Annotated in this window: 34 protein-coding genes (1 of these 34 running past the window's edge); 17 read left to right on the forward strand and 17 right to left on the reverse strand. The window is 74.5% G+C overall.

Annotated elements, in window-relative coordinates; all coding sequences use genetic code 11:
- The 8 genes from ACZLMO_RS07970 to ACZLMO_RS08005 all read right to left on the reverse strand — a co-directional run.
- On the reverse strand, positions 1 to 366 hold the 5' end (the start) of the coding sequence (locus ACZLMO_RS07970; protein ID WP_463653413.1) for a Gfo/Idh/MocA family protein. It extends 852 nt beyond the left edge of the window; the window shows 366 of its 1,218 coding nt (coding positions 1-366); the start codon lies at positions 364 to 366; the stop codon falls past the left edge of the window.
- Positions 367 to 673: 307 nt separating this feature from the next.
- Complete coding sequence (locus tag ACZLMO_RS07975) at positions 674 to 1,741, reverse strand: LacI family DNA-binding transcriptional regulator (protein WP_463653414.1); 1,068 nt, start codon at positions 1,739 to 1,741, stop codon at positions 674 to 676.
- 200 nt (positions 1,742 to 1,941) lie between these two features.
- Positions 1,942 to 2,682, reverse strand: coding sequence for an ABC transporter ATP-binding protein (locus tag ACZLMO_RS07980; protein ID WP_425713347.1), 741 nt, complete (start codon positions 2,680 to 2,682; stop codon positions 1,942 to 1,944).
- The gene (locus ACZLMO_RS07985; RefSeq protein ID WP_463653415.1) at positions 2,672 to 3,442 is read right to left on the reverse strand and encodes an ABC transporter ATP-binding protein; all 771 of its coding nucleotides are present in this window, start codon (positions 3,440 to 3,442) and stop codon (positions 2,672 to 2,674) included. The genes ACZLMO_RS07980 and ACZLMO_RS07985 overlap by 11 nt, the downstream gene beginning before the upstream one ends.
- The gene (locus tag ACZLMO_RS07990) at positions 3,429 to 4,679 is read right to left on the reverse strand and encodes a branched-chain amino acid ABC transporter permease (RefSeq protein WP_463653416.1); all 1,251 of its coding nucleotides are present in this window, start codon (positions 4,677 to 4,679) and stop codon (positions 3,429 to 3,431) included. Before ACZLMO_RS07990 ends, ACZLMO_RS07985 begins: the two co-directional genes overlap by 14 nt.
- A complete protein-coding gene (locus ACZLMO_RS07995; RefSeq protein WP_463653417.1) occupies positions 4,663 to 5,550 on the reverse strand; it encodes a branched-chain amino acid ABC transporter permease in 888 nt (295 codons plus the stop codon). The genes ACZLMO_RS07990 and ACZLMO_RS07995 overlap by 17 nt, the downstream gene beginning before the upstream one ends.
- Before the next feature lie 4 nt (positions 5,551 to 5,554).
- Entirely contained in the window at positions 5,555 to 6,775 is a 1,221-nt protein-coding gene (locus ACZLMO_RS08000; protein WP_425713351.1) for an amino acid ABC transporter substrate-binding protein, read from the reverse strand.
- A 297-nt stretch (positions 6,776 to 7,072) separates the two neighbouring features.
- Complete coding sequence (locus ACZLMO_RS08005; protein ID WP_463653418.1) at positions 7,073 to 9,547, reverse strand: DNA gyrase/topoisomerase IV subunit A; 2,475 nt, start codon at positions 9,545 to 9,547, stop codon at positions 7,073 to 7,075.
- Between the two features lie 113 nt (positions 9,548 to 9,660).
- Here ACZLMO_RS08005 and ACZLMO_RS08010 point away from each other — a divergent pair, with 113 nt between their 5' ends.
- From ACZLMO_RS08010 to ACZLMO_RS08025, 4 genes are read left to right on the forward strand one after another with little or no spacing between them, the layout of a single operon-like run.
- On the forward strand, positions 9,661 to 12,504 hold the full coding sequence (locus ACZLMO_RS08010) for a GNAT family N-acetyltransferase (RefSeq protein WP_463653419.1): 2,844 nt from the start codon (positions 9,661 to 9,663) through the stop codon (positions 12,502 to 12,504).
- Between the two features lie 55 nt (positions 12,505 to 12,559).
- Positions 12,560 to 13,114 (forward strand): DUF5998 family protein, encoded by a 555-nt coding sequence (locus ACZLMO_RS08015; RefSeq protein ID WP_425713354.1) that lies wholly within the window; start codon positions 12,560 to 12,562, stop codon positions 13,112 to 13,114.
- 11 nt (positions 13,115 to 13,125) lie between these two features.
- The gene (locus tag ACZLMO_RS08020) at positions 13,126 to 14,289 is read left to right on the forward strand and encodes an alkaline phosphatase family protein (protein WP_463653420.1); all 1,164 of its coding nucleotides are present in this window, start codon (positions 13,126 to 13,128) and stop codon (positions 14,287 to 14,289) included.
- Complete coding sequence (locus ACZLMO_RS08025) at positions 14,289 to 14,945, forward strand: thymidine kinase (RefSeq protein ID WP_463653421.1); 657 nt, start codon at positions 14,289 to 14,291, stop codon at positions 14,943 to 14,945. The genes ACZLMO_RS08020 and ACZLMO_RS08025 overlap by 1 nt, the downstream gene beginning before the upstream one ends.
- A 70-nt stretch (positions 14,946 to 15,015) precedes the next feature.
- On the opposite strand, the gene sepH is transcribed toward ACZLMO_RS08025, so the two are convergent.
- Complete coding sequence (gene sepH, locus ACZLMO_RS08030) at positions 15,016 to 16,569, reverse strand: septation protein SepH (protein WP_463653422.1); 1,554 nt, start codon at positions 16,567 to 16,569, stop codon at positions 15,016 to 15,018.
- 356 nt (positions 16,570 to 16,925) lie between these two features.
- On the opposite strand from sepH, the gene ACZLMO_RS08035 reads away from it, so the two are divergent.
- Entirely contained in the window at positions 16,926 to 17,225 is a 300-nt protein-coding gene (locus ACZLMO_RS08035) for a DUF4193 domain-containing protein (protein WP_425713358.1), read from the forward strand.
- On the opposite strand, the gene ACZLMO_RS08040 is transcribed toward ACZLMO_RS08035, so the two are convergent.
- Positions 17,180 to 17,707, reverse strand: a complete 528-nt coding sequence (locus ACZLMO_RS08040) for a DUF3093 domain-containing protein (protein ID WP_425713359.1) — start codon at positions 17,705 to 17,707, stop codon at positions 17,180 to 17,182. The genes ACZLMO_RS08035 and ACZLMO_RS08040 overlap by 46 nt on opposite strands.
- Before the next feature lie 158 nt (positions 17,708 to 17,865).
- On the opposite strand from ACZLMO_RS08040, the gene ACZLMO_RS08045 reads away from it, so the two are divergent.
- The 3 genes from ACZLMO_RS08045 to ACZLMO_RS08055 are packed head-to-tail and all read left to right on the forward strand — an operon-like array spanning position 17,866 to position 19,780.
- The gene (locus ACZLMO_RS08045; RefSeq protein WP_425713360.1) at positions 17,866 to 18,582 is read left to right on the forward strand and encodes a DUF3710 domain-containing protein; all 717 of its coding nucleotides are present in this window, start codon (positions 17,866 to 17,868) and stop codon (positions 18,580 to 18,582) included.
- Positions 18,579 to 18,968, forward strand: coding sequence for an OB-fold nucleic acid binding domain-containing protein (locus tag ACZLMO_RS08050; RefSeq protein WP_425713361.1), 390 nt, complete (start codon positions 18,579 to 18,581; stop codon positions 18,966 to 18,968). The genes ACZLMO_RS08045 and ACZLMO_RS08050 overlap by 4 nt, the downstream gene beginning before the upstream one ends.
- Positions 18,965 to 19,780, forward strand: a complete 816-nt coding sequence (locus tag ACZLMO_RS08055; RefSeq protein WP_463653423.1) for a DUF3159 domain-containing protein — start codon at positions 18,965 to 18,967, stop codon at positions 19,778 to 19,780. Before ACZLMO_RS08050 ends, ACZLMO_RS08055 begins: the two co-directional genes overlap by 4 nt.
- A 94-nt stretch (positions 19,781 to 19,874) precedes the next feature.
- Here ACZLMO_RS08055 and ACZLMO_RS08060 read toward each other — a convergent pair whose 3' ends face one another.
- Both ACZLMO_RS08060 and ACZLMO_RS08065 read right to left on the reverse strand, forming a co-directional pair.
- The gene (locus ACZLMO_RS08060; RefSeq protein WP_463653424.1) at positions 19,875 to 20,543 is read right to left on the reverse strand and encodes a potassium channel family protein; all 669 of its coding nucleotides are present in this window, start codon (positions 20,541 to 20,543) and stop codon (positions 19,875 to 19,877) included.
- Positions 20,540 to 21,205 carry a potassium channel family protein gene (locus ACZLMO_RS08065; RefSeq protein WP_425713364.1) on the reverse strand — a complete coding sequence of 222 codons (666 nt, stop codon included), beginning with the start codon at positions 21,203 to 21,205 and terminating at the stop codon, positions 20,540 to 20,542. Before ACZLMO_RS08065 ends, ACZLMO_RS08060 begins: the two co-directional genes overlap by 4 nt.
- A gap of 33 nt (positions 21,206 to 21,238) precedes the next feature.
- On the opposite strand from ACZLMO_RS08065, the gene ACZLMO_RS08070 reads away from it, so the two are divergent.
- The 5 genes from ACZLMO_RS08070 (at position 21,239) to ACZLMO_RS08090 (ending at position 31,005) form a co-directional block, all read left to right on the forward strand.
- Positions 21,239 to 23,221: an APC family permease gene (locus tag ACZLMO_RS08070; protein WP_463653425.1), complete on the forward strand. Its 1,983-nt coding sequence runs from the start codon at positions 21,239 to 21,241 to the stop codon at positions 23,219 to 23,221.
- Positions 23,214 to 24,866, forward strand: a complete 1,653-nt coding sequence (locus ACZLMO_RS08075) for a class I SAM-dependent RNA methyltransferase (RefSeq protein WP_463653426.1) — start codon at positions 23,214 to 23,216, stop codon at positions 24,864 to 24,866. The genes ACZLMO_RS08070 and ACZLMO_RS08075 overlap by 8 nt, the downstream gene beginning before the upstream one ends.
- Before the next feature lie 275 nt (positions 24,867 to 25,141).
- Positions 25,142 to 27,958: an aconitate hydratase gene (locus ACZLMO_RS08080; protein ID WP_463653427.1), complete on the forward strand. Its 2,817-nt coding sequence runs from the start codon at positions 25,142 to 25,144 to the stop codon at positions 27,956 to 27,958.
- 186 nt (positions 27,959 to 28,144) lie between these two features.
- Positions 28,145 to 29,443 (forward strand): serpin family protein, encoded by a 1,299-nt coding sequence (locus ACZLMO_RS08085; RefSeq protein WP_463653428.1) that lies wholly within the window; start codon positions 28,145 to 28,147, stop codon positions 29,441 to 29,443.
- 110 nt (positions 29,444 to 29,553) lie between these two features.
- Positions 29,554 to 31,005 carry a serpin family protein gene (locus ACZLMO_RS08090; protein WP_463653429.1) on the forward strand — a complete coding sequence of 484 codons (1,452 nt, stop codon included), beginning with the start codon at positions 29,554 to 29,556 and terminating at the stop codon, positions 31,003 to 31,005.
- Between the two features lie 9 nt (positions 31,006 to 31,014).
- Here ACZLMO_RS08090 and ACZLMO_RS08095 read toward each other — a convergent pair whose 3' ends face one another.
- Positions 31,015 to 32,970, reverse strand: a complete 1,956-nt coding sequence (locus tag ACZLMO_RS08095) for an alpha/beta hydrolase family protein (protein WP_463653430.1) — start codon at positions 32,968 to 32,970, stop codon at positions 31,015 to 31,017.
- A 253-nt stretch (positions 32,971 to 33,223) separates the two neighbouring features.
- Between ACZLMO_RS08095 and dxs the strand changes: the two genes are divergently transcribed.
- Positions 33,224 to 35,221: a 1-deoxy-D-xylulose-5-phosphate synthase gene (dxs, locus tag ACZLMO_RS08100; protein ID WP_425713371.1), complete on the forward strand. Its 1,998-nt coding sequence runs from the start codon at positions 33,224 to 33,226 to the stop codon at positions 35,219 to 35,221.
- A 102-nt stretch (positions 35,222 to 35,323) separates the two neighbouring features.
- Here the strand turns inward: dxs and ACZLMO_RS08105 are convergent, their stop codons facing one another.
- From ACZLMO_RS08105 to ACZLMO_RS08115, 3 genes are all read right to left on the reverse strand, one after another.
- Complete coding sequence (locus tag ACZLMO_RS08105) at positions 35,324 to 37,414, reverse strand: 3-hydroxyacyl-CoA dehydrogenase NAD-binding domain-containing protein (protein WP_463653431.1); 2,091 nt, start codon at positions 37,412 to 37,414, stop codon at positions 35,324 to 35,326.
- 174 nt (positions 37,415 to 37,588) lie between these two features.
- A complete protein-coding gene (locus ACZLMO_RS08110; RefSeq protein ID WP_463653432.1) occupies positions 37,589 to 38,905 on the reverse strand; it encodes a ribonuclease D in 1,317 nt (438 codons plus the stop codon).
- The gene (locus ACZLMO_RS08115; protein ID WP_463653433.1) at positions 38,902 to 39,486 is read right to left on the reverse strand and encodes a DUF3000 domain-containing protein; all 585 of its coding nucleotides are present in this window, start codon (positions 39,484 to 39,486) and stop codon (positions 38,902 to 38,904) included. The genes ACZLMO_RS08110 and ACZLMO_RS08115 overlap by 4 nt, the downstream gene beginning before the upstream one ends.
- A gap of 66 nt (positions 39,487 to 39,552) precedes the next feature.
- Between ACZLMO_RS08115 and ACZLMO_RS08120 the strand changes: the two genes are divergently transcribed.
- Positions 39,553 to 40,800, forward strand: a complete 1,248-nt coding sequence (locus ACZLMO_RS08120; protein WP_463653434.1) for a carboxylate--amine ligase — start codon at positions 39,553 to 39,555, stop codon at positions 40,798 to 40,800.
- A gap of 10 nt (positions 40,801 to 40,810) precedes the next feature.
- On the opposite strand, the gene ACZLMO_RS08125 is transcribed toward ACZLMO_RS08120, so the two are convergent.
- Complete coding sequence (locus ACZLMO_RS08125; RefSeq protein ID WP_463653435.1) at positions 40,811 to 41,836, reverse strand: lipid II:glycine glycyltransferase FemX; 1,026 nt, start codon at positions 41,834 to 41,836, stop codon at positions 40,811 to 40,813.
- Between the two features lie 124 nt (positions 41,837 to 41,960).
- On the opposite strand from ACZLMO_RS08125, the gene ACZLMO_RS08130 reads away from it, so the two are divergent.
- Together ACZLMO_RS08130 and ACZLMO_RS08135 are read left to right on the forward strand one after the other, a co-directional pair.
- Positions 41,961 to 43,049 carry a lipid II:glycine glycyltransferase FemX gene (locus ACZLMO_RS08130; RefSeq protein ID WP_463653436.1) on the forward strand — a complete coding sequence of 363 codons (1,089 nt, stop codon included), beginning with the start codon at positions 41,961 to 41,963 and terminating at the stop codon, positions 43,047 to 43,049.
- A 202-nt stretch (positions 43,050 to 43,251) separates the two neighbouring features.
- Complete coding sequence (locus ACZLMO_RS08135; protein ID WP_463653437.1) at positions 43,252 to 44,388, forward strand: siderophore ABC transporter substrate-binding protein; 1,137 nt, start codon at positions 43,252 to 43,254, stop codon at positions 44,386 to 44,388.
- The last annotated feature ends 90 nt before the right edge of the window (positions 44,389 to 44,478 follow it).

Raw genomic sequence — 44,478 nt, forward strand, 5'->3', positions numbered from 1 at the left:
CGCCTCGTCGAGGGTCTCCGCCGTCGGCTTCTCCGTGTAGACGTGCTTGCTCCGGTCGAGGGCGGCCGTGATCGCCTCGACCCGGCGGGAGGTGACCTGCGCGTCGAAGTACACGTCGATCGACGGGTCGGCGAGGACCGACCCGAGATCCGTCGTCCAGTGCTCGACCCCGTGCCGGCGCGCCAGCTCCGCGACCTTGTCGGCGTTCCGGCCCACGAGCACGGGCTCGACCTGGACGAGGCTCCCGTCGCTCAGCCGGACGCCCCCGGCGTCCCGGATCGGGAGGATCGAGCGGACGAGGTGCTGGCGGTAGCCCATACGTCCCGTGATGCCGTTCATGGCGATACGGAGGGTGCGAGTGGTCATGGTCTCTCCATCGAGTGCGGGGCGGAATGCGCTTTCCAGATTATGGGGCGGGGCACCGGGTGTCAACGAGGTCCACGCCCGCGAGGTGTCGAGAGTGCGGGTGAGGGTGCTTCGTGAGGTGTCGAGGGTGCGCGTGTGCGCGCCCCGCGTGTCGAAGGTGAGGGTGAGGGTGCCCCGCGTGTCGAGGGTGCGGGTGAGGGTGCTTCGTGAGGTGTCGAGAGTGCGCGTGTGCGCGCCCCGCGTGTCGAGGGTGCGGGTGAGGGTGCCCCGCCTGTCGAGGGTGCGGGTGAGCGCGCCCTCGGGCTCCTCAGTCGATCCGCGGCGTGGACTCGCGCAGGACGACGGACGCGCCGACGGGCACCTCGCGGGGACCGTCGGCGAGGTCGAGCGCCAGGGGGACGGCGAGCCGGCCCATCTCGACCATGGGCAGGGCCACCGTCGTCAGGCCGGGCGCGACGTCCCGCAGGGTGGTGATGTCGTCGAAGCCCGCCACGGCGACGTCGCCGGGCACGTCGAGGCCCGCCTCGCGGACGGCGGACATCGCGCCGACCGCCATGACGTCGTTGACGGCGAAGACGAGGCGCGGTGTGCCCTCGCCGCGCAGCAGGGTGGTCATTGCGGCGTGCCCGCCGTCGCGGGTGAAGTCGCCGGGGACGACCCGGTCGTCCGGGACCTCGACGCCGCGCTCGGCCAGCGCGTCGCGGAAGGCGGCCTGCCGGTCGCGCGCCGTCGTGTGCCAGTCGGGGCCGGCCAGGATGCCGACGTCGCGGTAGCCCAGGCCGTGCAGCGCCCGGGCGAGCTCGGCGCTGCCGCGCGCGTTGTCCGGGACCACGGTGCTGAGGCCGGGCAGGGGCTGACCGACCAGGGCCACGCGGCCGCCGCGGTCCTGGTAGGTCGCGAGGACGTCCCGCAGGCGTTCGTTGACGGCGGCGTCCTCCACGCGGCCACCGGCGATGATGATCGCGCGCGCCCGCTGGTTCTGGAGGGTGGCGATGAATTCGAGCTCACGCACCGGGTCGCGGTGCGTCGTCGCGAGGGTGACGACGCAGCCTGCCTCGTCGGCCGCGTTGATGACGCCGGCGGCGATCGCGGAGAAGTACGGGTCGGCGATGTCCTGGACGATGAGGCCGACGGTGTCGGTCCGGCCGCGGGCCATGGCCTGGGCGTTGGCGTCGGGGGAGTAGTCGAGCCGCTGCGCCGCGTCGAGCACGCGTTCCCGGAGGTCCTCCCGGACCCGGCGTTCGGAGCTGCCGTTGATGGCGCGCGAGGCGGTCGCGAGGGACACGCCCGCCTCCTGGGCCACCTGGGACAGGGTGACGCGGCCCCGTCCGCCCGCGCGTGGTGCCGCGGGTCGTCCAGCCCCCTGCTCGACCATCGCCCCTCCTCGTGCTCTCGCGCGGACCCTCGCCGCGACCGGATCGCCGCGACGCTAACCCAGACCTCCCGTGAACGCCCGCCGGGACCGCACCGTGGGGCTGGTCCCGGCGGGCGGCGGAGCACCCGCGCCGGCAGGCGGAGAACCCACCTCGGCAGGCGGACCTGCGGGGCCCCGCCCCGACCTGCGGGGCCCGCGCCTCAGGCGGCCGGCCGGCCGCCGAGGTAGAGGTCGCTCAGCTTGGGATCGGCGAGCAGCTCGCGCGCGGGCCCCGTGGCGAACACGGTGCCCAGGTCGAGGACGCACCCGATGTCCGCCATCTCGAGCGCGCGCCGTGCGTTCTGCTCGACGAGGAGCACGGCCACACCGGCGTCGCGCATCCGCGCGACCTCCTCGAACACGACGGTCGTGCGCTTGGGGTCCAGGCCCATCGAGGGCTCGTCGAGCAGGACGACGTCGGGCCGCACCATGAGCGCGCGGGCGAACTCGACCTGCTTCTGCTGACCGCCCGAGAGCACGCCGGCGACGGTCGACCATTTCTCGGCGACCACGGGGAAGATCTCGCGCACGAAGTCGGCGCGCTCGCTCAGCGAACCCTGGTCCTTGACCGAGTACCCGCCGAGCATGACGTTCTCCTCGACGGTCATCTCCTTGAACACGGAGTGGCCCTGGAGGACGTGGCTGAGCCCCTTCCGCAGCAGCGGCTGCGGGCCCTTGCCGGTGACGTCCTCGCCGTTGAGGCGGATCGTGCCCGAGCGGGGCGTGAGCAGGCCGCTGGCGACCTTGAGCACGGTCGACTTGCCCGCGCCGTTCGGGCCGACGAGGCAGACCACCGTCCCACGGGGGACCTGGATCGACAGGCCGCGCAGGACGAGCGCGGCCTTCCCGTAGCCGGCCTCGATGTGGTCGAGGTCGAGGATGATGTCGGACTCAGACGCCAAGGTAGGCCTCCAGGACTCGAGGGTCGGTCTTGACGACCGACGGGGGGCCGTCGGCGATCGGGGCACCCCGGTCGAACACGACGATGTGGTCGCACAGGCTCATGATGAGGTCCATGTTGTGCTCGACGATGAGGAAGGTCGTCCCCTCCTTGTTGAGCTCCCGCACGAGCGTGGCGATCCGCTCGATGAGCGAGGGGTTCACGCCACCGGCCGGCTCGTCGAGCATGACGAACGGCGGGTCGGCCATGAGCGTGGAGCCCAGCTCGAGGAGCTTCTGCTGCCCGTAGGAAATGTCCCGGGCCTCCGAGCGCTCGAGGTGGTCGATGCCCACCCGGGCGAGCATCTCGCGCGCCCGTTCGACCGTGGCGGGCGACGTGCTCCCGCCGAGGTACTGGCCGAGCGTGCGCGGCTGGACGGCGACGAGCATGTTCTCCAGCACGGTCATCCGGGGGAAGACCCGGCACAGCTGGAAGCTGCGGCCGAGGCCCGCCCGGGCGATCCGGTGGGGGGCCCACCGGGTGATCTCCTTCTCGTGCAGGAGCACGCGTCCGGAGTCCGGCTTGATCATGCCCGTCACGCAGTTGAAGAAGGTCGTCTTCCCGGACCCGTTGGGCCCGATGAGGCCGTTGATCCTCCCGTCGAGGAAGGTCACCGACGCGTCGGCCACGGCGTGGACGCCGCCGAACGACTTCGACAGGCTCTCGGTGCGCAGGACCGCCGTTCCCTCGGCGGTGCGTGCCTGGGGCTCAGCCACGGACATGGTTGTCTCCCTCGTCGTCCGCCTGCTCGGCGTCCGGTCGTTCGTCGTCGTCGGCCGTTCTCCGCCCGTGGGTCGAGGTGGCGCCGGAAGCTCCGACTGCATGTGCCGAACCGGCCACAGGTGCCGAGCCGGACGAGCCGGAGGACCCTGCCGAGGCCGTCTGGGTCGCGCGCAGCTCCTCGGCGCTCATCTCGCGGATCGAGGTCTCGCCCCGGTGCCGGAACCGCCGCCACAGGCTCTGCGCGCCGGTGAGGACGCCGTCGGGCAGGAAGAGCACGACGACGGCGAGCAGGATGCCGGTGGCGACGAGGTGGAACTGGCTCTGCCCGAACTCGAGGACGAAGTACTCCAGCGCGGAGCCGACGATGATCGCGCCGAGCAGCGGCCCGAACAGGAAGCGCGAGCCGCCGAGGAGGGCCATGAGGACCACCTGCGAGCTGAGGACCACGTCGAACTGGAAGATCGGGTCGAGGTCGCCGAACCACAGGCCGTACAGGCCCCCGGCGAGGCCGACGACCGTCGCCGATACCGCGAACGCCACGAGCTTGAGCCCCGCGGTGGGGATGCCGAGCGACTCGGCCTTGTCCTCGTCCTCCCGGACCCCCTTGAGCCCCGACCCGAACTGGGACAGGTCGATCATCGCCCAGACGAGCAGGGCCACGGCCAGCAGCCCGAGGAAGAGGAAGTAGAAGGTCTGGTGCATCTCCGGCCGCAGCATGTCGAAGGGCCGCGGGACCACGAGGCCCTCGGAGCCGCCCGTGAACGAGCGCCAGGACTGGAAGACGAGCTGGAGCACGAGGACGAGCGCGATCGTCACGATGACGAACGACGCCCCGCGCACCCGCAGCGCCGCGTACCCGACCGGGATCGCGACGACGAGCACGATGAGGGCGGCGATGCCGAGCGCGACGAAGCTGTTCATGCCGGTGTCGCGGACGATCAGACCGGTCCCGTAGGCGCCGAGCCCGAAGAAGGCGATGTGCCCGAGCGAGATGTAGCCCGTGAACCCGCCCATGATGTTCCACCCGGTGGCGAGCACCGCGTAGTTGAGCACGATGACGCCGGCCGAGAGCATGTAGGCGTTCGGGGCCAGCAGGGGCCACAGGGCGAGCAGGGCCACGACGACGACGATCGCGCCGATGCTGCGGACGCGTCGTTGTCCGGAGGAGCGCTCGCTGGCGTGCGGGGCGCGCGTGACGCGGGCGGGTGCGGTGACGGTGTCAGAATCTTTGCGCAAGGCGGCCTCCGAACAGTCCCTGCGGTCGGAACATCAGCGTGAGGAACAGGGCGAGGTAGAAGATCGTCTGCGCCCAGGTCGAGCCGACGGGCAGCTCGAGGAGCAGACGCATGACGCCGAGGACGAGGGCGGCGATCGCCGCCCCGGGCACCGAGCCGAGACCGCCGACGACGATGATCGCCATGAGCGGCCCGACCCAGTGCCAGTGCAACGACGGGTAGATCGTCGCCTGGAGGGACAGCGCGGCACCTCCGACGGCAGCCGTGGCCAGCCCGAGCCCGAAGCCGAACCCGGCGATCTTGTTCGTGTCGATGCCGACGAGCTGGGCCGCCTGCGGGTGCTGGATCGTGGCGCGCAGCGCACGCCCCAGCCGTGTCCGCTGGAGGATGAGCCACAGCGCCACGAGGGCGACGACGGCGAGCGCGAACGAGATGATCTGGACGACCGGGATCTGCGCGCCGAGCAGCTCGACGCTGTCCGAGCCGTAGCTGAGGTTGATCCTCCGCTGCGTGCCCGAGTACGCCATGCCGAGCCCGCCCTCGATCGCCAGGGCGATCGCGAAGGTGAGGAGCACCGACATCATCGTCATCGTCGCCGGCTTGAGCCGGCTGAGCAGGTAGCGCTGGATGACGAACCCGATGACGAAGAACAGCGGGATCGTGACGATCAGCGACAGGAGCGGGTCCCAGCCGGTGACACCGTGCCAGCGCCAGGCGATGTAGGCCGAGAGCACGATGAACGCGGCGTGCGCGAGCATGACCACGCGCATGATGCCGAAGTACATCGTGAGGCCGGCCGCGAGGAGCGCGTAGAGGCCACCGAGCAGGATCCCCAGGATGAGGGTCTGGAAGAGCAGGGGTCCGGAGACCATCCGGTCACCACTCCGGCTTCGGGTAGACGAGCTCGGTCGTGGCGGTCTCCTCGGGCAGGACGATGGCGATCTCGCCGTCGACGTACTGCTGGATCAGGTGCGCGCCGTCGGGCCGGCCGGCCTCGTCCCAGGACAGGGTGCCGACGATCGTGTCGACCGAGTTCTCGTGCAGCCAGTCGATGAGCTCCTGCTGGCAGTCGCCCTGCTCGGCGCAGCCCACGGCCTCGACGGCGGCGGCGACGACCTGGCCGGTCGTGTACGCGTTGGCCTCGTCCTCGCCGGGCGCGTGGCCGTGGATCTCGGTGTAGGCCTCGACGAACTCCGCGTTGGAGGGGTACTCGGACTCGGGCGTGTAGCCGGTCGGGGCGATGATGCCCTCGACGTTGCCGCCGATGGCCTCGACGAACTCGGGGTTCGTGGGCGCGGTGGAGAAGGCGGCCAGGCGCGGCTGGTAGTCGAGCTGCTGCAGCGCGAGGATGAGGTTGACCGCGTCCTGGTACTGCGTGCCGCCGATGACGACGTCGGGGTCGGCGGACGCGATCTGGGCGGCGATGCCGGAGAAGTCGGTCGCGTTGGGCGGGTAGACCTCGTCGACGACGATCTCCAGCCCCATCTCCTCGAGCCCGTCCCGCAGGCCGTAGGCGGTCCCCTGCGCGAACGGGTCGTCCATGGCGGCGACGGCGACGGTCTGCGGGCGCTCCTCCTCCGGCATGGCCTCGATGGCCTCGAGGAGGTGGTTGTAGTGGTCGGGAGCGATCGCGGGGGCCGCGTAGAAGATGTTCTCGAAGCCCTGCTCGAAGACCTCGGCGGCCGCGGCCGCCGGCTCGACGAAGAGCATCCCGTACTCCGACGCCACGCGGGAGGCGGGCACGACGAGGCGGGTGGAGAACGGGCCGAAGACGAGGTCCACCTCCTCCTGGGCGATCAGCGACTCGTAGTCGGCGACCACGCGGGCGGCGTCCGAGGCGTCGTCGAGGATCTGCAGCTCGACCTGCCGGCCGAGCAGTCCGCCGTTGTCGTTGATGATCTCGGCCCATGCCTCGTAGCCCCGCTGCACGCCGAGCCCGGGCTCGGCGAAGTCGCCCGTCAGCGGCAGCGAGACGCCGATGACGATGGGGTCGTCGGTGTCCTCACCGCCGCCCGAGTCGTCCGAGCCGCCGCACGCGGCGAGGACGAGAGCGGCGCCTGCCGCGATCGTGGTGAGCCTGACGATCTTCGTCGACATCCGAGCCTCCTTGTTCGGAACGAGCATGCGCGAAAGCGCTTTCCGCAGAGTAGGGCCGCGGGGTTCGGGACACAACCCCCGGCGTGTCGACGGTGTCCTCGGGCCGGCCGGCGACCCTTCGGGACGACGAGTGAGCGGACTTCTGCTTCACGAGTGAGCGCGGTCCTGCCGGCCGAACGAGCGCACGGAGCACGGGTGCGGACGACGCGAGGCGGCCCCGCTCCCTGATCGGGAACGGGGACGCGGGCCAGGAGCGGCGAGACGTCGGTGCGGTGCGGGAGCTCTGCCCCGTCGGCGTCAGCCGATCGCCGCGACCGGGACGGGCAGCGCCTTGCCGGAGCCGTCGCGCCGCTCGTCGACCTCGGGCAGCTCGACGGCCTGGCCGCCGGCGCCCACCGCGCGGACCGGGGTCGGGCCGACCCAGGCGAGCTGGAGCTCGTCCTCACCGCGGAGGAACCGCTGCGCGCGCACACCCCCGGTGGCGCGCCCCTTGGCGGGGTAGCGGTCGAGCGGGGTGACCTTGGCGCTGCCGGGCGTGGTGCCCGGCAGCGCGTTCGCCGGGCCCGCGATCGTCACGACCCCGTACGAGCCGAGGTCCGCGCTCGGGGCCACGCCCATGTGGACGAGCCGGGCGCCGCCGGTGAGCTTGATCCCGGCCACGCCCTTGCCTGCGCGGCCGGTGGGCCGGACGAGCGAGGCGTCGAAGCGGAGCAGCTGGGCGTCGGACGAGACGAGCACGAGCTGGTCGTCGTCGCCGGCGTGCCGGGCGGAGACGAGGGTGTCGCCGTCGGCGAGGGTGATGACGTCCCACGACTCGCGGTTGCCGGGACGGTCGGCGGGGGAGACCCGCTTGACCACGCCGTTCGCGGTCGCGAGCGCGACCGGCGCCGCGTCGTCCCCGAGGGCGACGAGCCCGACGACGGACTCCTCCCGCTCGAGCGCCACGAGCTCCTCGACGGCGGTGCCGCCGGAGAGCCCGGGGGCCGTCGAGGTGCCGGGCAGCGCCGGGGCGTGGAGCGCCTCGAGGCGGACGACCCGGCCGGCCGAGGTGACGAGGCCGACGTCGGCGCGGGCGGTCGTCGCGACGGCGTGGGTGACGGCGTCGTGGGCCACGCGGCCGCCGGTCCGCGGCGGTGCCTCCTCGCCGGGCGTGCGGGCGATCCGGCCGGTGCCGCCGAGCAGGACCCAGCACGGGTCGTCGGGCTCGACGAGCGGCGCGGCCGGTGCGCCCTTGCGTCCGCGCGCAGGCGCCGCCTCCGCCTCGGCGCCGGACCTCGGGGCCCCGCCCGCGGACTCGAGCAGCACGGTCCGCCTCGGGGTGCCGTGGGCCTGGGCCACCTCCGCGAGCTCGGACGAGACGAGGGAACGGAGCGCCTGGTCGGACCCGAGGATCTCCTCGAGCTCGGCGGCGCGGCGCAGCAGCTCCTCGTGCTCGCCCTCGATCTCGAGGACGGAGTAGCGGGTGAGTCGGCGCAGCTGGAGGTCGAGGATGTAGGTGGCCTGCTCGGCGCTGAGGTCGAAGACCGTCATCAGCTGGGTGCGGGCGGCCTCGGCGCTCTCGGCGGACCGGATGAGCTGGACGACCTCGTCGATGTTGAGGACCGCGGTGAGCAGGCCCTCGAGCAGGTGCGCGCGCTCGCGCGCCCTGCGCAGTCGGTGCTCGGAGCGGCGCCGGGTGACGGTGAGCCGGTGGTCGACGTAGACCTCGAGCATCTCCTTGAGCCCGAGCGTGCGGGGCTGCCCGTCGACGAGGGCGACGTTGTTGATGCTGAACGACTCCTCGAGCGGGGTGTAGCGGTAGAGCTGCTCGAGCACGGCATCCGGGTTGTAGCCGGTCTTCAGCTCGATGACGAGCCGCAGGCCCTGGTGCCGGTCGGTGAGGTCGACGACGTTGGAGATGCCGTCGATCCGGCGGGCGTCGACGCCCTCCTTGATCTTCCCGATCACCCGTTCGGTGCCGACCATGTAGGGCAGCTCGGTGACGACGATGCCCTTCTTGCGGGCCGTGACCTGCTCGACCCGCACGGTGGCCCGGGTGCGGAACGCGCCGCGCCCTCCGGCCTGGGCCTCGCGCACGCCGTCGAGCCCGACGATCCGCCCGCCGCCGGGCAGGTCGGGCCCGGGGACGAACCGCTGGAGCGCCTCGAGGCTCGCGTCCGGGTGGGCGACGAGGTGCCGGGCGGCGGCGACGACCTCCACGAGGTTGTGCGGTGCCATGTTGGTGGCCATCCCGACCGCGATGCCCGAGGCCCCGTTGACCAGCAGGTTGGGGAGCGCGGAGGGCAGCACCTCGGGCTGCGTCGTCGACCCGTCGTAGTTCGGGACCATGTCGACGACGTCCTCGCCGAGGTCGGCGACCATCGCGAGCGCAGCCTTCGCCTGGCGCACCTCGGTGTACCGGGGCGCCGCGGGCCCGTCGTCGAGCGAGCCGAAGTTCCCGTGCCCGTCGACCACGGGCAGCCGCATGGCGAAGTCCTGGGCGAGCCGGACCATCGCGTCGTAGATGGCGGTGTCGCCGTGCGGGTGGAGCTTGCCCATGACGTCGCCGACCACGCGGGAGGACTTGACGTGGGCCTTGTCGGGGCGCAGTCCCATCTCGTTCATCTGGAACAGGATCCGCCGCTGCACGGGCTTGAGGCCGTCCCGCGCGTCCGGAAGGGCGCGCGCGTAGATCACCGAGTAGGCGTACTCGAGGAACGAGCCCTCCATCTCGGCGGCGACGTCGATGTCGACGATGTTCTCCTCGACGACGGGCGGCGGTGCTTTCGGCATGCCGACGATCGTCGCACCGCCCGGGGCCGCCGGGCGGGCGCGGCACGCCGCCACTCCCGTGCCGCCGCGGCCCCGGGCGTGGGCCGCGTCACGTCCCGGACTAGATTGGGTCCATGGGAACGCCTGCGGCCGCCGAGGACGACGCGACCTCGCGGGACGATGCCGGCCCGAGGGGCGACGCGTCCTCGAGGGACGGGCTGGCCCAGGCCGGGGCGCCGGCGCAGTGGGAGGCCGATGTCGTCCTGCGCGACGGGGCGACCATGCACATCCGTCCGATCTCGCCCGACGACGCCGAGGCCCTCGCCGACTTCCACGCCGCCCAGTCCGAGCGGTCCCAGTACCTGCGGTTCTTCGCCCCGATGCCGCGGCTCTCGCCGTCGGACGTCCACCGGTTCACGAACGTCGACCACGACCGCCGGGTCGCCCTCGTGCTGACCGAGGGGCCGTCGATCCGCGGGGTGGGTCGGTACGACGTCGTCGAGGACGGGACGGCCGAGGTCGCGTTCGCGGTCGCGGATTCCGAGCAGGGCCGCGGGCTCGGGTCGATCCTCCTCGAGCACGTGGTGGCGGCGGCCCGGGAGCGCGGCGTCCACACGTTCGTCGCCGACGTCCTCCCGGACAACACGCAGATGATCCGGGTCTTCTCCGACGCCGGGTACGAGGTCCGGTCCCGGTACGACGACGGGGTCGTCGCCATCGAGATCCCGCTGCGGAGCACGGGACGGTCCTGGGAGGTGCTCGCCGAGCGGGAGCGGCGCGCCGAGTCGCTCTCGATGCACACGCTCACCGCGGCCCGCGGCGCGGTCGTCGTGGCGCTCGACGAGTCGGGGCGGGCGATGGCGTCCCGCGTGCTCGCCCGGGCCCGCGCCGCCGCGGGGGAGGGCGGCACGATCCCGCTCGTGGCGGTCGGCGACCTCGACCCTGCTGGGGTTCCGCACGTCGCCGACGTCACCGCGATGGAGCAGGCGGTCCCCGAGCTGGTCGAGGGCGCCGACCTCGACCTCGCCGTCGTCGCCGGCGAGCCGGCCCGGGTCGTCGGAGTCGTCCCCCGGCTGCGCTCCCTCGGCGTCCGCTCGCTCGTCGTCCTCACCGGTGGTTTTGCGATCGGGCCGGGCCGCGAGCTGCAGCTCGACCTGCTCCGCGCCACCCGTCTCGCCGGGCTGCGCGTCCTCGGCCCCGCCTCGTACGGCGTGCTCGGCCACGGCTCGGCCGGGTCCTACGACCTCACGCTCGCCGACCCGGCGCTCGGGCTCGACGGCGGTGCGCTCGTGCGCGAGGTCGGTGGCCGCGGGGTGGGCGTGTTCGCCCAGACCCGGGAGGCCGCCCTCGCGCTGCGCCGGGGCGCCGCGAACCGGCGGCTGCCGGAGGTCGCGGTCGTCGCCGCCGGGAACCGGATCGACGTCTCGGGCAACGACACGATGCAGGGCTGGTCCGCGGACGACCGCATCGGGGTCGGCATCGTCCACCTGCAGACGCTCGGCAACGCGCGGAAGTTCACGCGGGTCGCCCGGCGGCTCTCCGCCGACCGCGCGCTCGTGGTCCTGACCTCGGCGACGACCGCGGTCGCCACTCTGCCTGGCCACGCCGTCGCCACCTCGCCCCTGCCGCCCAGCGTCATCGACTCGGTGCTCGCGCAGGCCGGCGCCCTGCCGGCGCGGTCGGTCGCGGAGGCGCTCGACCTGTCGGCCGTCGCGCTCACGCAGCCGACCCCGGACGGGGTGCGGGTCGCGCTCGTCGCGACCTCCCACTCCCTCGCCGCGACCCTCTCGGCGACCGCCCGCGCGAGCGGTCTGACCCCGGTCGGTCCCGTCGTCGTGCTCGACTCGGGCCCGGTCGACGCCCGCGAACGGCTCCAGGGCGTCGTGCTCGACGAGGACGTGGACGCCGTGGTCGTCGCCGCCGCGGACGTGCTCGGCGGGGTGGACGACGAGCTGGTCGAGGCGGTCGCCGCGGCCGCCGCCGCCGACGCGGACCGGCCCTGGGTCGCGTGGGTGTCGGGCGTGCACGGCCTCGACGACCGGCTGCGCCGGGGCGAGCACGTGCTGCCCGCGGTGGGCTCGCTCGACGTCGCGGCGCGGTCCGTCGCCCTGCGTGCCGCGGCCGCCGCGCGCCGGGACGACGACGTCGGCGCGCTGCTCGAGCCCGACGGCACCGACCCGCTCGCGGCACGCGCCACCCTCGCCGACGTGGCGCCCACGGCGACGAGCGGGGACAGCGTCGACCTCGACCCGGCGCGCGCGGCGGACCTCCTTGGCACCTACGGCATCGAGGTCCTCCTCCCACGGGCCGTCGACGTCCCCGTCGAGAGCTCCGACGACGACGTCGCCGAGGCGGCGGTCGCGCTCGCCCGGCAGGTCGGCCACCCCGTCGCGCTCAAGGCGGCCGACGACGTGCTGCGCCATCGCGCGGACCTCGGGGGCGTCCGGCTCGACCTGAGGGACGACGACGACGTGGCGGCGGCCGTCCACCAGGTCCGGGAGCGCTCCCGCGAGGTGCTCGGCCGCCAGTGCGCCCTCGAGGTCCAGGCGATGGCCGAGCCCGGCGTCGCCGTGGTCGTGCACGGCGGGGAGGACCCGGTCTACGGGCCGGTCGTCTCCCTCGGGGTCGGCGGCGACGCCTCGGAGATCCTCGGCGACCGCACCTACCGGGTCGCGCCCGTGACCGCCCGTGACGTCGCGACGATGATCACCGACCTGCGGGCCGCCGCGCGCCTGACCGGCGACCGGGGACTCACCCCGGTCGACACCGCGGCGCTGGCCGACCTGCTGGCCCGCGTGGCGGCGCTCGTCGACGACCTGCCGCAGATCGCCGCGCTCGAGCTCAACCCCGTCATCGTCGCGCGCGAGGGCCTCGCCGTGGCGGGCGCACGCGTGACGCTGCGGGCGCCGAGCCGGCTCGACGCCGGTCGGCGCACGCTCCCGCGGCCCGGCGCGGAGGGCGCCGCGGGCGCTCCGTGACGGCGGACTCGCCCCCGCGCTCCGGGCAGGTGGACGGGAGTGGCAGGATGAGACGGTGCCTCGGACCAGCTCTCTGCGCCAAGACCTCGACGACGCGGGCTTCTACCCCCAGCTCGTCGCGGACGTGCTCGACGTCGCGCTGGCGGGCGAGGCCGTGACCGCCCACCTCGTGCACCCGGAGACCACCTTCGACCACGAGCTGCGGCGCCACCTCACCGTCCTCGCGCTGACCCCGAGCCGGTTCGTCGTCGTGCACGTCGACGACGTCGCCGACGAGGAGGCGGGCCCGGGCGCGCTGGCCACCTCGGAGACGGTCGCCCTGCACGAGATCCGCACCGTGGCGCTCACGCACGGCGTCCTGGACCCGGCGGGGACCGGCAGCACCTCCGAGCTCACGCTCTCGGTGGGCTGGGGCGCGATCCACCGGGTCGACCTCGAGCGGCAGACCTGCGGCGACCCGGACTGCGAGGCCGACCACGGGATGACCGGGACGCTCTCCCCGGAGGACGTCGTCATCCGCGTGGCGGCCCAGGCCGACGGACAGGACGCCCTCGACCGCGCGCTCGGGTTCGCCCGCGACCTCTCGCGCGCGACCGCCTCCACCACCTGAGGCGCGAGGAGATGCGGGCCCGCACCCCGGGAGCACCTGACCTCTCACGGCACCTGCGTGCCGTCCTGCCGGCGGCGTTCGACGCCGTGGGCGTACCCACCCGGTCCGCCGGACGGACCTCGGCCGAGGACCGCGGCGGCCTCGGCCTGCCGGACGCGCGCCGGGTCTGCGTGGTTCTCGTCGACGGGCTCGGACTCGCCCAGCTCACCGAGCGAGGCGGGCACGCCCCGTTCCTCCGCTCGCTGCTGCCGGACGCGATCGCGCTCGACACGTGCCTGCCCTCGACCACGGCCTCGGCGCTGACGACCTTCGGCACCGGCGAGCTGCCCGGCGCGACCGGGATGCTCGGCTACACCGTCCGGCACCCGCCGACCGGTGACCTCGTCAACCTCGTGACCTGGGCCGAGGCGCCGATGACTGCCGAACGCTGGCAGCGTGTCCCCACGCTGTTCGAGCAGGCCGCGGAGGCGACCGGCGAGCCGCGCGGCGCCGTGACGATCGGGCCGGCGCGGTTCGTGGGCTCCGGCCTCACCCGCTCGGCCCTGCGCGGCGGCCGGGGCCTGACCGGTGAGTCGCTGGCCGCGCGGGTCGACGCCGCGGTCGGCGCCCTCAGGGCGGATGCACGCCTCGCCTACCTCTACTGGGGCGACGTCGACCACGTGGGGCACGTCCACGGCTGGGGCTCGTGGGAGTGGGGCGAGGAGCTGATGGCCGCCGACGCCGAGCTGCGCCGGCTCGCCCGGGAGGTGCCCCGCGACACCCTGGTGCTCGTCACGGCCGACCACGGCATGGTCGACGTCGCCGAGCGGATCGACCTCGCGTCGCACCCGGAGCTGCGCGAGGGGGTCGCCCTCGTCGCCGGCGAGCCTCGTGCGTGCCACCTCTTCCTCGACGACGACGCCGAGCCGGCACGGGTCGCCGCGCGCTGGCGCGAGGTCCTCGGCCCGGAGTCCGCCGTGGTGACCCGCGAGGAGCTCGTGTCGTCAGGGGCCCTCGGCGCCGAGGTGCCCGACGACCGCGCGGCCGCCGTCGGCCAGGTCGTCGCGTTCCTCGGCGGTACGACGGTCGTGCTCGAGGAGGGCTCGGAGGCGATCGGCTCGACCAGGCTGGTCGGCGTCCACGGCTCGTCGACGCCGGCCGAGCAGGAGGTCCCCCTCCTCGTGGCGGCCGGCTGATGGGTCAGCTCGTCTTCTTCTCCGGGACGATGGACTCGGGGAAGTCCACGCTCGCGCTGCAGGTCGACCACAACCACGCGGCCCGGGGGCGCGACGGCCTGCGCTTCAGCCGGAGCGACCGTGCGGGTACGGGGGTCCTGTCGTCCCGGCTCGGCCTACGCGCCGACGCCGTCGAGGTCTCCGATTCCACCGACTTCTGGGCCGAGGTCGTGCGCCGCCGGACGGCCGGCGGGCGCGTGGACTACCTCGTGTGCGACGAGGCCCAGTTCTACAGCCCCGAGCAGGTCGAGCAGCTGGCCCGGGTGGCGGACGAGATGGACGTCGACGTCTTCGCCTTCGGCATCACCACCGACTTCCGGACCCGGCTGTTCCCCGGTGCGGCGCGCCTCGTCGAGCTCGCCGACCGGGTCGAGCGGCTTCAGGTCGAGGCCCTGTGCTGGTGCGGGGCGCGCGCCACCCACAACGCCCGGACCGTCGGCGGGGTCATGGTGACCGAGGGTGAGCAGGTGGTCGTCGGGGACACGGCCGACGGAGGCGTCAGGGCCGACGTCGCGTACGAGGTGCTGTGCCGGCGCCACCACATGCGCGGGCTCACCGCCGCGCGCGCGGGCGCCGGAGAGCTGAGCCCGCCGACCCTCGACCTCGCGGGCAACTGACACCCCCCGGCGCCGGCGACCGATCGCCGGACCAGGCGAGCAGCGAGAGTTGCCTGCCGCGCCTCCCGGGTCAGTCCGAGTCGGAGCGGGACCCGAAGACGATCTCGTCCCACGACGGGACCGAGCGGCGCTGCTTGCGGCCCGACGAGCGGGCAGGGCGCGGAGCGGGCGCGGGGGAGTCGGCCTCGTCCGGATCGGCGTCGGACCGCTCGGGCGCGTCGGTCGGCTTCGCGCCGGTGCCGGTGCCGGGCGAGTCGGCAGTGCCGCCCGCGTCGCCGGAGGGCGTGGCGGCGTCGTCGACGGTGGTCGTACCGGACCCGGTCGCGGGGCCGGCGGACGATCCCGTCGCGGCAGTCTCGTCGTCCGACGCAGACTCCGACGCCGAGGTCGTCGTCCCCGTCGAACCGGCCCCCGCAGACTCGGCGTCGGGGTCCGGTCCGGAGCCGGATCCTGCCTCGGGACCGGAACCCGAACCGGCGGCCCCGGCGGCGGTCGGCCCAGCCCCGGGCTCACCGGCACCCTGCGGCCGGGAATCAGTGGAGCCCGTGCCGGTCGGCGCCGTCCGGCCGCGCCCCGAGGGGTGCGTCCCGCGGGGGTCGAGCGCCGGCGCGTCCGGGTCCGGCCCGGTACCCGGGAGCGGGCGCGAGCGCCGGTGGGCGTCGAGCGAGAGGACCTGGGCGTCGCGCGCCTGGTCGGGACGGGACGCGGGCGGGTGTGCCGCAGGCACGTCGTCGACCGGGGTCGTGTCTGGCGCCGTGTCGTCGTCGAGGGAGTCGAGGTCGAGCTCGTCCTGGAGGTCGTCGAGATCGAGCCGCGTGCCCCGGTGCGCGGCGAGGTCGTCGAGGAGCGCCTGGGTCGTGTCCGACTCGGGCAGGTCGGCCGGGGACGTCACCTCGTCCTCGGCGTCGTCCGCTCCCCGCGGTGCTCCGACCTCGACGGCGGTCTCGCCGTCGGTGCCGGACCGGGCGCGGGAGGTCTCGTCGCGCGCCCACGGCGGCTCGGCACCGCCGCGCGGCCGGGTGGCACCCAGCGGGCCGTCGGCACGACCCGGGCGCCGCGTGGAACCGACCTCGGTCTCCGAGAGCCACCGGGCCTCGTCGTCGACCGCGACGAGCGTGCGCGACTGCAGGTCGACCGTCCACACCGCGCTGCGCTCCTTGCGGGCGGCGACGAACGTGACGCCGACCTGCCAGGACTCGCCGGCGCGCCGTCGGGCGTCCCACGCGAGGTCCTCGACCTCGACGCCCCGGGCCGCGAGGCGGTCCACCACGAGGTCGCCGAGGGTGGGGGAGTCGGAGTCGTGCCCCACGCGCTGCCGACGGGCCTGCTCGACCACGAAGTTCCGCTCGGCGGTGACCGGCGGCTCGAACGGGGCGACCCGCTCACGCGGGAGGCCGTGCTCGTCCGCGATCTCGTCGACGTCGTACCCGGAGCGCAGCAGGGCCTGGATCTCCCGGGGCGAGAGGTGCGTGGGCTCGGTCGACCGACGGGTGCTGGCCGCCGCCCTCCGCAGGGCGGCGCGCAGGTCCTCGTCGATCCGCAGGTGGTACTCGGCGCCGTCCGGTCCGGCGACGAGCAGGTGCTCGCCGGACTCGGACGTTCCGGTGACGGTCAGCTCGACCATGCGGTCCTCCATCGGCGACTGCCCGTGGTCCCGGGCGCACTCAGGATAGGTGGACGAGGTCCGGGGGAGCGGGAGGCCACGGCCCCGACGGCGACGCCCGTGCCCCGTACGGCAGTGGATCGCCTCACAGTTCGAGCGTCGTGCGACCCCGTCGGCGCGGGCCGTCCGCGCCCCGGTGGCGCGGTCTGTCGCGGCACAGGTGCAGGACCGTGGATATGGGTGGCCGCCGGACGATTTGTGGTGCACAATCCGTCCGACCAAGGTCGGGAACAATTTTCGCAGGCGTGCGTTGAACGCGATCCAGGGGCGCTTCCCACCCCATGAACCACGAGTAGAACCCGGAGCGTGACGCCAGCATGGCGACTGACTACGACGCACCCCGCAAGAGCGAAGAGGAGCTGGGCGAGGACTCGATCGAGGAGCTGAAGGCGCGCCGCGCCGAGCAGTCCTCGAGCTCGGTGGACGAGGACGAGACCGAGGCGGCCGAGGGCTTCGAGCTCCCCGGCGCCGACCTGTCCGGCGAGGAGCTGAGCGTGCGGGTCCTCCCGCGCCAGGCCGACGAGTTCACCTGTTCGCGCTGCTTCCTCGTCCACCACCGCAGCCAGCTGGCCTACGAGGAGAACGGCTCTCTCGTCTGCACCGAGTGCGCCGCCTGACCTGATCTCAGCGCGGCGGCCAGCTCGTCCGGCCGCCGCGTCGAGATCACCCACATCGGGGTCGGGTCCCGGTCGTCGTCGACGACGACCACGACCCCGTGCCCCACCCAGGAGCGGTGGACCACGAAGCTCCGGGCATCGGCGCGCGGACCGAGGATCGCCCGCATCCCCACCGGGTCGAGGACGTGCGCGTCCCCCAGGTGGTGCAGACCGATGACGGCCCCGCCCGCCCGCAGGCACGGCCCCTCCTCGCCCTCGTCCCCCTGCGCCCCCGGCCCGTCGGCCGTGACCTCGACGACGGGTGCGGACAGCCAGAGCGCGACCGCGACGAGGACGGCCGAGACCACCCCGACCGGTACGGCCACCGCCGCGCCGAACGGCAGCGTGGCCAGCGCGAGCGAGAGGCCCAGCCCGGCGGCGAGGACGAGCTGGATCGGGCCGGGCGTGAGTCGTTCGCGGAAGGCGGCGGGGGAGGAGGTCACCGCCACAGCCTGCCACCGCCGGCGGGCGGACGGCGGCTTCGCCCGGGGAGAAGCGGGCCCCGACCCGGTGACCGAGGCCCGGGGGCCGCGGGTAGGCTCGCACGCGGTGCCCGCCGGGCGCGCTGCGGCCGCGGCGACGGCGGGCAGGAGAGGAACGCATGGGACTGTTTTCACGCGGCCGGCACAAGGCGGACCAGACGCCGGAGCCGGACCAGGACGACACCTCGACGACCGAGCACGACGACGGCGCCACCGGGCCCTTCGACGTGGCCGACCGGCCCGACCTCGACGGGCGGCTCGACCTCGGCGCGCTGCGCATCCCGCGCGCGTCGGGGATGAAGGTGCGGCTCGAGCTCGAGAAGAAACGGCGCACCGTCATCGGGACGTCGGTGGCGCTCGAGGGCTCCGCCCTGCAGCTGCAGCTGTTCGCCGCGCCCCGCTCGGCCGGCCTGTGGGACGACGTGCGCACGGAGCTCGCCGCGTCCGTCGAGAAGCAGAAGGGGATGGTCGAGGAGGCGACCGGGCGCTGGGGCGACGAGCTCGTCGTCCACCTCCCGGTCACCCGGTCCGATGGCACGAGCGCGATGAACGTGCTGCGCTTCGTCGGGATCGACGGTCCGCGCTGGTTCCTGCGCGGCATGTTCTCCGGCCTGGCGGCGAAGGAGGAGGCCGCGGCCGAGCCGCTGCGGGACGTCCTCGCGGACGTCGTCGTCGTGCGCGGTCCCGAGGCGCGGGCACCGCGCGAGGTCGTGGCACTGACCGCGCCGGGGACCGGGGAGACCACCGACGAGGTCGACACGGGCGGTGCCCCCGCCCGCCGGACGCTCACGCTCAAGGACCTGCAGCGCGGACCCGAGATCCAGGAGACCCGGTGACCGTTCGGCGTCGCCTGCTCTCGACGGTGGCGGAGCTCGACGCCCTCGACGAGCGCGAGTCCTCCCGGGTCGAGGGCTGCCGTCCCATCGGCTCGGTCGCGCCCCGGGAGCGGGTGCGCGTGGCCGGGATCCTGCGGTCGGTGACGTACCCGCCCGTCGACGACGCGCCGGACCTGCGCGCCCACCTCTACGACGGGACCGGCGAGCTCGCGATCGTCCTGCGCGGACGGCGCGAGGTCCCCGGCATCGTCCCGGGACGGCGCCTCGTGGCCGAGGGGGTCGTCCTCGACGACGACGGACCCACCCTGGTGGACCCCGCGTACGAGCTGCGGCCCTCGCTGGCCGAGCTCGAGGAGATCGACCAGGTCGCCGGGCGGCACCGGTGAGCGCGCCCGACGATCGCGGTCCCGCCCACCACGACGAGCCCGCGACGCGCCCGGCGGTCGAGCCGGACACGGCGCTCGAGCCGGACGAGGTCATCGACCCCGGTACCGACGGCCGCTCCGACGACCCGGGCGGCCCCGGCGCGAACCCGCTGGGCGGGGCCGCGGGCGCCGCCGGGCGCCGGTCCGGCCTCGGCCAGGTCGTCGCCGAGGACTTCTCCCTGGCGGAGTCGATCGGTGGCGTCCGCGGCGTCGTCGAGGCGGTCGCGCCCGGCGCCGTCTTCGTCACCGCCTTCGTCATCACCCGCGAGCTGACGATCCCGCTCGTGGCCTCGCTCGCCGTCGCCGTCCTGCTCTGCGCGGTCCGGCTCGTCCAGCGCGCCCCGCTCACCCAGGCGCTGTCGGGCCTTCTCGGGGTGGGCATCGGGGTGGTGTGGGCCTGGCGCTCCGGGCAGGCCGAGGACTTCTTCGCCTGGGGCCTGTACGTCAACGGCGCCTACGCTCTCGGCCTGCTGATCGCGATCCTCGTCCGGTGGGCGCCCATCGGCGTGCTCGTCGAGCTGCTCAAGGGGCGCGGCATGCAGTGGCGCACCGATCCCGAGCTGGCGCCGCTGCGCCGCCGGTACGTCGCCGCGTCGTGGCTGTGGGTCGGCGTGTTCGCCGCCCGGCTGGCCGTGCAGGTGCCGCTCTACCTCTCCGGCGAGGTCGCGGCCCTCGGCGTGGCCCGGCTCGTCATGGGGATCCCGCTGTTCGCGCTCGCCGCCTGGTTGACGTGGGCGCTCGTGCGGGAACGCCCGGCCGCGACCGCCGGCTGACCGGCCCCCGTCCGGCGTCGTCGGTCCCCGGGGTGACCCGGTCCCCGGGGCGCCCCTCGGCGAGGGCGACCTCCTGGTGAGGAGCCGCGCGCGGTCAGTGCGGCGCGAGCGCGTCCTGGAGCGCGCCGAGGTCGTCCTGGCCCTGCGCGGACAGGACGAGGAGCAGCTCGTCGCCGGCCTCGAGCGTGAGGTCCGGCTCGGCACCGTAGGCCGTCCCCGACCGGATGACGGCCGCGAGCACGGCGTGCGGCCCGAGGTCGACGCTGCCGACGCGCCGCCCGACCACGGGGGAGTCGTCCGGGAGCGTGAGCTCGTGGATCGACGCCCCGGAGCGGTGGAAGCGGAACAGCGGCACGAGGTCGCCGACGGAGACGGCCTCCTCGACGAGGCTCGTCATGATCCGCGGGGTCGACACGGGCACGTCCACGCCCCAGGTCTCGGTGAACATCCACTCGTTCTTCGGGTTGTTGATCCGCGCCACCACACGGGGCACGGCGAACTCCGACTTCGCGAGCAGGGAGATGACCAGGTTGGCCTTGTCGTCCCCGGTCGCGGCCACGACCACGTCGCTGCTCGCGGCCCCCGCGTCGGTCAGCGCGCTCGGCGAGCAGGCGTCGGCGAGGAGCCACTCTGCGCGGGCGACCGACGCGACGCGCATGGCCGAGGGCTCGTGGTCCACCAGCGTGACCTCGTGGCCGTGCCCCAGCAGCTCGAGCGCGATCGACCGGCCGACCGAGCCGGCTCCCGCGATGAGGACCTTCATCGCGCCTCCCGCGGCCGGTCCGCGAGCGTGCGGCGGACCGCACCGACCCGGTCGGTCGCCACCGCCATGTGGACGAGGTCCCCCTCCTGGAGGACCGAGGTCGAGTGTGGGACCGTGCCCTCGCCGCGGCGCGTGAGGAAGGCGACGCGCCCGCCGGTCGCCTCCTGGACGTCGACGACGGTGCGCCCCACCCAGGTCACGTGCGGCTCGAGCCGTACGAGCGAGACGAGCCCGGAGGCGTCGACGTGCTCGGCGGGGCTCGACGCGGGCAGGACGTGCGCGAGCACCTGCTCGGCGGTCCACCGCACGGTGGCCACCGTGGGGATGCCGAGCCGCTGGTAGACCTCCGCGCGCACCGGGTCATAGATGCGGGCGACGACCCGCTCGACCCGGAACGTCTCCCGCGCCACGCGCGCCGCGATGATGTTCGAGTTGTCGCCGGAGGAGACGGCGGCGAACGCGTAGGCGTCCTCGATGCCCGCCTGCCGCAGGGTCTCGCGGTCGAACCCCACGCCCTTGACCTGGCGGCCCGAGAAGTCCTCGGACAGCCGACGGAACGCGTCAGGGTCCTGGTCGACGATCGCGACCGAGTGCCCGGTGGCGTCGAGCCGCTCCGCGAGCGAGGCCCCGACGCGGCCGCATCCCATGATCACCACGTGCACGCCGCGACGGTACCCCGGTCTAGCATCGACCGCGTGCCCGACCTCGCCTCGGCGCTCAAGCGGCTGGTCGTGGGTCGCCCGGTGCGCACCGAACGCCTCGGTGGGACGCTCCTGCCCAAGCGGCTCGCGCTCCCGCTGTTCTCCTCCGACGCCTTGTCGTCCGTGGCGTACGCGCCCGACGAGATCCTGCTGACGCTCGCCCTCGCGGGGGTCGCCGCCACCGCGCTGTCGCCCGCCGTGGGCCTGGCGGTCGTCGTCGTCATGGTCGTCGTCGTCCTGTCCTACCGGCAGACCGTGCGCGCCTACCCCTCGGGCGGGGGCGGCTACGAGGTCGTGACGACGAACCTCGGACCGCGCGCCGGCCGCGGTGTCGGCTCCGCGCTGCTCGTCGACTACGTCCTCACGGTCGCCGTGTCGATCTCCTCCGGCGTCCAGTACCTCGCCTCGGCCGTGCCCTGGCTGCAGCCGTACCGCGTCCCGCTCGCCGTGGCGCTCGTCGCGCTGCTCGCCCTGCTCAACCTGCGCGGCGTGCGCGAGTCCGGGCGGGTGATCGCCGTGCCCTTCTACCTGTTCATGGCCTCGGTCGGCGGCCTCGCCGTCGTCGGCGCCGTCCGGGAGCTGGTCGGTGCGGGCCTGCCCGACGCCGCGACCGCGAGCCTCACGGTCGTCCCGGACCCCGCGCACGACCAGGCGATCGCCACGCTCGGTGGCGCGTTCCTCGTGCTGCGCGCCTTCACCTCCGGGTGCGCCGCGCTCACCGGGGTCGAGGCCGTCGCCAACGGCGTGCCGAACTTCCGCCGACCCCGCTCGGAGAACGCCGCGACGACCCTCCTGCTGCTGGGCGGCATCTCCTCGGCGATGCTCATGTCCATCATCTGGCTCGCCACGGCGATCGACGTCCGGGTGGTCGAGCGCCCCGCCGAGCAGCTCCTCCGCGACGGCGTGCCAGTGGGGCCGACCTACCACCAGGACCCCGCCATCGTGCAGATCGCCGACTCCGTGCTGGGCGGGTGGACGCCGCTCGTCGCGCTCGTCGCCGTCGTCGCGGGTGCGATCCTCCTTCTCGCCGCCAACACGGCGTTCAACGGCTTCCCCGTGCTCGCGTCCGTGCTCGCGCGCGACGGGCTGCTGCCGCGCCGCCTGCACACCCGCGGCGACCGGCTCACGTACTCCAACGGCATCCTCGCGCTGGCCGCCGCGGCCGCCGTCCTCGTCGTGGCCCTCCAGGCGGACGTCACCCGGCTCATCCAGCTCTACATCGTCGGCGTCTTCGTCTCCTTCACGCTCGCGCAGACGGGCATGGTCCGGCACTGGCGCGGGGTCCTGCGCACCGAGCAGGACCCCGGTCTGCGAGCGGCCGCCCGGCGCTCGAGGGCGATCAACGTGGTCGGTGCCGTGCTCACGGGGCTCGTCCTCGTCGTCGTGCTCGTCACGAAGTTCACGCGGGGCGCCTGGATCACGGTGCTGCTCATCGCGCTCGTGTTCCTGCTCATGGGGGCCGTGCGCAGGCACTACGACGACGTCGCGCGCCGGGTGGCCGTGCCGGCGGACACGGAGGCGCGTTCGCTCCCGGCCCGGGTGCACGCGATCGTCCTCGTCTCCACCCTCAACCAGCCGACCGCGCGGGCGCTGGCGTACGCACGGGCGACCCGCCCCTCGACCCTCGAGGCGGTGACGGTGCTCCTCGACCAGGTGTCGACCGACGAACTGCGCCGGCGGTGGGACGAGGTGCGGGTCCCCGTCCCGCTCACCGTCCTCGACGCGCCGTTCCGGGACGTCACCGAGCCGGTCCTCGAGCACGTCCGGGCCGTGCGCCGGGCGTCCCCGCGGGAGATCGTCGTCGTGTACGTCCCCGAGTACGTCGTGCGCCGTGCGCGGCACCGGCTGCTGCACAACGGCTCCGCGAAGCGGCTGCACGACCGGCTCCGGCTCGTGCCCGGCGTGGTGGTCGCGACCGTCCCGTTCCAGCTCTCGAGCGCCGACGAGATCGGCGACCAGGAGGTCCACCGTGGCTGACGACGACGACGACGCGCGCGGCGCGCGGGACGACCGGGCCGGTGGCGGCCGCGGTGGTTTCCGCGGTGGTTTCCGCGGGACGGGCCGGAGCAGGGCCGGTGGTCGTGGCGATGGCCGCGGCGGCCGTCGCCCGGGTGGGGCGCGTCGGGGTCGCCCCGGCGGCTCGGGCTCGTTCGGTCGCGGACGCGGTGGTCCGGCGCCCGATGCCGTGGCGGAGCTCCTCGACGACCCCGTCGCGGTGGGGAGCCCCGCGCACGGGGGGTTCGTCGTCGGGCGCGTGGGGTCCGTCGTCACCCTCGTGCGCCACGCGGTGCCGGGCGAGGTGGTGCGGGTCGCGGTGACGGCGCGCCGGTCCCGCGTGTGGTTCGCCGACGCCGTGGAGGTGATCGAGCCGGCCCGCACGCGCGTGCGGCACGTGTGGCCCGAGGCCGGGCCCGGGGGCGTCGGCGGGGGAGACCTCGGGCACGTGGCCCCGGCGGCCCAGCTCGACTGGAAGACCGCGGTCCTCGACGACTCGCTGCGAAGGATCGGCGGGGAGCAGGTGGCCGGCGACGTCGCGGCCGCCGAGGGCTCCACCGCGGTCCGCGCCGTCGCCGACCCCGCGCAGCCCGGGACCCGCACGCGGGTCGAGCTGACGGGCGCGGCGGACGGCCGCCTCGGGATGCACCGGTACCGCGGCGACGAGGTCCTCCCGCTCGCGCGCCTGCCGCTCGCGGACCCCAGGCTCGACGCCCCCGCGCTGCTGTCCGACCTGCGTGTGGATCCCGGCGCGCGGGTGCGCGCCGTCGTCGGATCAGGGACGGGGCCCGACGCCGAACCCCGCGTGCTCGTCGACGGGCGCGCCCTCCGGGGCGGACCCCGGGTCGCCGAGACCGTGCCGACCGTGCTCGGTCCGCTCGACCTCACGGTGGCGGCCGACGGGTTCTGGCAGGTGCACCACGCCGCCCCGGCCACGTTGGTCGAGGTGGTGCTGGCCCTCGCCGCCGGAGTCGCGCCCCGGCTGCCCGACCCGGCCGCGTGGCTGCCGGACGAGGCCGGGACCGCGCACGGATCGGACCACGCCGCGGGGCAGCGCGCACCGGGGGAGCGTCCACCGGGGGAGCGGGACGCGGCGGCCGGACCGGCAGGGACCGACGAGGACGCCCGCGCCGACAAGGTTCGTGCGGACGCGGTTCGCGCCGCCCTCGACGGCACGCGCGTGCTCGAGCTGTACTCCGGTGCCGGCCTGCTGAGCGCCGCCCTCGCCCGAGCCGTCGGCCCGGACGGAGGCGTCCTCACGCTCGAGGGCGCGCCCGGCGCCGTCGACGACGCGCGCGCGAACCTCGTGGGTACCCCCTGGGCGCGACCTCTGAGCGGCGCGGTCGACGCGGGCTCGGTCGCCGCGCTCGGCCGTGAGCCGGAGTGGGCGGCGGGCGGGACCGTCGTCCTCGACCCGCCGCGTGCCGGGGCCCGGGCCGACGTGATGTCGGCGGTCGCCGACCTGGGACCGCGGCGGATCGTCCACGTCGCCTGCGACCCGGCGGCCCTCGCGCGGGACCTCGCGGCCGCGCGGTCGGCCGGGTACGTCGCCGAGCGGGTCGTCGCCCTCGACCTCTTTCCCCACACGCACCACCTCGAGGCCGCCGTCTCGCTCGTCCGGGCCTGATCTTTCCCGTCGACCCGTGTCGAGAGGGCGGGTGAGGGGCGCGTGAACCGCACTCTCGACGGGTGCGGCTGTTCCTCGCCGGCCACCGACCGCACTCTCGTCGAGGACCCCGACCTGAACCGCACTCTCGCCGAGACCGCGCGCCGGTTGGACACGACGCGCCGCCACGAAGTATCTTGACGTCGAGATAACTTCCGTCCCTGCGTGTCGACGTCTGACACCATGGGTGGGTCGGCGGTGAGGGCGCCGGACAGCTGACAACCCGAGGAGAGAACATGAGCCTGGACAGCTTTGGTTCCCGCGCGACGCTCGACGTCGGCGGCACGGAGTACGAGATCTTCCGCCTGGACGCCGTCGAGGGGCTCGAGAAGCTCCCGTACAGCCTCAAGGTGCTGGCCGAGAACCTCCTGCGCACCGAGGACGGCACAAACATCACCGCGGACCAGGTCCGCGCGCTCGCGAGCTGGGACGCCGCGGCGGACCCGAGCGTCGAGATCCAGTTCACGCCGGCCCGCGTGCTCATGCAGGACTTCACCGGTGTGCCCTGCGTCGTCGACCTCGCCACGATGCGCGAGGCCGTCGCCGAGCTCGGGGACGACCCCGACAAGATCAACCCGCTCGCGCCCGCCGAGCTCGTCATCGACCACTCCGTCGTCATCGACGTGTTCGGCCGCTCCGACGCGTTCGAGCGCAACGTCGAGATCGAGTACGAGCGCAACGGCGAGCGCTACCAGTTCCTGCGCTGGGGCCAGTCGGCGTTCGACGACTTCAAGGTGGTCCCGCCGGGAACCGGCATCGTCCACCAGGTCAACATCGAGTACCTCGCCCGCGTCGTCATGCCGCGCGAGGTCGACGGCGTGCTGCGCGCCTACCCCGACACCTGCGTCGGCACCGACTCCCACACCACGATGGTCAACGGCCTCGGCGTCCTCGGCTGGGGCGTCGGCGGCATCGAGGCCGAGGCCGCGATGCTCGGCCAGCCCGTCTCGATGCTCATCCCGCGCGTGGTCGGCTTCAAGCTCTCCGGCTCGATCCCGTCCGGTGCGACCGCCACGGACGTCGTGCTGACGATCACCGAGATGCTGCGCAGCCACGGCGTGGTGGGCAAGTTCGTCGAGTTCTACGGCGACGGCGTGTCCCAGGTCCCGCTCGCCAACCGCGCCACCATCGGCAACATGTCCCCGGAGTTCGGCTCGACCGCCGCGATCTTCCCGATCGACGAGGTCACGCTCGACTACATGCGCCTGACCGGCCGCGACGAGCAGCAGGTCGCGCTCGCCGAGGCGTACGCCAAGGAGCAGGGGATGTGGCACGACCCCTCGCGCGAGGCGGTCTACTCCGAGTACCTCGAGCTCGACCTCTCGTCGGTCGTCCCGTCCATCGCCGGCCCGAAGCGTCCCCAGGACCGCATCGCGCTGACCGAGTCGAAGGGCCAGTTCGCCGGCGACCTCAAGAACTACGTGGTCAACGGCCACGACATCGAGAAGAGCCCGCAGGACAAGGAGCTCGCCGACACGTTCCCGGCCTCGGACGCGCCGTCGCACGACGCGCACGACTCGTCCTCGGACCTCGGGCACCCGCAGCACTCGGGCGCCGTCCCGGCGGGCTACCACCGCCCGCACGCCAACGTCGAGGTCACCCTCGCCGACGGCCGGACGACCGAGCTCGACCACGGCGCCGTCGTCATCTCCTCGATCACGTCGTGCACCAACACCTCGAACCCGTCCGTCATGATGGCGGCCGGCATCCTCGCCAAGAACGCCGTCGAGAAGGGCCTGCAGGTCAAGCCCTGGGTCAAGACCTCGATGGCGCCGGGCTCGAAGGTCGTCACCGGCTACTACGACAAGGCCGGCATGTGGCCCTACCTCGAGGAGCTCGGCTACCACCTCGTGGGCTACGGCTGCACCACCTGCATCGGCAACTCGGGCCCGCTGCCCGAGGAGATCTCCGCGGCGGTCAACGAGAACGACCTCGCGGTGGCGTCGGTGCTCTCGGGAAACCGCAACTTCGAGGGGCGCATCAACCCCGACGTCAAGATGAACTACCTGGCCTCCCCGCCGCTGGTCATCGCCTACGGCCTGGCCGGGACGATGGACTTCGACTTCGACTCCGAGCCGCTCGGCCAGGACCCGACCGGCAACGACGTCTTCCTCGCCGACATCTGGCCCTCGCCGGAGGAGGTCGAGCGCACGATCACGGAGTCGGTCAGCTCGGACATGTTCACCGAGGACTACGCCGACGTCTTCACGGGTGACGAGCGCTGGCGCAGCCTCGAGACCCCGGACGGCTCGACGTTCGCGTGGGACCCCGAGTCCACCTACGTCCGCAAGCCCCCGTACTTCGAGGGCATGCCGGCCACCCCGGAGCCCGTCACCGACATCGCCGGCGCCCGCGTGCTGGCCAAGCTCGGCGACTCCGTGACGACCGACCACATCTCGCCGGCCGGGTCGATCAAGGCCGACTCGCCGGCCGGGAAGTACCTCGCGGAGCACGGCATCGACCGCAAGGACTTCAACTCCTACGGCTCGCGCCGCGGCAACCACGAGGTGATGATCCGCGGCACCTTCGCCAACATCCGCCTGAAGAACCAGCTGCTCGACGGCGTCGAGGGCGGGTTCACCAAGAACCTCCTCACCGGCGAGCAGGAGACGATCTTCGACGCCTCCCAGGCCTACCAGGCCGCGGGCGTCCCGCTCGTCATCCTCGGCGGCAAGGAGTACGGCTCGGGCTCGTCGCGCGACTGGGCGGCCAAGGGCACGGCGCTCCTCGGCGTCCGCGCCGTCATCACCGAGAGCTTCGAGCGCATCCACCGCTCGAACCTCATCGGCATGGGCGTCCTCCCGCTCCAGTTCCCCGAGGGCGAGAGCGCCGAGACGCTCGGGCTCGACGGGACCGAGACGTTCGACATCTCGGGCGTCACCGCCCTCAACGACGGCACGACGCCGAAGACCGTCCACGTGAGCGCCGCCAAGGAGTCCGGCGAGGTCGTGGAGTTCGACGCGGTCGTCCGCATCGACACCCCCGGCGAGGCGGACTACTACCGCAACGGCGGCATTCTGCAGTACGTGCTGCGCTCGCTCGTCGCCGCCTGACGCAGCAGGTCCGGTCGCACGCGGCCCCGGCCCTCTCGGGTCGGGGCCGCGGTGCGTCCGGTCGGGATCGACGCGCCCAGGTCCGGGGCGCCGGCGCGGCCGACGACGGCCCACCTGCGCGGGGGAGGGCGGACCTCCCCGTCCGTGCGCCCGTGCGCATTGATCCGGCGCACCTACCGTCGGCCCATGCGATCCTCCCGCGCACTTCCGCCCGCCGTCCTCGCGACCGGCCTCGCGCTCGTCCTCGCCGCCTGCGCCGGCGGCGAGGACGAGGACGGCTCCGAGGAATCGACGTCGACGCAGGGTGACGAGACTCCCTCCGACGACGAGAACCCCTCCGACGACGAGCCCGCGGACCCCGCCGCGCTCGACGCGCACGTGGCCGCCGTCTCCGACCTCGGTGCCGAGCTCGCCGCGACCGCCGAGGACGAGTCGCTCGTGGTCTCGCCGGCCTCCGCCGCGACCACGCTGGCGATCCTTGCCGCCGGGGCGGAGGGCGAGACGCTCGCCGAGCTCGAGACCCTGCTCGGCGGTGGTTCGTCGGACGTCCTCGCCTCGATCGGCGACCTTCGGGCGGTCCGGGCGGATCTCGAGGTCGACCCGGCCGCCGGCGACCTCGACCCGTGGCCGGACTCGCCCGTGCTCCACCTCGCCGACCAGGTCGCCGTCCGCGAGGGCGTGACTCCCGGCGACGCGTGGCTGACCTCTGTCGAGGGCCTCGGCGCGGAGGTCGTCGAGGCATCGCCGGACGAGCTACCGGGGCTGCTCGACGAGTGGGTGGCCCTGCACACCGGCGGGCTCGTCGAGGAGAGTGCGATCACCCCGGACGCGAGCACGGGCCTCGTCGTCCAGGACGCCGTCCTCCTGCACGCGTCCTTCGAGCCTCGGTTCTCCGGGTCGGCCACCGAGGACCTCCCGTTCACCCTCGCCGACGGCTCGGAGGTCACGGTGCCGACGATGCGGGCGGAGCGGCCCCTGCCGTGGGCGGAGACCGAGGTCGCGACGGCGACCAGCCTCGACCTCGAGGGCGGGCTCGACGTCCAGGTCGTCCTCCCGGCCGAGGGGACCGCGCCGAGCGAGCTGACGGCCGAGGACTGGAACGCCCTCGACGACGCGCTGACCTCGGGGGACGAGGCGCTCGTCGACCTCGGTCTCCCGCGCGCCGACCTCGCCACGACGACGAACCTCATGTCCGCCCTGCCCGGACTCGGTGCCGAGTCGTTCGCCGACGGCGGCGGTGAGCTCGGCGGCATCTTCGAGGGCGCGTTCGTCGACGAGGCCGTCCAGCAGGCCACCCTCGAGGTGACGGAGCAGGGCGTGGTGGCCGCGGCGGTCAGCGAGACCGACGCCGCCGGCGCGATCCCGCCCCCGCCCGAGACCCGGGAGCTGATCGTCGACCGGCCCTACGCGCTGCGCGTCGTCGACGGCGAGACCGGGTGGGTGCTCGTCCACGCCGTCGTCGCGGACCCACGCGGCGAGGGGTAGCCCGGGGGCGCCCGGCCCGCGCCCGGCCGATCGGCGCTCCGCGCGGACCGCATCCGGTGGGACGCCGCCCCGTGACCGGAAGGTGACCCCGGACGCGTACCGTCCGGGCCATGTCGACCCGTCGCCGCGCCGTCGCGGCCGCCGCCGCCCTCCCGCTCCTCGCCCTCGCCGCCTGCGGGTCGGGAGAACCGGGGACGGACGACGACGCCGGGTCCGGCGATGCCACCGGCTCCTCGACCGCGGGTCCCCCGGGCGCGCCCTCGGACGGTGCCGCGCCCTCGGACGGTGCCGCGCCGTCGGACGGTGCCGCGCCGTCGGACGGGCCCGCGGGCGCCGGCGGCGCCACCGATCTCTCGCCGACGGGGGAGCCCGCGGGACAGCCTGCACCCGTCGCGCTCGCCGACGCGACCGCGCTCAACGCCCACCTCGCCGCGACGGCCGCGCTCGGCGCCGACGTCGTCGCGGAGGTCCTCGCCGACCAGGACCAGGACACCCTCGTCGTCTCGCCCTCGAGCCTGGCGACCGCTCTCGCGATGGTGGGTGCAGGGAGCGACGGGGAGACCCGCTCCGAGGTCGAGGAGCTGCTCGGGTCGGACGTCGACGGCGCTCTCGAGGCGATCCAGGCGCTGCGGGCAGAGCGGGCCGACCTCGACCAGGACCCCGCCACGATCGTGCTCGACCCGCTGCCCGACCACGCGATCCTTCACACGGCCAACCAGGTGGTCCTGCGCGACGACGTCGTCCCCGAGCAGGACTGGCTCGACACGGTCTCCCACCGACTCGGCGCGGGTGTGGTCGCGACGAGCAGCCCGGACGAGATGCAGGACGTCCTCGACGAGTGGGTCCGCCTCCACACGGCCGAGCTCGTCGAGGAGAGCGGGATCGACGCCAGGGCCGACACGGTGCTCGTCCTGCAGGACGCGATGCTCGTCGCGTCGGCGTGGCTCGACCGGTTCGACGAGGCGGCCACCACCGACGACGGCTTCACGCTCGCGGGCGGCGAGGTCGTCGAGGTGCCGACGATGCACACCGAGGCCCCGCTGACGTACGCCGAGGTCGACGGTCACCAGGCGACGAGCCTCCCGCTGCTCGACGGGCTGAGCCTCGAGGTCGTGCTGCCGGGCGAAGGGACGGCGCCGGCGGAGCTCACGGCGCAGGACTGGGCGGCGATCGCCGACGGACTGGACGGGGCGGACCAGGTGGCCCTCGACCTCGCCCTTCCCCGGGCCGACGTCGAGACGAGCTTCGGGCTGGCCCCGGTGCTCACCGAGCTCGGCGCCGTCGAGCTGTTCGGTCCGACTCCCGACCTGTCCCGCATGCTGCCCGGCGACGGCTACGTCATCGATCAGGCCGTCCAGCAGGCCCGCCTGCAGATCGGCGAGGAGGGCGTCGTCGCGGCCGCCGTCACCGAGATCGCGGTCGCGGAGTCGGGCGTTGCGCAGCCCCCCGAGCGGGCCGAGATGATCGTCGACCGCCCCTACGCGGTGCGCATCGTCGACGGCGAGACCGGCTGGGTGCTCGTCCACGGCGTCATCGGGGACCCGAGGGTGGAGGAGGAGTAGGCGCGCGGCTCACGCCCCGTCGGACAGCCCCCACACGCGGTCGAGGAAGGCGATCTCGGCCTCGGCGGCGCGGACGATCGCCTCGGTCGAGCGGAACCCGTGCCCCTCGCCCTCGAGCACGACGAGCTCGACGTCGCGCCCCGCCGCCCGCAGCGCGTCGGCGACCGAGGTGGCCTGGTCGAGCGGGACCACCCGGTCCTCGTCGCCCTGGAGCAGGAGCACGGCGGCGGTGATCCGGTCCACGTGCCTGATCGGTGAGCGCTCGTCGTAGGTCGCCGCCGCCTCCGGGAGAGGGCCGACGAGGCGGTCGAGATAGCGCGACTCGAAGTCGTGGGTGCCCTCGGCGAGCATCCGCAGGTCGCCGATCCCGTAGCGGGAGATGCCGGCGCTGAACACGTCGGTGAAGGCGAGCGCGGCGAGGGTCGTGTAGCCGCCGGCCGAGGCCCCGCGCACCGCCATGCGGTCCGTGTCGACGATCCCGGACTCCGCGAGGTGCCGAGCACCCGACGCCACGTCGGCGACGTCGACGACCCCCCACTGCCCGTCCAGCCGGTCGGCGTACGCGCGGCCGCGACCGGTGGACCCGCGGTGGATGACGTCGAGGACGGCGATGCCCCGCGTGGTGAGCGACTGGACCGACCCGTTCCAGGTCGCGGTCGTCGACGCCGTCGGGCCGCCGTGGTTGACGACGACCAGCGGCGGCAGCTCGCCCTCGGGCCCCGTGTACCGCTCGGAGGTGGGCGGGTAGTAGAAGCCGTGGACCTCCTCGCCGTCGTCCCCGGTCCAGGCCACCGACCGCGCATGCGCGACGTCGCCCGGCGCCAGCGGACCGGTGGCGGCGCCGGCGACGAGCTCCCACCGACCGGCGCCGACCTGGAGCTCGTACAGCGCGGGCGGCCGGTCGGCGCCCGCGAGCACGGCGAGCACGCGGCCGAAGCCGGCGGCGACCGGACCGACGGCCTCGAGGCCGGTCACCCACTCCTCGGCCTCCCCGTTGGCGAGCCGCACGGTGCCCAGGTGCCACCGGTCGTCGGTCACCCACGTGCACACGAGGTGCTCGTCGTCGAGCTCGGCGATCGTGCGGGGGCCGAGGCCCCACTGCGGCGGGGCGAACTCCGAGTCGACGGGGTGGAGGTCGCGCTTCCGGCGCTCCTCGGTCGTCGGGGCCTCGGTGCGGTAGAGGTTCTGCCAGCCGGTGGAGTCGTCGGCGTGGACGAGCTCGCCCGTCGACGTCCACACCGGCTGGGAGGCCGCGACGCCGGCGCCGCCCGCGATCCGGGCGGAGGGTCCGGGGCGTCCGTCGTCGTCGAGGAGGCTGACGAGGACCTCGCCGCCGGTCCAGGGCATCTCGGGGTGGTCCCACGCCACGTGCGCGAGCGCGTCCCCGGCGGGGGACAGGCGCGGGGAGGTGAGGAAGTCACGGCCCTCGAGCAGGACGTCGAGCACGTCCGGGTCGTCGGCGGCGGATCCGTCGAGCGGGACGGCGACGATCTGGGCGCGGTGCCGGTCGCCGTCCGCGCCGGGCGCGGACCGGACGGCGAGCACCCGGTCGCGGGCGAGGTCGAGCTCGAGGTCGCCCCACGCGGACCCGTCGTCGGGCGTGAGCGGGGTGAGGACGTGCCCGTCGACGACCCCGTGCAGGCGCGAGTCGGAGCGGTCCGAGACGACGACGACACCCCCGCCGACGGCGTACGCGAGACCTCCGTAGCCGTGCACGTCGGACGCGACGTCCGGCAGGGAGCCGTCCGGACGGGTGACGACGCGGTCGGTGACCTCGCCCTCGAGGGGGCGGTGGACGAGCGTCGTGCGACCGCCGTCGGCGGGACGCTGCTCCGTCCACCAGGCGCCCCGGTCGTCGAGGCGGGGCTCGGCCACGCGCGTGCCGGCGGTGAGCCGGTTGACGGGAACGGGCCACGGCCAGGTGCCGTGGGGGCGGACGTGCGGGACGACCTCGTCGGCGCTCATCGGTCCAGGCTACGCGCCCGGTGCCGTACGCCACACGGCGGCTGTCGACAACTCCGCCGACGGCGTACGCGAGCCCCCCGTAGCCGTGCACGTCGGACGCGCCGTCGGGCAGGGAGCCGTCCGGATGGGTGACGACGCGTCCGCCGTCACGGTGCGCCGCGCGGCGGCTGGTGCGGCGCATCACGGCGCCCGGCCGTGGCGACGCGCCTAGAGTGGTCGGGCCCGGACATCCCCGCGACCGAGAAGGAGTGCGATGAGCCTGCTGGAGTCCATCCGTGAGCCCGCGGACCTCAGGCGCCTCGACCCCGCCGAGCTCGGCGTGCTCGCGAAGGAGATCCGCGAGTTCCTCGTCGAGAACGTCTCGCGCACCGGCGGCCATCTCGGTCCCAACCTCGGCGTCGTCGAGCTGACGATCGCCCTCCACCGGGTCTTCGAGTCCCCGCGCGAGACGATCGTGTTCGACACGGGGCACCAGTCCTACGTGCACAAGATGCTCACGGGCCGGCAGGACTTCGGCGCGCTGCGCACGAGCGGCGGGCTGTCCGGCTACCCGTCGCGGGCCGAGTCGGCGCACGACGTGGTGGAGAACTCGCACGCCTCGACCGCGCTCTCGTGGGCCGAGGGCATCTCGCGCGCCCGCTACGTCTCGGGCGACGACGCTCCGGTGGTCGCGGTCATCGGGGACGGCGCGCTGACCGGCGGCATGGCCTGGGAGGCCCTCAACAACATCGCCGACGGCCCCGAGCGTCCCCTCGTGGTCGTCCTCAACGACAACGGTCGCTCCTACGCGCCGACGATCGGCGGTATGGCCCGCCACCTCGACGGGCTGCGCACCGCGCCCGGCTACGAGAAGGTGCTGGGTTGGGGACGCCGGAGCCTCCAGCGCGCCGGCATCCCCGGACGGATGACCTACGACGCCCTGCACGCGATGAAGGCCGGGGTCAAGGACGTCGTGGCGCCGAGCGCCGGCGTGTTCGGCGCACTCGGCCTCAAGTACCTCGGCCCGGTCGACGGTCACGACCTCGAGGAGGTCGAGGCGGCGCTGGCGCGGGCGAAGGAGTTCGGCGGCCCCGTCGTCGTGCACGTGCAGACCGAGAAGGGGCGCGGCTACGAGCCGGCGGAGGCGGACATCGCCGATCGCTTCCACGCGGTCGGGAAGATCCACCCCGAGACCGGCCTGCCGGTGGCACCGTCGCGGTTCGGGTACACGGCCGTGTTCGCGGACGAGATCGTGCGGATCGCCCGGGAGCGGGACGACGTCGTGGCACTGACGGCGGCCATGCTCGCGCCGGTGGGGCTCGCGCCGCTCGCCGTCGAGATGCCGGAGCGGGTCATCGACGTCGGGATCGCGGAGCAGCACGCGCTGACGTCGGCGGCGGGGATGGCCTACGCCGGCCTCCATCCGGTGGTCGCCGTGTACGCGACCTTCCTCAACCGTGCGTACGACCAGCTGCTCATGGACGCCGCGCTCCACCGCGCGGGCGTCACGATCATGCTCGACCGCGCGGGGATCACCGGCGACGACGGCGCGTCGCACAACGGGATGTGGGACCTCGCGCTGCTCGGCACGGTCCCGGGGCTCCGGCTCGCGGCGCCTCGGGACGAGGCCACGCTGCGGCACGCGCTGCGCGAGGCCGTCGAGGTCGACGACGCCCCGACCGTCGTGCGCTACCCCAAGGGCAGCGTCGCGGACCCGATCCCCGCGTTGTCCGTCGTGGACGGCCTCGACGTGCTCGCCGAGGCCGGCGACTGCCCGCCGGACGTGCTCGTCGTCGGCGTCGGCTCGATGGCGGGGACGGCGGTCGAGGTGGCCGCGGCGCTCGACGCGCAGGGCATCGGCTCCCGCGTCGTCGACCCGCGCTGGGTGCTGCCGGTGCCGGACGCGCTCGTGGCCGCCGCCGCCGAGGTGTCGCTCGTCGTGACGATCGAGGACGGGCTCGCCGACGGTGGGGTCGGCTCCGCGCTGCGCGACGCCCTCGCCCGCGCGGACGTCTCCACCCCGGTGCGCAGCCACGGCCTGGCGCCCCGGTTCCTCGACCACGCGTCCCGCGCGGAGATCGTCGCCGCCGCCGGGCTGCGCGCCCAGGACGTCGCGCGCTCCGTGGCCGAGCACGTGGCGGCCGGGCGCGGCGGGGTCGACGCCCGCGAGGCCGGCGCCCACGAGTCGGAGGCGCGGGAGGCCGACGCGACCCGGGCCGGGGCACGCGAGTCCGGTGCCCCGGGCGACACGCGAGGCACGACGACACCCTGAGGGAGGCGGCGCGCCCGGTGAGGACCCGCCGCGCGCGGCATCGCCGACCGGATGCGGGGAAGGCCCGCCGGGCCCGACGGCCGAGCAGCTCGGGCGCGCGGGCTACCGCAGCTCGCCCGCGCTGCGCAGGTACGGCGTGAGCCCGCCGCGGTGCCGCGGGAAGCCCGCGCCGAGGATCATCGCCAGGTTGACGTCGTCCTCCGAGGCGACGACGCCGTCCGCGAGCAGGAGGCGGGTCTCCTCGCCGAGAGCCGCGACCACGCGGTCGAGCACCCCGGACTCCGTGACGGCGGCCGGGTCGCCGTCGTCGTCCCCGTCCGGCGCGTCGGTGCCGTCCTGGCCGAACCGGGCGGCGAGGTCGTCGGCCAGGCGGCCGTCGGGCGTCATCGCCCGCGCGCCGTCCGTGACCAGGGACCGCAGGCCGGGCGAGGCCGGGTAGCGGTCGCCGAGCCCCTCCCGCAGCGCCCCGATGGCGTGCTCGGCGACGGCGGCGCCGACGAGGTCGAGCAGGGCGAACGGCCGCATCGGCAGGCCCATCGGGTCCAGGGCCCGGTCGGCGACGGCCGGCGGGGTCCCGTCCTCGACCGCGCCGAGCAGCTCCGCGAGGAGCCGGAGGAGGAGCCGGTTGACCACGAACCCGGGCGCGTCGACGACGTCGACGGCGATCTTCCCGGCCGCCGCGGCGACCGCGCGCCCGGTCGCGTGCGTGACGTCGTCCGTCGCGGCGGTCCGCACCACCTCGACGAGCGGCATCCGGCCGACCGGGTTGAAGAAGTGCAGCCCGACGAGCCGCTCCGGGTGGTCGAGACCGGCGCCCATCTCCGTGACCGAGAGGGCGGAGGTGTTCGTCGCGAGCACGGCGTCGGCGGCGACGACGCCCTCGAGCTCGGCGAGGACGGCCTTCTTCACGTCGAGCCGCTCGGTGACGGCCTCGATGACGAGGTCGCAGCCGGCGAGGTCGCCGAGATCGGTGGTGGCGGAGACGAGGCCACGGACGGCGGCCGCGTCCTCGGCCGTGGCGCGGCCCGCCTCGACCTCCTTCGCCAGCGCGGCGTCGACGGCGGCGAGGCCGGCAGCGCACCGCTCGTCGTCGAGATCGCGCATGACGACCGGGACCTGCAGGCGCGAGGCGAGCAGGAGCGCGAGCTGGGCGGCCATGAGCCCCGCGCCGGCGAGGCCCGCGGAACGGATCCGGTGGACGTCGTCGCCGCCCGAGCGCGCGGCCCGTGCCTCGGACCGAGCCGTCGACCGGGCCTTGCGCAGCAGCCTGGCCGCGTACATCGAGGACCGGCCGGCCTCGCCCGTGGCGAGCTCGACGAGCGCCGCCTGCTCGGCGGCGAACGAGTCGGCGACGGAGGCGGTCACCGAGTCCTGGATGAGCTCCCAGGCCCGCTGGGGCGCGGGGTTGCCGGTGGAGGCCGCACGGGCGACGGCGGAGCGCCGGCGTCCCAGCGCCTCGGTGGTGCGCGAGAGGTCGGCGTCCGGACGACCGCCGGCGGGGGCCGCGCTCACGCGGGAGGCGGCGATCTCGGCGGCGAGCAGGTCGATCGCGGCGGCCAGGCCGAGGTCGTCGCCCGGCTCGACGACCGCGTCGACGAGGCCGGCCTCGAGCGCGCCCGCCGCGTCGAGCGTGCGGTCCTTCGCCGGCAGGTCGAGGATGACGCGCGCCGCGGTCTCGGGGCCGACCAGGCGGGGGAGCAGCGTGCAGCCGCCCCAGCCCGGCACGATGCCGAGCGACGTCTCGGGCAGCCCGATCGCCCGGACCGCGCTCGAGGCGACCCGGTAGCCGCAGGCCAGCGCGATCTCGTAGCCGCCGCCCAGGGTGACTCCGGTGAGGTGGGCCATCGACGGCACGGACAGGTCCCGGATCGCGTGCGACAGCACGTGGCCGGCGGCCGCGATCGGGGTGAGCGTCTCGGGGCTGCCGGCGGACTCGAGGAGGTCGAGATCGGCGCCCGCCACGAAGCTGCGGTCCGTCCCGGTGAGGACGACCGCCTGCACGGTGCCGGCGCGGCCGTCCGCATCGACCTCGCGGACGGCCTCGGTGAGGCGGGCGAGCCCGAGGTCACCGATCGTGGCCGGGCGGGAGGGGTCGGCGGCGGCGATCGAGAGGACGGCGACGGTGCCGAGCTCGTGGCTCAGATCGCTGCGGGTGACGGTGAGCGCGCGCTCGGCCGACTCGGTGTGCTGCACGTGGACCTCCGCTGGAAGAAGTAGGTGGGACGCACGGTACCGGGTTGTTCGGCCGGTGCGACAGCGGGGTGGCTCGGGCCAGGGCGGGGCCGGTCCCGTGGCGGGCCCCGGCCGAGGACCGCCCGAGTTCGAGTCGTGCCTGGGCTCGTGACGGCTCTCGGCCCGCGGCTGACCTCAGCCCGCGGCGGCCTCGGCGAGCGCGGCGGCCACGACGGGCCCGGCCTGCTCGACCTGCCAGGGCCGGGCGCCGTGCGAGAGCAGGACGTCGTCGAGCTCCGCGGGCGCAGCGCCGTCCCACGCCACGCGCCGCTGGACGGCGGGCGCGAGGAGGTTCTCCTGGGGGATCCCGATCTCGTCGGCCCGGGCACGCAGCGCGGTACGGACGGCGTCGAGCCGGGTCGCGGCGTCCGGGCGGGCGTCGCCCCAGGACCGCGGCTGCGGCAGGGCGTCCGGGTCGCGGGGAGGACGGCGGGCGGGCAGGGCGTCGTCGGGCACGGAGAGCCCCTCCTCGACGGCGGACCACCAGTAGTCGGCGCGTCGTCGGGTGCCCTTGCCGGAGAACTCCTGCAGCGAGGTGAGCGCGTGCCGGCTCTCCGGCAGCTCCCGGGCGGCCGCGACGACGGCGGCGGCCGGCAGCACGCGGCCCGGAGCCCGGTCGAGCTCCTGGGCGAGTCGTTCGCGGGCCTCCCACACGGCGCGGGCCACGGCGAGGCCGCGGGGGCGCCGGACCTCCTGCAGGCCCGAGGTCCGCCGCCACGGGTCGACCTTGGCCGGCGGGGGAGGAGCGGTGCGCTCGTGCTCGAACTCCTGCAGCGCCCACGCGAGGCGGCCCGTGCGGGCGAGGGCGACGAGCTGGGCCTCGCGCGCGGCGGCGAGCAGCTCGACGTCGAGGGCGGCGTACCGGCGCCAGTCCTCGGGCACCGGGCGGGTCGACCAGTCGGCGGCGGAGTGCTCCTTGGCGAGCGCGTACCCCAGCTCGTCGGCGACGACGGCGGCGAGCCCCACCCGGGCCCGCCCCAGGAGGCGCGCGGCGATCTCGGTGTCGAAGAGCGAGGCCGGGGTCAGGCCGAGGTCGCGCAGGCACGGCAGGTCCTGGTCCGCGGCGTGCAGGACCCACTCGAGCGGGTTGACCACCTCGGCCAGCGCGTCGAGGTCGGGCAGCGCGATCGGGTCGACGAGGTGGATCGCGCCGTCGGACCGGCGCAGCTGGACGAGGAACGCCCGCTGCCCGTAGCGAAAACCGGAGGCCCGCTCCGCGTCGACCGCGACGACCCCGTCCTGCGCGGCGAGCTCCGCGACGGCGCGCTCGAGGGCCTCGGGGGTGTCGATGACCGGGGGCACGCCGCCGGAGGGTTCGGTCAGCGGCTCGGGCGGGGGCGGCGCGTCCGCGCGGTCGGTTGCCGCGTCGTTCGACGTCGGGCCGTTCGTCGTCGTCCCGTTCCTCGACGGGCCGCTCGTCGTCGCGGCCGTGCCCTCGTGCTCGGCGCTCATCGGCGCCTGGCCAGGGAGGTGACGACGGCGGGGACCGGCTCGAGCCCCGCGACGGTGCAGGCGAGCTCTGCCCAGGCCGCGAGGTGCGGGCCGAGCTCGGGGGTGTGGGGGGTCCAGGACGCGCGGACCTCGACCTCGACGTCGCCGCCCGCGAGCTCGAGCCCGCCGAAGGTCTCGGACAGGACGCGGGTGACGGTGCCGGAGAGCTGGCTGAAGCCGGCGCCGTGGGACACGAGCGACTCGCACAGCCACGACCAGGCGACCTCGCCGAGCAGCGCGTCGGCGCCCATCTCCTCCTCGAGCCGGGCCCGGGCGAGCACGACGACGCGGAAGGTGCCCTGCCATGCCTCCTGCCCGTCCGGGTCGTGGAGGACGACGAACCGGCCGTGCCCGAGGAAGGCATCGGGGTCGAGGTCGCCGGGCGAGGACGTGATCTCGGCGGTGAGCGCGGCGGTGAACGGGGCGAGACGCGCGGGCGCGGGCACCTCCTCGAGGTGCACCTCCCGGCGGAGCCTCGGCTCGCGCAGCGAGAGCAGCGCCCGCTCGAAGTCCGCGGGGATATCCCCGCCCTGGCTGCTCACCCGGACAGGCTAGGCGGCCGCGCGCCGCGTGGTCGGCGGCGCGCCGGTCGTGGCACAGTTCCTTCGGTGCGCCACGCAGACCTTCGTCCCGTCGTCCTCGGGTCCGACCTCGGCACCTACTCGGTCGCCCGTTCCTTCCACGAGGCGTTCGGCGTCCGGTCGACGATCGTGCTCAACCAGCCCCGCGGTCCCGTCGACCACAGCGCGATCCTCGAGCAGCTCTACCTCGGGAAGGGCGGCACGCTCGACACCGACCTCGTCCTCGACCGGCTCGTCGAGCACGCGGCCGCCCACCCGGACCGACGGCACGTCCTCATGCCGACGATGGACCAGGACGTCGACATGATGCTCACCCACCGCGAGCGCCTCGAGGTGCACTACCTCGTCGGGCTCGCGCCGGCCGAGCTCGTGCGGGCCGCGTCCGACAAGGCGAACCTCGAGCGGGTCGCCGCCTCCGTCGGCGTGGCCACCCCGCGGGGGGTCGAGGTCCCGATCCCCGGCGACGACGACGAGTGGCGCCGCGCGCTGGCCGAGGTCCCGCTGCCGGCCATCCTCAAGCCGGCCGACGGCGGGACCACCTACGCCAACCTCTTCTTCGAGGGGCGCAAGAAGGCCTACCCGGTGGCCGACCACGAGGAGTCGCTCGAGGTTCTCCGGCTCGTGCGCTCCGCCGGCTTCACCGGGACGTTCCTCGCGCAGGAGCTGATCCCGGGCGACGACACGACGACCTGGGTCGTCAACGGGTACGTCGACCAGGCCGGACGGATGACGATGGCCGCGACCGGGCAGGTGCTGCTCGGGCTGCACCAGCCGGGGTTCATCGGCAATGCCGGGATCATCTACGTCCGCGAGCACCCCGAGCTGCTCGAGGACGCGCGGCGGGTGGTCGGGGAGCTCGGGCTGACCGGCCTGTTCAGCATCGACGTCAAGATCGACCCGCGGGACGGGCGGCGGGTGCTGCTCGACGTCAACCCCCGCGCGGGCCGCGGCGGGTACTTCGTCGACGTGGGCGGGCTCAACCTCATGGCCGCGCTCGTCGCCGACCGGGTCGAGGGGCGCGCGCTCCCGGAGCGGGTCGCCGAGCGGCGCGGCGTCATGGGCTTCGTCCCGTCGGTGGTGCTCCCGCGGTACGTCCGCGACCGCGCGCTCCTGCGGGAGGTGCTGGGGGTCATCGCCCGGCGCGGTGTCGTCAACCCGCTGCTCTACCGCAAGGACCGCAACCTGCGCCGGGCGCTCTACGCGCGGCAGGCCGGGATCAACCAGCTGCGCGCGCTGGCGGCCCACTACCCGCGGCCGACCGACACCGGCTTCTAGGACAGCCCGGTCAGCGGCGGCGGACGCGGGCCAACCCGCGGCGGGCCCTCTGCTTGAGGTCCCGCCCCGTGACGAGGGCGCGGTACACGGCGGTGCGCACGGGCAGGTCGCGCGCGGCGGCGGCGGGGACGACGTCGGGGTGGAACTTCGTCTTGAACAGCGTGAGCCCGGCGAGCGAGTCGAACTCCTCGGAGCCCACGCCGCCGAGGTCGTAGGAGGTCACGCCCTCGGCCTGGAGGCGCTGCATGATCTCCCACTGGAGCAGGTCCGGCGCGCCCGAGTGGCGGGCCGCCTCGCCGGACGCGCCGATCGAGTAGGTCGCGTGCGAGCCGATGACGTTGACCTGGGCCCACGCGACCGGGACCCCGGCCTCGCGCACGACGAACATGCGCATGATCTCGGGTCCGACGAGCCGCATCATCTCGAAGTACCGGTCGGCCGGGTGCACGCCGAACGCCGCGCGCTCGCCGGTCTCCTCGAACAGGGCGTACAGCTCGTCGAACGCGGCGCGGTCGAGGCCGGCGTCCTCGGTGACGGTCAGCCCCTCCTCGCGCTCGGCCTTGCGGACGTCGCGCCGCCCGCGCTTCTTCATCCGGGACATGACGTCCTCGGGAGTGCCGGTGAGGTCGACGACCACCGTCGAGTCGAACGTGATGCCCTGCATGACGGGGACGAGGTCCATGTCGTCGTACCGGGCGTGCAGGCGGACGAACGCGATCCCGGGGTCCACCCGGCGCAGCGACGCCGCGAGCTGGTCGCGCAGCGCGCGCTCCCGCTCCGGGGTGGGCTCGGCGAGCCACACGGGTCCGAACTTGGCCCAGAGCCACGAGACACCGGCGCCCACGGCGACCTTGCTGAAGGAGACGACGGCGACGGCGTCGCGCCCCTCCCAGGCCACGAGGCGTCCCCACGGGGTGCGCCCGGGCACGGTCGCGTCGTACGCGTCCCACTCGACGGTCTGCTCCACCGGCATCGCGGCGTCGGCGGTGAGCTGCCGGTACTCGACGTCGTCGCTGGGGCGAAGCTGAAGCGTCACGTGACCTCCGGTGGGTGGGTGCTCGCGGGGCTGCGGGCACGGGACAGGCTATCGCCGACGCGTATGGTGTGACCCGTCCGGCGCCCGTGAGCCGCCCACCGCCCCTGACGCACCCGGAGGTGCCGTGTCCCGCTCGCAGATCGTCCCGCTCACGCCAGGAGCGCTCGAGGACGCCGTCGCCGGTGTCGGCGGTGAGCTGCCGGTCGAGCAGTCGGAGGCGTGGGACGCCTACGACGAGGCGATGCCGGGCCGCGAGCCCGCGGGGCGCCTTGCGTGGCTCCTCGACGGCGAGCCGCAGGCGGTCCTCGCCCTCACTCGGCTGCGCGGGCGCGGGTTTACCTACCTGTGGGCGAAGCACGGGCCGATCTGGCTCACGCCCGACACGCCCGAGGCGGAGCGGGCGTTCCGCCGGGCGCTCACCCGCTCGCTGCGCGCCGCGGAGCCTCGCGCGGCGTTCGTCCGCCTGCACGCGCGGCACCGCGCCGACGACCTGCACGAGCTGCTCCAGTCCGTGACCTTCGACCGGACCGTCGTCCTCGACCTCGCCGGCACCGCCGACGCCGACACGCTGCTCGCCTCGATGAAGAAGCGCGGGCGACGCGACGTCCGGAAGGCCGGGCGCAACGAGGACCTCGTGCCCGGCGAGGAGACGGGCATCGACGCCGACGGCTTCGCCGAGCTCTACGCGCTCCTGGAGGAGACCGCCGAGCGCGACGAGTTCGGCATCGCCGCGGCGAGCCAGTACACGACCATGCTCGACTCGCTCGGGCCGGAGCACGGCCGCCTGTTCGTCGTCCGGGACCGGGAGGGTCGGCCCCTGTGCTGGGGGATCGTCACGGTCGGCGAGGGGCTGGCCACCTACTACTACGCGGCGTCGAGCCACGCGGGCCGCCGGGCGGGTGCGCCCGACCTGCTCGTCTGGCACATGGCGGCCACCCTGCAGGCCGAGGGGGTCCGGACGTTCGACCTCATGGGCATCGACTCCGACCGCGCGCCCCGCCTGACGGGTGTGCGCGACTTCAAGACGAAGTTCTCGAACGAGGTCACCGAGGTCCCCGGGGCGTGGGACGTCCCGCTGCGCCCCGTGCTCTACCGGGCGCTGACCGCGGCCCTGGCCGGCAAGCGCCGGGCGGTCGCGGCCGTGGGTGCCGCGCGTGCCCGGGTCTCGGGCGGAGCCTCGGAGGAGAAGGCGGACGAGCAGCCGGGGGAGTAGCGCCCCGGTCCTCAGCAGCGCCGCGACCGGGTGCGCGCACTCCTGGACGCGTCAACGCCTGGACGACTCCCGTCCGTCGTGACGTGGATCTCGAAATCCGCGCGCCTTTCGCCTATTCCATCCCTTCGGTCTTGCGTAATTGTCGATTAGGGTCGCCTTACCTCACGTGGTGGGGACCGCTTCCCAGAACGATGGAGACCTCATGACCACCCTGCGCCGCACCCTGATCGGCGGGACCGCCGCGTTCGCCCTGCTCGCGACCGCCGCCTGCTCGTCCTCCGACGACGAGACGAGCGAGTCCGCCGACGGTGACGCCACGAGCGAGTCGGCCCCCGAGGAGGACGGCGACGACGCGGAGTCCGAGGCCGGGTCCGACGACGCCGCCGGATCCGACGAGTCGGGTTCCGCCGACTCCGGCTCGGACTCCGGCTCCGACTCCGACTCCGACGACTCCGCCGCGGGCGGCGCCATCGAGTTCGAGGACAACAACGGCACGCACACACTCGACGCCGCTCCCGAGTCGATCGTCGTCACGGACAACCGCAGCTTCGAGACGCTGGCCGACTGGGGCATCGAGCCCACCGCCGCCGCGGTCTCCCTCATGCCCGACACGGTGTCGTTCCCCAACCAGGACGACATCGTCGACCTCGGCAGCCACCGCGAGCCCGACCTCGAGTCCGTGGTCGTCGCCGACCCGGACATCATCATCAACGGCCAGCGGTTCACGCAGTACGCCGCGGACTTCGCCGAGCTCGCGCCCGATGCCCTCGTCACCGACCTCGACCCGCGCGACGGCGAGCCGTTCGACGAGGAGCTCATCCGCCAGGTCACCCAGCTCGGCGAGATCTTCGGCCACCAGGACGAGGCCGCCACGCTCGTCGAGGAGTTCGAGGCCGCCGTCGAGCGCGTGACCGCGGCGTACGACCCGGAGCAGACGGTCATGGCCGTCAACACCTCCGGCGGCAACATCGGCTACCTCGCCCCGACCGTCGGCCGCACCCTCGGCCCGGTCTTCGACTTCGCGGGACTGACGCCGGCCCTCGAGATCGACGACGCGTCCGACGACCACCAGGGCGACGACATCTCGGTCGAGGCCATCGCCGACTCGAACCCCGACTGGATCCTCGTCATGGACCGCGACGCCGCCGTCGGCGCCGACGAGGAGGGCTACACCCCGGCCCAGGAGATGCTCACGAGCTCCGAGGCCCTCGCCGGCGTCACGGCCGTCGAGGAGGAGCAGATCGTCTACATGCCCGAGGACACCTACACGAACGAGGGCATCCAGACGTACACCGAGTTCCTCAACGACTTCGCGGACGCGCTCGAGGGCGCGGCCTGATCCCGCGTTGACCCACCCCCGATGATCCCGCCGCGGTGGGGGGGGACACAGGGGTCGCTACACCCTCTACAATGCCCAACCCGGACACAA

The organism is Georgenia sp. G2120, assembly GCF_055326485.1.

Bases quoted from the DNA above. Each gene is read 5' to 3' on its own strand.
- ACZLMO_RS07975 (WP_463653414.1), bottom strand. From the start codon at position 1,741: ATGGTCGAGCAGGGGGCTGGACGACCCGCGGCACCACGCGCGGGCGGA.
- ACZLMO_RS07985 (WP_463653415.1), bottom strand. From the start codon at position 3,442: ATGTCCGTGGCTGAGCCCCAGGCACGCACCGCCGAGGGAACGGCGGTC.
- ACZLMO_RS07995 (WP_463653417.1), bottom strand. From the start codon at position 5,550: ATGGTCTCCGGACCCCTGCTCTTCCAGACCCTCATCCTGGGGATCCTG.
- ACZLMO_RS08000 (WP_425713351.1), bottom strand. From the start codon at position 6,775: ATGTCGACGAAGATCGTCAGGCTCACCACGATCGCGGCAGGCGCCGCT.
- ACZLMO_RS08005 (WP_463653418.1), bottom strand. From the start codon at position 9,547: ATGCCGAAAGCACCGCCGCCCGTCGTCGAGGAGAACATCGTCGACATC.
- ACZLMO_RS08010 (WP_463653419.1), top strand. From the start codon at position 9,661: ATGGGAACGCCTGCGGCCGCCGAGGACGACGCGACCTCGCGGGACGAT.
- ACZLMO_RS08020 (WP_463653420.1), top strand. From the start codon at position 13,126: ATGCGGGCCCGCACCCCGGGAGCACCTGACCTCTCACGGCACCTGCGT.
- ACZLMO_RS08025 (WP_463653421.1), top strand. From the start codon at position 14,289: ATGGGTCAGCTCGTCTTCTTCTCCGGGACGATGGACTCGGGGAAGTCC.
- sepH (WP_463653422.1), bottom strand. From the start codon at position 16,569: ATGGTCGAGCTGACCGTCACCGGAACGTCCGAGTCCGGCGAGCACCTG.
- ACZLMO_RS08035 (WP_425713358.1), top strand. From the start codon at position 16,926: ATGGCGACTGACTACGACGCACCCCGCAAGAGCGAAGAGGAGCTGGGC.
- ACZLMO_RS08045 (WP_425713360.1), top strand. From the start codon at position 17,866: ATGGGACTGTTTTCACGCGGCCGGCACAAGGCGGACCAGACGCCGGAG.
- ACZLMO_RS08060 (WP_463653424.1), bottom strand. From the start codon at position 20,543: ATGAAGGTCCTCATCGCGGGAGCCGGCTCGGTCGGCCGGTCGATCGCG.
- ACZLMO_RS08080 (WP_463653427.1), top strand. From the start codon at position 25,142: ATGAGCCTGGACAGCTTTGGTTCCCGCGCGACGCTCGACGTCGGCGGC.
- ACZLMO_RS08085 (WP_463653428.1), top strand. From the start codon at position 28,145: ATGCGATCCTCCCGCGCACTTCCGCCCGCCGTCCTCGCGACCGGCCTC.
- ACZLMO_RS08090 (WP_463653429.1), top strand. From the start codon at position 29,554: ATGTCGACCCGTCGCCGCGCCGTCGCGGCCGCCGCCGCCCTCCCGCTC.
- ACZLMO_RS08095 (WP_463653430.1), bottom strand. From the start codon at position 32,970: ATGAGCGCCGACGAGGTCGTCCCGCACGTCCGCCCCCACGGCACCTGG.
- dxs (WP_425713371.1), top strand. From the start codon at position 33,224: ATGAGCCTGCTGGAGTCCATCCGTGAGCCCGCGGACCTCAGGCGCCTC.
- ACZLMO_RS08110 (WP_463653432.1), bottom strand. From the start codon at position 38,905: ATGAGCGCCGAGCACGAGGGCACGGCCGCGACGACGAGCGGCCCGTCG.
- ACZLMO_RS08135 (WP_463653437.1), top strand. From the start codon at position 43,252: ATGACCACCCTGCGCCGCACCCTGATCGGCGGGACCGCCGCGTTCGCC.